The 56,810-nt window shown below is 48.1% G+C and carries 58 protein-coding genes and 3 tRNA genes (2 of these 61 only partly in view); 22 read left to right on the forward strand and 39 right to left on the reverse strand.

Going from position 1 to position 56,810, the window contains the following annotated elements; translation table 11 throughout:
• From IC230_RS19310 to IC230_RS19350, 9 genes are all read right to left on the reverse strand, one after another.
• Positions 1-581: the 5' portion of an MFS transporter gene (locus IC230_RS19310; RefSeq protein ID WP_191040684.1), read on the reverse strand. 601 nt of this gene lie to the left of the window's left edge; 581 of the gene's 1,182 nt are visible here — the first part of the coding sequence; its start codon is at positions 579-581; its stop codon lies off the left edge, out of view.
• Between the two features lie 39 nt (positions 582-620).
• Positions 621-1,031 carry an EVE domain-containing protein gene (locus IC230_RS19315; protein ID WP_191040870.1) on the reverse strand — a complete coding sequence of 137 codons (411 nt, stop codon included), beginning with the start codon at positions 1,029-1,031 and terminating at the stop codon, positions 621-623.
• 117 nt (positions 1,032-1,148) lie between these two features.
• On the reverse strand, positions 1,149-1,727 hold the full coding sequence (locus IC230_RS19320) for a DinB family protein (RefSeq protein ID WP_191040685.1): 579 nt from the start codon (positions 1,725-1,727) through the stop codon (positions 1,149-1,151).
• 394 nt (positions 1,728-2,121) lie between these two features.
• The gene (locus tag IC230_RS19325) at positions 2,122-2,724 is read right to left on the reverse strand and encodes a CAP domain-containing protein (RefSeq protein ID WP_191040686.1); all 603 of its coding nucleotides are present in this window, start codon (positions 2,722-2,724) and stop codon (positions 2,122-2,124) included.
• A 189-nt stretch (positions 2,725-2,913) separates the two neighbouring features.
• A complete protein-coding gene (locus tag IC230_RS19330) occupies positions 2,914-3,618 on the reverse strand; it encodes a SanA/YdcF family protein (RefSeq protein ID WP_191040687.1) in 705 nt (234 codons plus the stop codon).
• Complete coding sequence (locus tag IC230_RS19335) at positions 3,619-3,987, reverse strand: VOC family protein (RefSeq protein WP_191040688.1); 369 nt, start codon at positions 3,985-3,987, stop codon at positions 3,619-3,621.
• Positions 3,988-4,064: 77 nt separating this feature from the next.
• Positions 4,065-6,785: a DNA gyrase/topoisomerase IV subunit A gene (locus tag IC230_RS19340; RefSeq protein WP_191040689.1), complete on the reverse strand. Its 2,721-nt coding sequence runs from the start codon at positions 6,783-6,785 to the stop codon at positions 4,065-4,067.
• Positions 6,786-6,939: 154 nt separating this feature from the next.
• Complete coding sequence (locus IC230_RS19345) at positions 6,940-7,872, reverse strand: D-2-hydroxyacid dehydrogenase (protein ID WP_191040690.1); 933 nt, start codon at positions 7,870-7,872, stop codon at positions 6,940-6,942.
• A 141-nt stretch (positions 7,873-8,013) separates the two neighbouring features.
• The gene (locus tag IC230_RS19350) at positions 8,014-9,306 is read right to left on the reverse strand and encodes an acetylxylan esterase (RefSeq protein WP_191040691.1); all 1,293 of its coding nucleotides are present in this window, start codon (positions 9,304-9,306) and stop codon (positions 8,014-8,016) included.
• A gap of 169 nt (positions 9,307-9,475) precedes the next feature.
• Here IC230_RS19350 and IC230_RS19355 point away from each other — a divergent pair, with 169 nt between their 5' ends.
• Positions 9,476-10,189: a membrane or secreted protein gene (locus IC230_RS19355; protein ID WP_191040692.1), complete on the forward strand. Its 714-nt coding sequence runs from the start codon at positions 9,476-9,478 to the stop codon at positions 10,187-10,189.
• A gap of 107 nt (positions 10,190-10,296) precedes the next feature.
• Here the strand turns inward: IC230_RS19355 and IC230_RS19360 are convergent, their stop codons facing one another.
• The 5 genes from IC230_RS19360 to IC230_RS19380 all read right to left on the reverse strand — a co-directional run bounded on the left by IC230_RS19360 (position 10,297) and on the right by IC230_RS19380 (position 13,924).
• Positions 10,297-11,583, reverse strand: a complete 1,287-nt coding sequence (locus IC230_RS19360) for an Lnb N-terminal periplasmic domain-containing protein (RefSeq protein WP_191040693.1) — start codon at positions 11,581-11,583, stop codon at positions 10,297-10,299.
• Positions 11,576-12,301 carry a 16S rRNA (cytidine(1402)-2'-O)-methyltransferase gene (rsmI, locus tag IC230_RS19365; protein WP_191040694.1) on the reverse strand — a complete coding sequence of 242 codons (726 nt, stop codon included), beginning with the start codon at positions 12,299-12,301 and terminating at the stop codon, positions 11,576-11,578. Before rsmI ends, IC230_RS19360 begins: the two co-directional genes overlap by 8 nt.
• Before the next feature lie 76 nt (positions 12,302-12,377).
• Positions 12,378-12,614, reverse strand: a complete 237-nt coding sequence (locus IC230_RS19370; protein WP_191040695.1) for a 4a-hydroxytetrahydrobiopterin dehydratase — start codon at positions 12,612-12,614, stop codon at positions 12,378-12,380.
• A 200-nt stretch (positions 12,615-12,814) separates the two neighbouring features.
• Positions 12,815-12,901: transfer RNA gene (locus tag IC230_RS19375), tRNA-Ser, on the reverse strand.
• 111 nt (positions 12,902-13,012) lie between these two features.
• Positions 13,013-13,924 carry a pentapeptide repeat-containing protein gene (locus IC230_RS19380; protein ID WP_191040696.1) on the reverse strand — a complete coding sequence of 304 codons (912 nt, stop codon included), beginning with the start codon at positions 13,922-13,924 and terminating at the stop codon, positions 13,013-13,015.
• Positions 13,925-14,072: 148 nt separating this feature from the next.
• Between IC230_RS19380 and IC230_RS19385 the strand changes: the two genes are divergently transcribed.
• Positions 14,073-14,717: a toll/interleukin-1 receptor domain-containing protein gene (locus IC230_RS19385; protein ID WP_191040697.1), complete on the forward strand. Its 645-nt coding sequence runs from the start codon at positions 14,073-14,075 to the stop codon at positions 14,715-14,717.
• An 827-nt stretch (positions 14,718-15,544) separates the two neighbouring features.
• Here IC230_RS19385 and IC230_RS19390 read toward each other — a convergent pair.
• The 7 genes from IC230_RS19390 to IC230_RS19420 all read right to left on the reverse strand — a co-directional run bounded on the left by IC230_RS19390 (position 15,545) and on the right by IC230_RS19420 (position 19,174).
• Entirely contained in the window at positions 15,545-15,757 is a 213-nt protein-coding gene (locus IC230_RS19390) for a hypothetical protein (RefSeq protein WP_191040698.1), read from the reverse strand.
• Positions 15,741-16,331, reverse strand: a complete 591-nt coding sequence (locus tag IC230_RS19395) for a hypothetical protein (protein ID WP_191040699.1) — start codon at positions 16,329-16,331, stop codon at positions 15,741-15,743. The genes IC230_RS19390 and IC230_RS19395 overlap by 17 nt, the downstream gene beginning before the upstream one ends.
• 3 nt (positions 16,332-16,334) lie before the next feature.
• A complete protein-coding gene (locus IC230_RS19400; protein ID WP_191040700.1) occupies positions 16,335-16,508 on the reverse strand; it encodes a hypothetical protein in 174 nt (57 codons plus the stop codon).
• A 35-nt stretch (positions 16,509-16,543) separates the two neighbouring features.
• Positions 16,544-16,708 (reverse strand): hypothetical protein, encoded by a 165-nt coding sequence (locus tag IC230_RS19405; protein ID WP_191040701.1) that lies wholly within the window; start codon positions 16,706-16,708, stop codon positions 16,544-16,546.
• A 592-nt stretch (positions 16,709-17,300) separates the two neighbouring features.
• The gene (locus IC230_RS19410; protein ID WP_191040702.1) at positions 17,301-17,681 is read right to left on the reverse strand and encodes a hypothetical protein; all 381 of its coding nucleotides are present in this window, start codon (positions 17,679-17,681) and stop codon (positions 17,301-17,303) included.
• Between the two features lie 67 nt (positions 17,682-17,748).
• Complete coding sequence (locus IC230_RS34035) at positions 17,749-18,348, reverse strand: SHOCT domain-containing protein (RefSeq protein WP_223860721.1); 600 nt, start codon at positions 18,346-18,348, stop codon at positions 17,749-17,751.
• Positions 18,349-18,760: 412 nt separating this feature from the next.
• Positions 18,761-19,174, reverse strand: coding sequence for a response regulator (locus tag IC230_RS19420; protein ID WP_191040703.1), 414 nt, complete (start codon positions 19,172-19,174; stop codon positions 18,761-18,763).
• Positions 19,175-19,271: 97 nt separating this feature from the next.
• On the opposite strand from IC230_RS19420, the gene IC230_RS19425 reads away from it, so the two are divergent.
• Positions 19,272-19,688, forward strand: a complete 417-nt coding sequence (locus tag IC230_RS19425; RefSeq protein WP_191040704.1) for a hypothetical protein — start codon at positions 19,272-19,274, stop codon at positions 19,686-19,688.
• Positions 19,689-19,748: 60 nt separating this feature from the next.
• Here the strand turns inward: IC230_RS19425 and IC230_RS19430 are convergent, their stop codons facing one another.
• From IC230_RS19430 to IC230_RS19470, 9 genes are all read right to left on the reverse strand, one after another.
• Positions 19,749-20,042, reverse strand: coding sequence for a hypothetical protein (locus tag IC230_RS19430; protein WP_191040705.1), 294 nt, complete (start codon positions 20,040-20,042; stop codon positions 19,749-19,751).
• A gap of 209 nt (positions 20,043-20,251) precedes the next feature.
• Positions 20,252-20,881: a superoxide dismutase family protein gene (locus tag IC230_RS19435; RefSeq protein WP_191040706.1), complete on the reverse strand. Its 630-nt coding sequence runs from the start codon at positions 20,879-20,881 to the stop codon at positions 20,252-20,254.
• Between the two features lie 457 nt (positions 20,882-21,338).
• Positions 21,339-21,425: transfer RNA gene (locus tag IC230_RS19440), tRNA-Ser, on the reverse strand.
• A gap of 86 nt (positions 21,426-21,511) precedes the next feature.
• Complete coding sequence (locus tag IC230_RS19445; RefSeq protein ID WP_191040707.1) at positions 21,512-22,636, reverse strand: asparaginase; 1,125 nt, start codon at positions 22,634-22,636, stop codon at positions 21,512-21,514.
• 62 nt (positions 22,637-22,698) lie between these two features.
• Entirely contained in the window at positions 22,699-23,505 is an 807-nt protein-coding gene (locus IC230_RS19450) for a TatD family hydrolase (RefSeq protein ID WP_191040708.1), read from the reverse strand.
• A gap of 86 nt (positions 23,506-23,591) precedes the next feature.
• A complete protein-coding gene (locus IC230_RS19455) occupies positions 23,592-24,599 on the reverse strand; it encodes a glycosyltransferase family 2 protein (RefSeq protein WP_191040709.1) in 1,008 nt (335 codons plus the stop codon).
• Positions 24,586-25,233: a polysaccharide deacetylase family protein gene (locus tag IC230_RS19460; protein ID WP_191040710.1), complete on the reverse strand. Its 648-nt coding sequence runs from the start codon at positions 25,231-25,233 to the stop codon at positions 24,586-24,588. Before IC230_RS19460 ends, IC230_RS19455 begins: the two co-directional genes overlap by 14 nt.
• A 76-nt stretch (positions 25,234-25,309) precedes the next feature.
• On the reverse strand, positions 25,310-26,431 hold the full coding sequence (locus tag IC230_RS19465; protein ID WP_191040711.1) for a glycosyltransferase: 1,122 nt from the start codon (positions 26,429-26,431) through the stop codon (positions 25,310-25,312).
• A complete protein-coding gene (locus IC230_RS19470) occupies positions 26,428-27,405 on the reverse strand; it encodes a lysylphosphatidylglycerol synthase domain-containing protein (RefSeq protein ID WP_449451371.1) in 978 nt (325 codons plus the stop codon). Before IC230_RS19470 ends, IC230_RS19465 begins: the two co-directional genes overlap by 4 nt.
• Positions 27,406-27,451: 46 nt before the next feature.
• Between IC230_RS19470 and ruvC the strand changes: the two genes are divergently transcribed.
• The 8 genes from ruvC to IC230_RS19510 all read left to right on the forward strand — a co-directional run bounded on the left by ruvC (position 27,452) and on the right by IC230_RS19510 (position 33,227).
• Positions 27,452-28,042 carry a crossover junction endodeoxyribonuclease RuvC gene (gene ruvC, locus IC230_RS19475; protein WP_191040713.1) on the forward strand — a complete coding sequence of 197 codons (591 nt, stop codon included), beginning with the start codon at positions 27,452-27,454 and terminating at the stop codon, positions 28,040-28,042.
• A 10-nt stretch (positions 28,043-28,052) separates the two neighbouring features.
• Positions 28,053-28,748 carry a response regulator transcription factor gene (locus IC230_RS19480; RefSeq protein WP_191040714.1) on the forward strand — a complete coding sequence of 232 codons (696 nt, stop codon included), beginning with the start codon at positions 28,053-28,055 and terminating at the stop codon, positions 28,746-28,748.
• A complete protein-coding gene (locus IC230_RS19485) occupies positions 28,745-30,109 on the forward strand; it encodes a HAMP domain-containing sensor histidine kinase (protein WP_191040715.1) in 1,365 nt (454 codons plus the stop codon). Before IC230_RS19480 ends, IC230_RS19485 begins: the two co-directional genes overlap by 4 nt.
• Before the next feature lie 200 nt (positions 30,110-30,309).
• Positions 30,310-30,696: a hypothetical protein gene (locus tag IC230_RS19490; RefSeq protein WP_191040716.1), complete on the forward strand. Its 387-nt coding sequence runs from the start codon at positions 30,310-30,312 to the stop codon at positions 30,694-30,696.
• 193 nt (positions 30,697-30,889) lie between these two features.
• Positions 30,890-31,057 carry a Sec-independent protein translocase subunit TatA/TatB gene (locus IC230_RS19495; RefSeq protein ID WP_191040717.1) on the forward strand — a complete coding sequence of 56 codons (168 nt, stop codon included), beginning with the start codon at positions 30,890-30,892 and terminating at the stop codon, positions 31,055-31,057.
• Positions 31,058-31,130: 73 nt separating this feature from the next.
• A complete protein-coding gene (locus IC230_RS19500) occupies positions 31,131-31,883 on the forward strand; it encodes a dioxygenase family protein (RefSeq protein WP_191040718.1) in 753 nt (250 codons plus the stop codon).
• A gap of 77 nt (positions 31,884-31,960) precedes the next feature.
• Entirely contained in the window at positions 31,961-32,485 is a 525-nt protein-coding gene (locus IC230_RS19505) for a hypothetical protein (protein WP_191040719.1), read from the forward strand.
• A 10-nt stretch (positions 32,486-32,495) separates the two neighbouring features.
• Complete coding sequence (locus IC230_RS19510) at positions 32,496-33,227, forward strand: pirin family protein (protein WP_191040720.1); 732 nt, start codon at positions 32,496-32,498, stop codon at positions 33,225-33,227.
• Between the two features lie 89 nt (positions 33,228-33,316).
• Here the strand turns inward: IC230_RS19510 and IC230_RS19515 are convergent, their stop codons facing one another.
• Positions 33,317-34,024, reverse strand: a complete 708-nt coding sequence (locus tag IC230_RS19515; RefSeq protein WP_191040721.1) for a YciE/YciF ferroxidase family protein — start codon at positions 34,022-34,024, stop codon at positions 33,317-33,319.
• A 260-nt stretch (positions 34,025-34,284) separates the two neighbouring features.
• Positions 34,285-35,115: a toxin-antitoxin system YwqK family antitoxin gene (locus IC230_RS19520; protein WP_191040722.1), complete on the reverse strand. Its 831-nt coding sequence runs from the start codon at positions 35,113-35,115 to the stop codon at positions 34,285-34,287.
• A 124-nt stretch (positions 35,116-35,239) separates the two neighbouring features.
• Here IC230_RS19520 and IC230_RS19525 point away from each other — a divergent pair, with 124 nt between their 5' ends.
• Positions 35,240-35,680, forward strand: coding sequence for a secondary thiamine-phosphate synthase enzyme YjbQ (locus tag IC230_RS19525; protein ID WP_191040723.1), 441 nt, complete (start codon positions 35,240-35,242; stop codon positions 35,678-35,680).
• Between the two features lie 20 nt (positions 35,681-35,700).
• Here the strand turns inward: IC230_RS19525 and IC230_RS19530 are convergent, their stop codons facing one another.
• Together IC230_RS19530 and IC230_RS19535 are read right to left on the reverse strand one after the other, a co-directional pair.
• The gene (locus IC230_RS19530) at positions 35,701-37,737 is read right to left on the reverse strand and encodes a thioredoxin domain-containing protein (protein WP_191040724.1); all 2,037 of its coding nucleotides are present in this window, start codon (positions 37,735-37,737) and stop codon (positions 35,701-35,703) included.
• Between the two features lie 107 nt (positions 37,738-37,844).
• On the reverse strand, positions 37,845-39,491 hold the full coding sequence (locus IC230_RS19535) for a T9SS type A sorting domain-containing protein (protein WP_191040725.1): 1,647 nt from the start codon (positions 39,489-39,491) through the stop codon (positions 37,845-37,847).
• Between the two features lie 102 nt (positions 39,492-39,593).
• Between IC230_RS19535 and IC230_RS19540 the strand changes: the two genes are divergently transcribed.
• From IC230_RS19540 to IC230_RS19565, 6 genes are all read left to right on the forward strand, one after another.
• Positions 39,594-40,082, forward strand: coding sequence for a hypothetical protein (locus tag IC230_RS19540; protein WP_223860722.1), 489 nt, complete (start codon positions 39,594-39,596; stop codon positions 40,080-40,082).
• A gap of 92 nt (positions 40,083-40,174) precedes the next feature.
• Positions 40,175-41,074, forward strand: a complete 900-nt coding sequence (locus IC230_RS19545) for an alpha/beta fold hydrolase (RefSeq protein ID WP_191040726.1) — start codon at positions 40,175-40,177, stop codon at positions 41,072-41,074.
• 53 nt (positions 41,075-41,127) lie between these two features.
• A complete protein-coding gene (locus IC230_RS19550) occupies positions 41,128-42,456 on the forward strand; it encodes an MFS transporter (protein ID WP_191040727.1) in 1,329 nt (442 codons plus the stop codon).
• A 41-nt stretch (positions 42,457-42,497) separates the two neighbouring features.
• Positions 42,498-42,572 (forward strand) — tRNA-Val (locus IC230_RS19555).
• A gap of 101 nt (positions 42,573-42,673) precedes the next feature.
• Positions 42,674-43,747 (forward strand): cupin domain-containing protein, encoded by a 1,074-nt coding sequence (locus IC230_RS19560; RefSeq protein WP_191040728.1) that lies wholly within the window; start codon positions 42,674-42,676, stop codon positions 43,745-43,747.
• A gap of 103 nt (positions 43,748-43,850) precedes the next feature.
• Entirely contained in the window at positions 43,851-45,197 is a 1,347-nt protein-coding gene (locus tag IC230_RS19565) for a Gfo/Idh/MocA family protein (protein ID WP_191040729.1), read from the forward strand.
• 47 nt (positions 45,198-45,244) lie between these two features.
• On the opposite strand, the gene IC230_RS19570 is transcribed toward IC230_RS19565, so the two are convergent.
• On the reverse strand, positions 45,245-46,177 hold the full coding sequence (locus IC230_RS19570) for a glycoside hydrolase family protein (RefSeq protein ID WP_317171805.1): 933 nt from the start codon (positions 46,175-46,177) through the stop codon (positions 45,245-45,247).
• Between the two features lie 18 nt (positions 46,178-46,195).
• Entirely contained in the window at positions 46,196-46,414 is a 219-nt protein-coding gene (locus IC230_RS19575) for a VF530 family protein (protein WP_191040730.1), read from the reverse strand.
• Between the two features lie 98 nt (positions 46,415-46,512).
• Between IC230_RS19575 and IC230_RS19580 the strand changes: the two genes are divergently transcribed.
• Positions 46,513-47,436 carry an oxygenase MpaB family protein gene (locus IC230_RS19580; RefSeq protein WP_191040731.1) on the forward strand — a complete coding sequence of 308 codons (924 nt, stop codon included), beginning with the start codon at positions 46,513-46,515 and terminating at the stop codon, positions 47,434-47,436.
• A gap of 178 nt (positions 47,437-47,614) precedes the next feature.
• Here the strand turns inward: IC230_RS19580 and IC230_RS19585 are convergent, their stop codons facing one another.
• Complete coding sequence (locus IC230_RS19585; protein WP_191040732.1) at positions 47,615-49,249, reverse strand: SulP family inorganic anion transporter; 1,635 nt, start codon at positions 49,247-49,249, stop codon at positions 47,615-47,617.
• Between the two features lie 182 nt (positions 49,250-49,431).
• On the opposite strand from IC230_RS19585, the gene IC230_RS19590 reads away from it, so the two are divergent.
• Both IC230_RS19590 and IC230_RS19595 read left to right on the forward strand, forming a co-directional pair.
• Positions 49,432-50,655, forward strand: a complete 1,224-nt coding sequence (locus IC230_RS19590) for a THUMP-like domain-containing protein (RefSeq protein ID WP_223860723.1) — start codon at positions 49,432-49,434, stop codon at positions 50,653-50,655.
• 135 nt (positions 50,656-50,790) lie between these two features.
• Positions 50,791-51,474: a hypothetical protein gene (locus IC230_RS19595; RefSeq protein WP_191040733.1), complete on the forward strand. Its 684-nt coding sequence runs from the start codon at positions 50,791-50,793 to the stop codon at positions 51,472-51,474.
• A 107-nt stretch (positions 51,475-51,581) separates the two neighbouring features.
• Here IC230_RS19595 and IC230_RS19600 read toward each other — a convergent pair whose 3' ends face one another.
• Positions 51,582-52,037 (reverse strand): CHRD domain-containing protein, encoded by a 456-nt coding sequence (locus IC230_RS19600; RefSeq protein ID WP_191040734.1) that lies wholly within the window; start codon positions 52,035-52,037, stop codon positions 51,582-51,584.
• Positions 52,038-52,415: 378 nt separating this feature from the next.
• Here IC230_RS19600 and IC230_RS19605 point away from each other — a divergent pair, with 378 nt between their 5' ends.
• Positions 52,416-54,443 carry a PAS domain-containing sensor histidine kinase gene (locus tag IC230_RS19605; RefSeq protein ID WP_191040735.1) on the forward strand — a complete coding sequence of 676 codons (2,028 nt, stop codon included), beginning with the start codon at positions 52,416-52,418 and terminating at the stop codon, positions 54,441-54,443.
• Positions 54,444-54,465: 22 nt separating this feature from the next.
• Here the strand turns inward: IC230_RS19605 and IC230_RS19610 are convergent, their stop codons facing one another.
• A protein-coding gene (locus IC230_RS19610; protein ID WP_191040736.1) for a bifunctional UDP-N-acetylmuramoyl-tripeptide:D-alanyl-D-alanine ligase/alanine racemase crosses the window boundary here: on the reverse strand, positions 54,466-56,810 show its 3' portion. Its footprint extends 214 nt past the window's final position; 2,345 of the gene's 2,559 nt are visible here — the last part of the coding sequence; the start codon falls outside the window, past its right edge; its stop codon occupies positions 54,466-54,468.

Here is a 56,810-nt window from a genome sequence, read left to right on the forward strand (position 1 = left end):
CGGCCACGAGCCTGACCAGACGTAGTGGGTACAACCCACGTCAACAAAATGCCTCCACTCACAGCTAGTAGACTGACGGAAAGCATCAACGTACGATAAGGCAAACTTGCGTCTAGTCCACGTATCAGGTGCGGAAAGGCCGTCCCTAAAACCAGTGCCCCCACCAGAAACCCCATTGCTTTTCCTAAAATAGATTTAAACCGGTCGGCGGCAATCTTCATACCTACAGGATAAACGCCTGCCAGGAAAAAACCCGTCATGAATCGGCTAACTAGAATCGTTTCAGCCTTTATCGGCAGAAACAGCCAGCTCAGATTCACAAAAGCCGCTAACGTAACGGATACCAGAAAGACATAGGTTGACCGAAAACGGTCGGGTATAGCCAGTAACGCGTAGAGCAACGTACCGGTAATGAAGCCAATTTGTACCGCGGAAGTAATCCAACTGGTAAGCCCAGTCATCTTCAGCAGGGGTTGAAGTTCGGGCAGGATGGCATTCCCGGCAAACCAGAGAGACGTACCGGCAAATTGGGCGAATACAACAACCAATAGCTGAACGTTGATTCCCGGGGAAGCACGCATTTCCAAAGATAGGTAGTCAAGTTTTATGCACTCAACGGCTTATTCTCTGCCCATTGCCAAAATCAGTTCAAATTCATTCGGGCGGACAGGCATCACCGATAAGCGGGATTGTCGAATCAGACTGAGGTTGGCCAGGAGGGGTTCGGCTTTAATCTGCGCCAGTGAAACCGGTTTTTCCAGCGCCATAACAGGCTCCAACTCGACGACCACCCAACGCGGATCATCGGGTGCGGTTGGGTCCTGGTAGGCCTCTCGCACTACCTTCGCCAACCCAACGACGCCCGGACTGGTGATGCTATGATAAAACAATACCTGATCGCCCAGTTGCATGGCTTTCAGATTGTTACGCGCCTGGTAATTGCGTACGCCATCCCACACAGCGCGTGCCTGTTCAGTAAAATGATGCCACCCGTACTTATCGGGTTCGGATTTAACGAGCCAGAAATTCAATGATAGTGAAGAATGTAGACCGGGCCGCCGGTGCGGTGAAATGTGAAGAATAATGTAGAGGAGGTATTCTCCAGTTTTCACCGCACCGGCGGCCCGGTCTACATTCTTCACTATATTTCAGTAATAATCGTCGTGTTCTTGACTACTGCCATACGTTGAACCGTAATCGTCGACATCGTCATCGTCGTCATATTTTGAGCCGGTTCCTTTGAAGGATAATGCTTTTCGAAGGATCATGATCTGGCCGGTATGGTACATATCGTGGTTGATGATTCCGTGCAGCATGTCATAATACGTATAATCACGCCCCGGTACGATATCTTCCAGAAACTCATCATCGTCGCGCTTGTCGAGTTCGTTAACGAGTTCCTCCTGGCTTAGACTCAATTCCATTTCGAGAGCTTCCCACTCGAAATCATCAATTTTCTCGGGCAACGCGCCAAAGTTTTTATCGGGTGTTATGATGTCAAATTTTTCGTCGCCCTGCATTTTCTTCACGCAGAAAATCCGCCAGCTGGTCATGTGAAAAACCAGTTCGGCGATGCTGTGCGTGTTGGGGGCAATCCGACGACCAGCCATATCGGGCGTTACGCCACTTAGTACGTCGACCACCGACGGGCCATGCCAGGCTTCTTCCCCCTCGTAGGTGGTATTTAATAAATCGATAATGCGAATTAGTTCGTCGTTAGAGACCATAGTTAATAGCAGTAAAGCTGGCTAATCCGATGGCTGCAACTCGGTTCAGTATACAACATGGATACGTTCCTATAATCGGGAATCAGCGTTTTTTTACTCAATCACCACCGTGCTTGTGATCGGTGTTACGTGCCCACAAAGGTAACCCATTCTTGGCGGGCTTCCGAAAAAACCAGCAAACACTTTAGCGTCGTCTTTCTAATTTCTGTTGTTATATACTCTAAAAGGCAATCGCATGTTTTAGACAGTTATCCGTTAAATCGGGATAAGTGTTTGTGAATCTTTTGCTTCCAGTAGGTCGGATTAAAACAGAGCCGCCTATCCGTTTTCCATTTTACTGGAGTCGGATAGGCGGCTCTGTTTTGATTTAACGGTAATTTAACGGTATTGCCACTTACCGGCGCGTACCAAAGTCGGTCACCCAATAATGTTTATACGTACTGCTGGCACTGTAGGCATAGCCAACCCCTACGTTTTTGAAATTAGCGCTCATTATATTTTTACAGTGTCCTTCTGATTTCAACCAGCCATCGACCACGGCGCGGGTTGTTGAATAACCTGCTGCAATGTTCTCACCGGCCGCACGCCAGACATATCCTTCACGTGTCATCCGATCCCAGGGTTGCGAGCCATCCCGACCGGTATGGCTGAAGTAGTTATACGTAGCCAGATCGAGCGCAAATTTGTCCGATGCCGAGTTAAGCTGACTATCTAAGGTCAAAGCAGGAACTGCCGGGTAGGTAGTAGTGCCACACTTGCAGGGCATTGACCGAGCCTGATTAATATAGCTTAGTACTTCCTGCTGTTGGGTCGTGGTAGCCAGCGCGGCCCGTGCTCCAGCCAGATCTGGCGTAGCAACAGAGCCTGTACTCGTTACGTCTTCGTTATACACGGACGACATAACTGGCGCAGGCGATTGCACTGATTCACGATCTGATTGGCAGGCAGCTGTGGCAAATAGCACGGCAGCTACTCCGAAATAGTACGTAAACTTCATAATGTATCTTTTAGGATTTGTTGATTAAACGGTAGGTTATTCGTAATTATTATAAGCGAAATCAGAATACTTAAATTATAAATAACCTATAGTCATCATAAAGTAACAAATCCAATAAGGACATGCTAAACGCTGCCATCAATAAGCATGACGACCGCTCCTTAACCAGCCAAAATAACTAATGAAGATTTACGGATTCCGCCGATACTGCCAATTACCCTTCTCAGGCTGGGGCCGGAATACGTATACATCGAGCATGGCGTATGGGCGGGCCAGGTACTCGCGGATCAGAGTGCGGAATGAGTATCCGTCTGGTACGTCCTGAGCGGCAAAGGCAATGGCTTCTATCCCTTCGTGATTGCCGATGTAAAGCGCACGGGCGTTGTGGAAATTCTGAGAGATGATCGTAATTTTTTCCTGATTGAAGACGTCCTTACAACGTACTACCGAATCGAACGTTCGATACCCGGCATAATCGAGGGTCATAATCGAAGCTGGGACTCCAAGTTTTACTAAGGCCCGCTGCATATCAACCGGCTCGTTATAGTACTCGGAATCATTGTTGCCGCTCAGGATCAGATATTTTACCTTACCTTCTTTCCATAGCCGGGCCGTAGCCTCCATCCGGTACCGAAAAAACAGGTTTTCTTTGCCCGTTCTGACAAATTTGCTGGTGCCTAGCACTAATCCAATATCGTTTGATGGGAGTTTATTGATATCGAAGTAGGTTTGATTGCGGGTGTTATAAACCACGATCCAGTTACAGATCAGCACAACCATCGACCCAACAAATAGAACAACAATAACGGCTTTAATGATCCGCTTGGCTACACGGACGCCAACCGCTTCGTGCGGAGGTTCATCACTGTAGTTAGTAGCCAAAGTCGTGTTCATTTATGCCAGACTAAAATGTGGGTCCTCAATTAAGCCGAGTACGTTACCAAACGGATCTTTGATCGCTGCCACTTTGATGCCCTCTCCTACTTCCTGAACATCAGTATGAGCGGTAGCGCCCAACTCAAACAAACGCTTTAGATCAGTCTCTATGTCGGCAACGCCCCAATACGTTATCGTACTGCCTTCCACCGTCGGAATGTCTGGATCAAGCCCCAACTCATAGCCGCCGACATTAAAGCCAACGTAATAGGGTTCATCAAAATAAGGCTCGATCCCCAGCGCTTTTGTATACCACTCTTTCGTTTTTATAAGGTTAGTAGCCGAATAAATTACCGTTCGTAACCCTAAAATTTTTGCGTCGGCCATAGGTTAAGCTTTATACATTTACGATAGGCTGGCCGAGCCGTATTTCTGGCATCAGCCCATCATAAACGGTAGACTATCTACGAAAACAATCCTAACTGTATCGACTCTTTTTCGTCAGTATCCGTTGCAACAGCGTTAACAGCAACCGGATCAATCGATACAGCCGGTTTCACATTCTCTTTGGCAATTTTGGGCGGCAAACGTTTAACGTCTTTAATTCTGGCAAACGGAATTGGTTTCCCCAACGCCTTCCAGCCGCGTATGTCAATAAATCCTTCGGTCTCCAGCGTCATCTTCTCAACCGGGCCCCGCTCCTTCTCCTGATAAACAATCTCAAAACGTGGCGATTGATCGGCCGTCACGGCTAATGCCTTAGAACCTTTTACGTCGCCAATGAAACTGAACTTCTTGTCCACTGTCGTCGTCTCAACCTTAAATCGCTTTACGTACCAGGCTTTCTGGTTGGCTTCGTAATAAATGGCCGACAGTACAGTTTCCGGATCGAATTTCTGCAATACGGCAATGGTATTCGGTTCGTACCGATTGGTCAGATCAAACGTCGTCAGTTCATACTGTCCTTCATGATACACGACCAAAATACTATCTTTCGCGTCGAAATTTCCTAATAATCGACCGCGTTCGTCGCGGTTGAGCCGTCCGAGGTGTTCGTCATACCAGATATCTACGCCACCGAGGGTCGAAACGCCACCCGTCTTCTGCGTGATTTTCCGGACCGGATACTTCGTCAGAATATTCCCCTGTGCCGATCGATTTTTGATGGCAATGGACGCAAAATCAAAGTCGAATTGTTTGATTTTGGCTGAGCTCTGTGCCGTCAGATTAACCATTATCACTTCCGCTTCTCCATTGTCGTTCGCGCTGAAGTACGTCATTTTCGACTTCGGATTACCCATCGTTAGGTCGTACTCTCGGTCACGCGTGATGGCCGTAACAGGAAAACGCTTAACCATTGAGATACCCGATTTGCCATCCAGATAAACGACGTTGTAAATCTTACGTTCGTCGTTTTTCTTGAATACGGAAACATACACGATCTCCTTCCCGACAAAGACTTTTTCCGCGACTTTAACAACCATACACTTGCCATCGCGCCGGAACACGATGATCTCGTCAATATCAGAGCAATCGCTTACGTACTCGTCTTTCTTCAGTCCGTAGCCAATAAACCCACCTTCGCGATCGACGTACAGTTTTTGGTTAGCCGCAGCCACTACGCTTGCGGCAATGGTATTGAACGCCCGTATTTCTGTTTTGCGCTCGCGACCTTTGCCGTATTTCTTCTGTAACTCTTTGAAATAATTGATGGCATACCGGGTAATGTTCGCCAGGTTATCCTCCGTTTCGGCCAGTTCCTGTTCTAACCGGCGCATCAACTCTTCCGCCTTGAAACCATCGTATTTAGAAATACGCTTGATCTTGATTTCGGTTAGGCGAATCAGGTCATCCTGCGTAATAGCCCGATAAAATTGCTTTTTAAAGGGTTTGAGTGCTTTATCAATCGTTTCCAGTACAGCCTCGAAGGTTTCACACTCTTCAATTTTGCGATAGATCCGATTCTCAATAAAAATCTTTTCGAGCGAACTATACAGCAACCGCTCCATCAACTCACTACGCCGAATTTCGAGCTCGCGTTGCAACAGCTGCACCGTTTGGTGTGTGTTGACGCGCAAAATATCCGCTACGCTGACAAAGTGCGGTTTATCACCGATGATGACGCAGGCGTTGGGTGAAATCGACACTTCACAATCTGTGAAAGCATAAAGCGCATCGATCGTTACGTCAGGTGAGACGCCCGGCTGTAGGTGTACCAGAATTTCTACGTCTCTGGCTGTATTGTCCACCACAGCCGCGGTAGTCCGGCTCGGTGCTTTAATGCGAATTTTTCCAAGCTCGGCAGCCTTTACAATCGAATCAATCAACTGCGAGGTGGTTACCCCAAACGGTACGTCGCGGATGGCCAGAGTTTTCTTATCGAGTTCTTCAATTCGGGCACGCACCCGGACTTTACCGCCCCGGTGTCCGTCGTTGTAATTACTGACGTCGACCAGACCTCCCGTTTGAAAATCGGGGTAGAGCGTAACGGGCTTATCCTTCAGAATCTGAATCGAAGCATCGATCAGCTCATTGAAGTTATGCGGCAGAATTTTGGTTGACAAACCAACGGCAATCCCTTCTACCCCCTGGGCCAGCAATAAAGGAAACTTAACGGGCAACGTAACGGGCTCGCGCTTACGACCGTCGTAAGACAGTTGCCATTCCGTGGTTTTATCGTTGTAAATGGCATCGAGTGCAAACTTCGAGAGCCGCACTTCAATGTAACGTGGAGCCGCAGCGCCATCACCCGTACGGACATCCCCCCAGCTCCCCTGCGTGTCGAACAGCAGTTCTTTCTGGCCGATATTGACCAGCGCTTCGCCAATCGATGCATCGCCATGCGGGTGATACTGCATGGTCTGCCCAATGACGTTAGCCACTTTGTTAAAGCGGCCATCGTCCATCTCCTTGAGGGCATGCAGAATCCGGCGCTGAACAGGTTTTAGACCATCTTCAACGGCAGGTACGGCCCGTTCGAGAATAACGTAGGAAGCGTAATCGAGAAAGTAATTTTCATATAAGCCTGACACGACGGTCTGATCATGCAGGAGTCCATTGGTCGTATTGGCTGGAAGTTCATCAGGTTCAATGGCGTCTGTCAAGTCTACCCCATCCGCAGAAAATTCCGGGAGAGAGGGCTCGTTTTCGGCATCCATTGGTTGTTCATTTTCTTCGTTTACCATTATTTTCTGTAGCAGCTATTCCGGGTGAATAAGCGGTGGATATAACAAACTTACGTATAGCCTTCGGCTCCTTAAATATACAAATAAATTTTCAAAAAAGGGCAAATCAAGCTCAAAAAGGCCAATCTAGCCCTAAAAATTTCGTCAAGACCTTTTAATACCCCCGTTCCAGTTCAACCGCATTTTCGAGCGGCTCTCCGGCCAGAAAACGAGGCAGATTTCTTAGGAACTGATCGAGCTTTCCAGCGTCTTCGTTTGGTTGCCCGCCCCCGGTATGTTGCGTGAGTAATACGTTGGGTAAACCCCAGAGCGGGCTATCCGTCGGTAGGGGTTCTGTAGCCGTTACGTCAAGAACGGCACCACCAAGCTGCCCTGACTGCAAGGCACTAATCAGAGCGGGTTCGTCAGTGGTGCTGCCGCGTCCAACGTTGGCGTAGATGCTGCTGGCCGTCATCGCTCCGATCAACTCAGCCGAAAAAAAGCCCGCGGCCATACCGGGCAGGCAGTTGACTACAATATCGGTTTGGGGCAGAACTTCTTTCAATTCCTCGGCCGTATGCAAATCTGCTTTCGGATCGGTGCGGGCCAGCATGGTTACAGAGCAGTTAAAACCCGTCAGCATTTGCCGTACGGCCTGACCGATGGTTCCTGTTCCTAAAATAACGACTCGTTTCTGACGTAGCAATCCCGTACGGTCGCGGATTGGGGCACCTACCCATTCCGAGCGGCTTTGCAACAACGCCAGTTCGGGAATCCGGCGATACATGGCCAGAATACCCGCCACCATGGTTTCCGCGCAGGGCCAGGCGAAGTAATCGCCCATGTTGGCGACTGCCGCGTTGATCTGCGCGTTTTTGTAGCCGTCGAACCCGGCAGAATCTAACTGCCAGAATTTCAGGTTCAGTAAAGATTGGTCAAACCAGGCGGCTGGCGGATTTCCCATGACAATGTCTGCCGCCTGAAATCGGGCTTGCTGATCATCTTTAGGTAGCTCGCTACGGAATATAGCCGTTACGTTCGCTGGAAGCTGCTGCCGGAGTTCGGCTTTGAGCGTGTCGTTGAGATTACTGTTTACGAAAAGTTGCATAGACTATTTACGCAAAACCGAGTGGTTTAGTTGCGTCTTTTATGGTAGGGCGGCTGGAACGCCAGCCCGGTGGAACGCCAGCCCGGTGGAACGCCAGCCCGGTGGAACGCCAGCCCGGTGGAACGCCAGCCGTACTACTTATTACTTTACGCCCTTTAAGTGCCCCAACAACCAGTTGGTCATTTTCTCAGTCTGTTCGGGGTATGTCCAGTGTCCAGTATCTTTAAATTCGATATCCAGCATCTTAGACCCTGGAATTACGTTATAAGCTGCGTACATGGAGGTTGGTGGGCAGGTTTCGTCGTTGAATCCCCATGAATAATAACCCGGTACGTTCACCAAACGCGCGAAATTCACTACGTCGTAATAGCCCGTTGTTTTGATCCGGTCGGGTTTGTTGTTAAACGTCAGTTCATTACCGGCAAACAAATGCGGCCAACCGCCCGCGCGACCATTCAGATAACCCGTTACGTCGGACAAGGCCGGATAATACGCCCCCAGCCATTTGATCCGTGAATCTAAACCCGCCGTTACAATGGATAACGCGCCCCCCTGACTACCACCCGTGACAGCCATGTTCTGTCCATCATACTGGGGCATACCTGCCAAAAAATCCACCGCCCGAACGCAGCCCAAATAAACCCGTTTGTAATAATAACGGTCGCGATCATCGAGGTTGGCGGACTGGTATCCGTTGAGTGGTCCCCGAGCCAGATCGACATACACGCTGGGGTCCATAATCACCGGCACGCCGTGAATCCCCACCTCGAGGGTGATAAACCCTTTTTCAGCTTCAGCAATCATGCCATTGTAGGCCCGAACGCCTGCGCCGGGCACTCGTAGAATAGCCGGGTATTTTCCTTCTTTCTTAGGTACACATAAGATCCCGTAGAAACGAGAATTGTTGATGTTTTGCAGATTCAGATGATATACGTTCGTTAGTTCGGTACAACGTTCGGGCAGTAGCGTCATGCGGGCATCCACGGGAATCTTCGCCAGATCGGCTTTTGCCTTATCCCAAAACTCTTTGAAATCAGCCGGGTTTGCCACGGTCGGTTTGATCGTCAGTGGCTCAAAACCGGCCGTTGTCAACCCTTTGTATTCTTTACCATCCAGTTCTACGAACGCCGTGCAACGCAGAAAACCCGCGGCTTTCATCGTACCACCATCCAGCGCGAGGGTTCCGTCACGTAACGTAACCGTTTCTTTTTTGGTAGGCTCCATCTTTTCCGGCCCAATCTCATAGCGGAGTTTCGTCCCACGTAGCAATACATTATTCCGGTAAACCGATATGTTAAATTTGGCGGATTCACCAGGTTTATACAACCAGTCGGCGTGATCGGGCGTAATAATGATTTTAACGACTCGTTCGACGGGTTGGGCCGCGAGATCGACAAAACGGAACAGGCAGAGAATCAGTAGAAGACGTTTCATGAATGGAAAAGAATTTAGGAGCTAAAGAAGAAAATGTTCGATTCTTACCTGCAATAGCTTATTTATGAACGCCCACCCTCAAATTACGTGTCGTAGTCAACACGGTGCGACATGAGTAATATCGTTCTGGTAGGTTGCTTTCATTCACTACATCTAAGTATACAGTACGATGAACTCTCAACGCTTTATTCTTCTGCTTTTCATTGTAGGTAGCTTTGCCATGACTTTGCGTCCCCTGCAAACAAACCTGCTTAACGGGGCATGGCGGTTAACAGGGCCATCGGGCGAAACGATCCTGCTGACCATGGCCGATAATTACCTGATGGAAACGGTGTACGAACCGAACCGCTACGTATCGACAAGGGGCGGTACGTATCAGATGGCTGGCGACAAACTAACTTTACTGGTTGAGTTCGATACAAACGACAGTAGCCGGGTTGGTAAAACGCAAGCATACCAGACTAATTTGCGTAATGATCAGTTAGGTATCAGCAGTCAATCCGTCAAACAAACCTTTACCCGAATCGAGGAAAAGTCAACACCGCTAACCGGACTTTGGCGCATCACAGGTCGGGCGAACGATGCGGGCCAGATAACCACCATGCAACGAGGTCCGCGCAAAACCATCAAATTATTGACCGGGAGCCGCTTTCAATGGGCAGCCATTAATCCACAAACCAAACAGTTCTCAGGCACTGGAGGGGGTACCTACACGCTAAAAGACGGCCAATACACGGAAACGATTGACTTCTTTTCTCGCGACAATAGCCGCGTCGGTCGGTCGCTCACGTTCTCAACAGAAATAAACGGAACCGAGTGGCACCACACCGGCCAGAGCTCAACGGGTGGCACCGTGAACGAAATCTGGAGTCGGGAGAAATGATACGCAGGCATTGGTTGGCACTCAGGGTCATTACCAGGCGTTCGTTATCATTGCTGGTCAACAAGCGAAAGAACGGTCAAATGGCACCGAATGTCTGGCAATAACTTTTATTCCACTAACGCGGGCGTTCGATAGCCCCGCCGGACGGGTTGCAGATTCACAATACAACGAATCAGTAAGGTGATCGGGAATATCACATCAAAACCACCCGGTATGTTCGACAGGAATATTCCCAGCACAATCAGAACAGACGTAGTACCAAAATACAACGTTCGACGGCGGGCGGTGCTGGCTGAGCTGGTTGCCCAATAGATCAGCGGCAAATGTAAGGGCATCAGGTAGAGTAACGTAGGATTCCAGCCCGTAACGCCATCATCCCGAATCATCCACATGATGAACAAAAACCATCCCAGAAAACCACAAATGCCGAACAGAAGTCGGTCAAACCAACGATCGACTTTCCCTCCGACTACGTACCGTCGGATGGTAAACAGCGCTACGACAATACCCAGGATCGTAAAGACTACATCGGGGTTGAAAAGAAAGGGAACCTGTTGACGAAATAGTTTCTGAGCGGCAAAAATTGTTTGTTCACCCTGTACTAACGGTACTGACTGTCCATTCCTCTGACGTAACGTAGCGAGCGCAAACTGATCATGTACCTGATCGGGGAGATACATTGCCAGCCAGCCATCGGTCTGTTCGTCAGCGGGGTGCCCGATAGCGAGGTTCATCCCCAGTTGATACCAGGGTTGCTCGTTTAAATAGTCGTTCATCAAATCCCGGTACGATTTGCCAGTCATGCGCGAGCGCGATGGAATTGTCAGACTATCGCCACAAGCCTCAACAATCATGTCACGCGGGCGGGTGGCACAGTTATCGTAATAAAATTTGTATCGGTATTCCCGGTTTTCGGGTAAGTAATTCTTTTCCAGAGCAGAAAACAGCTGTTGCCGTTGCGCAAGCGAGAGATTTAGTTGTTGCTCCCGAATACTCCGGTTATTCTGCTGGTAATAGTAAATACCCTCGTATAAATTGTGCACAAACAGATAATAGGGCAACGTACCACGCAAAAACTTTAAAATAAAATAGTCAGCGCGGTAGTCGAAGCCTCCGTAACTATAATCCCGGTCAATGCCAAGCACAGGATCAATGATTCGTATTTCCGTATGCCCGAACGCCGACGAAATATCATCATTCCCCGGACCGTACGTAATCAGGCTGATCCGCGACGAAGGGGAAAGAGAAGGGCTCTGAGCCAATGATGGACTTTGGCTGAATGACGAATGATGAATGATGAACGATGAATACAGGAATAGTATCCAGATCGAAAGCCACTTTCTGCCGCACTTGATCCCCCATGCCCTACGCCCCTTACCCAATGCGTTATTCATTGTCTTCATCAACGTCATTATCATAAATACGTTTGGCCTTACCCCGGCTCGGCTCCTTTCCCTGAACGCAGATAACAATCTCACCTTTGATGGTTTTTTGAGAAAAATACGTAATAAGTTCGGACAACGGTCCGCGTTGTGTTTCTTCAAACAGTTTTGTCAGTTCACGCGAAACACTGGCCGGACGGTCAGCACCGAGAATCTCTGCAAATTGCTGAAGCGTTTTCAGCAACCGATGGGGAGATTCGTAAAAAACCATCGTTCGCTCCTCCCCTGCCAGTTCACTGAGCCGGGTTTGACGCCCCTTTTTGTGCGGTAAAAATCCCTCGAACGTAAACCGATCGTTTGGCAAACCCGAGTTGACTAAGGCTGGTACAAAAGCCGTTGGGCCAGGCAGACACTCAACCGGAATCTCATTTTTGATACACTCGCGTACCAGCAGAAAACCAGGGTCCGATATACCCGGCGTACCAGCATCCGATACTAACGCAAGGATTTTGCCTTCTTTCAATTGATTCACCAACCGTTGAACCGTTTGGTGTTCGTTGAAAATATGATAGCTATGCAGCGGCTTGCTAATGTTGAGATGACGTAACAACACACCCGACGTACGGGTATCTTCCGCCAGAATCGCGTCGACACTTTGGAGAGTTTTGACAGCCCTAAGCGTAATATCGTCAAGATTGCCAATAGGCGTCGGCACAAGGTACAATTTCATAGTACAAAAGTAATCGATAGCCGTCAGTCCATAGTCAACTGTAACAGAATGATCGCTACCCGCTACTAACTATAGACTATCGACTGATTAGCTTGTCAATCGCGGCTGCGAGCTTACGATCTTTTTCGGTCACTACGTTGCCTGCATCGTGGGTTGATAGCTTAATGGTAACCTGGTTGTAGACGTTTGACCACCAGGGATGATGGTCCATTTTCTCGGCTATAAGCGCCACGCGGGTCATGAAGGCGAAAGCTTCACTAAAATCGGCGAACTGAAATTCGCGGGTGAGCTGGTTATCCTGTTCCTGCCACATAAGAAAATCGATTGGGGTTGGTCGATAGTCAACAGGGAAATCCCACTTACTGTTTATCAGAACGTAGTGGCTCTCTCAGAAAAGCAGAGAGCGAGAGAATCGTACTCCCGATTCCCTCGTGAGTACGTATGACTTCAAATCAGACCTGTCCAACCACTCTTAAAAAAAGAAGCCAGCAAATTGATTTGCTGGCTTACTTGCAGAGAGGAAGAGATTCGAACTCTCGATACGGTTGCCCGCATACACACTTTCCAGGCGTGCTCCTTCAACCACTCGGACACCTCTCTATAGTTTGTCTCGTTTTCGATACTCACATGCAACGAGAGCGCAAAATAAGTCAAAGAAATCGGGAGATGCAATCAAAGTTGACAAAACGCTAGTCTACTTCATAGTCCTTTTTAGCGATTATTGGCCAGCCAGGTTTCGGCTGGCTGTATAACCTTCTCTTGTAAAGAAGCAATTAGACTATTAACGTCGTTATAATGACAGGTTTTCAGCATCCAGGGATACGGCCTATAATCCTCAAACATGGAGAATTCGGTCTCCGAAGCCAAGCGCAAAGGTTGAATGGGTAATGAAGGCAGGTGCGGTACAATAGCCATTAACTCTTGTGGTATACTTTTGGCATCGGTAATGTCAGCGATGACAAACTTGGCCATGTGCGCCAGCGTGGAAACTGTTTCGGTCAGGTTGCGACTTTGCGGACCTTCGAAGTCAAAGAGGATGGGTAGATAGTTTTTCTGACGAAGAGCTTCCTTAATAGCGTCTAAAACACCTTTACGTTCACCAGTGAATCGTCCCAGGATCAGAACAGCTTTTGACGTGATGGTATCAATAACGTTACGGATCTCTATATTACTCAACATCAGGTAAATAAATTGAGCGACCTGGATGTTATCGACTGTGATCACTGCTTCACGGGAAGGGGTAATAATTAGATTTGACTGTTCTCTTGGCTTTCCTTTCAAGCCCCAGACTGCGAGACCATATATCTTGCAGCCTGTCAGAATAGCCCCCTCTATTCTGGTATTGGCGAAAAGTGTACTTTTTAGATTAGCCCCTGAGAGGTCGGCACCTTCAAAGTTAGTCTCATGAAAATTTGCCTCGTGGAGATTAACCCCACGAAGGTTAGCACCAGAAAAGTTAGTCCTATAGAAGTAACTACCCCGAAGGTTTGCCCCGCTGAGGTCAGCTTCATGAAAGTCTGCTTCTCTTAAGTCAGGTGTAAGAACTTCAGAGTGCTCCTCCCTCCATTTATTCCAAACCTGACTTCCCTGTTTCAGAATATCAACTAGTTTTTGATCGGCCATGATTGTTGAAGTTAAGTGCTGATAATAAGCCAAAAGGTATAGCCAACTTCTATACCTTTGCCATCTATTTTAGCAAACGGCAAGTTCGGCGTACAGAACGATTAACTATCTTGGCATCTGCGCTTTATAGAGAAACACCTTCCCCGCCATGCCATCTAACTTGTTTGTGTCGTATAGTCATCTTGTGGCGCCGATTGTCAAGCTTCTTCGATTAAATAGTGAATTCGTCTTTCATGATGCAGACAGCATTCAACCGGGGGCGAGATGGCGTACTGAGATTCAGGAAGGTATACGAAAGGCGGATTTAGTTATCTTATTCTGGTGTGATCATTCCCGATGGTCTACCGAGGTGGCGGCTGAGTGGATTTTAGCAATCACACTTAATAAAAACATTGTTCCAGTACTACTAGATGATACACATTTGGTATCTGATTTATCTGAATTCCAGTGGCTTGATTTTCGTGGCTTTATCGTACACACATTCAGTATAGCAGCACCACCCAACTATAAAAATGAGAAAAAGACTAATAAGGTTAGTTGGTATTTCTGGTCTTTCTTTTTGCTGATAGTTATTGTGATTAATGGGTTTCTTTTTCACTCTAGCAGATATGGTGACTCTATTAAAGACACCTCTGTTCTTCAGGAACAACCTGCAAAAAATGAACCAAGATACCCCTCCGACTCAGTTACAAGCCTAGACATTTCAATAACAGCCCACAGCCCCATACTTGATTCTGGTTACTATTCTTTTCTTAAGTGTCGTAATATTGATCTTGAGGTTTTTGCTGATTAATAAGAAGTCGAAAAAACCTATGACCCCTACTTCTATGGACTCACCTGAAGTAAAACCACCTAGGTTTCAATTTGGAAAAGCGGCAACAGTCCTCGAAGCCGAAATTCTACAACGTCTATCCTCACAGCAATAGGCGTTACCTATTCTTGTACGCAATCTTACGTACATATTCGCTATACAGATGCGGAATTAATTAAACAGCCCGCAATCATAACGGGCCGTTTGGTTAGTTGGAAGTTATTTCACGCGTAGTCTTGCTGTAACTAGACCACTCCCTGGACTCCAAGTATAGGTGCCAATATTAGATTTAAGGGTTAAGCTTCCCTGGGTATCGCTATCAACTGTAAAGACAAGCGTATCTAGGCCTGTTTCTACAAACACCGTGAGCTCGGTTACTGTAGGGAATTCTCCTGCTTCAAAAAGGATCAATTTAGGACCCACTGCTGTTGTTACAACAGGCTGAGAGACCTGGGTGGTGCTCACTACTACACCCTCACCTATTACAAATTCTGCATCATGAGTGGGGGTAATGCTAAACCATGAGGTAGATTGGCCATAGGCAGCCGTGATAATAATTTTTGTATGTTGCCATTGTAGTCGGGTTTAAGTAAATGAGTTATCAGATTTACTACCTGTAAGTTATCTAACAAACAAATACCCGTCCCAATGGGTATTTTCCCCTATTTATCAAACGGTTTCCCCTGCTAACAAAAAAGGCATTCAGTTGATGGAACCCTTTGCAAGAGTTTACTATACATGGCTATTCTGGCTACCTTAGCATTCAGTGTAAGTGATTGTGCCTTTCGAAGTGGAAAGGGAAATTACCTTTAATATTCAATAACAACCTGTTCAAGTTTTCTCTCAATCTCAGTATTCTCAGAGCTAAGAGAGATTTCTTCGGATTGTATACTAATATGGAATACAACTTGCGATATATCTAAATCAGGATATTTTTCTAAAATAATGTCAGTTAGTTTTTCTTTGATAGCCTCTTCGGCTTTACCGTAAAGAAATCCTTCAAATTCATTTTGGTCTAACATTTGATCTACTATTTTCAGATGGAATGTTTAATCTGGTTTGCGTTATCGGCTTTATTGCTGGGGATGGGGCTAATGAGTTTAATTTATCAATATTTTGTTTTTGATTCTTCAACACCACTACCTCAGCGTTTAAAGACTGAACGCTTGTCTTTAAGTCTTCTATTTCTTTCTGGTCTTTTTGTGCTTCTACAAATTGCCACCCGGCTAATGCAAAACTAGCGATGCCAACAACCGAAGCAATCCAGGTGGCCAGAAGACTCGACCTACTTGACTTAGCTGCTTTGGTTTCGGCAACCTCCGCCCTTTCCTCGGCAATCCTAGCCCGTTCGTTTGCTGCAACCAGTTCAGTCCGAACGCCTGTAAGTTCATTGTGTAACGGCGCTATGGCTTCAAGGATTGACTCGCTTATTGGTTTAATATCACCCAGGGGAGGTATATTGATCTTTGGATCGGACAGGCTACTATAATCAAAAGCCCGACTTAAATCTGGAAAGTTAAATCCAGACAAACCTTCTGGTCCTATCTTCTTTTTTGCCATTTTCCAAATATCGCCCGCCCGCCCTCCAATGGGCATTTTTTATATTCTCAAATCCATCAAATGCACCAGATACTTCTGGTAATGCTCTTCGGCCTGCTTCGTCGCCTGGTTGATTGAATGCCATTCCAGGTCCTGCGAGATGTGCATCAGCCGAAGTTGCACTTGCTCCAGGTCTTCAATCAGGTCCTCGACTAGTCTTATCTCCCTTTCCAACTCCGCTCTACTTGCTTCCGAGACCCAATTGGCTTTTATTTCTCCCTCTTTCTTACCCGCCGAATCACCAGCCAAATCAGCACACTGATCAACGTGATGACCATGGCAAAGGCCAATACGAATCCAATCAAACTACCCTTGTAGATTGTCCCGTAGTAGTCACCGGGCAGGGGTTCTTTCGTTGGTTGCTGTGTGTACATTGACAATAGATTTAGATCCGCCACTTGTACTTTTTCGTTTATTAATCACTTCCCCTCCTTCTCCCGGTTCTGCTTTAAAAACTCCCTGAACCCAGCAGCAAGGTCGTCAACACTTACCTTTTTTTGCCAATATGTTCATCGTCTGGATTAACACCGAACTTCAATTCAAACTTTTCTTCTAGTTCCTTTAGCAATTTCACGATCCCTGCCTTATTCTCCTATATTCGGTTACCCGGTCTATCATGTACTTATTCTCATAGTTTTGATCATGCAGTAGGGACTCATTATGTAATTTATAGCTATTGGCTTTTCGTCCTTTTACGAGTAATACATACATTTCAATTTGAGCATCAGCCAAAGCTTTAATCATTGCTTTACAATGGTAAGAGTATCACATATATAACTCATTTGCTCATGCCGATTATCCACCCTTTCTGCCATGAAAATTTTCCAGCTAACTGTTGAGTTGGCATTTTCATACTATTCTTTTCCGGTGAGTTCGCCACTTTTCTTCAGTTCATATAGTTTCTCTAAGCTCGTTAATGTTACGTCTCGCATGGCATGGTTTAGGGTTAATTAAAGGGAATTTTTGCTAATCGATTGATGAGCGAACAATTACATTCACCGATGTCATGGTTGGGTTGGCATCTTTTAACCGCTTCACAATGGTAACGAGGCCACCGGGCTTGATCGTAGCGTGGATGTCTGCCTGCTCGGTACTAATGGGCTGGCCAGATTGATCAGAACCGACGAAGTCGGCATTGAACTTGCTATAGGTGAATGTTGAGGACGTATTCTTAATGCTAAACGAAACTATGTTAGCTCGATAGTCTCCATACAGCTTATCGGGTTCCGACCGGCTCCATTTGACGTTATTGATAACCAGATCCTGCTTTGGGCTGCTGATGGGACTGGTATCAGAATCGCAACCAGCAAGTAGAAGAGTCAGGGCTATGTATGCATAGGATTTCATAGCTACTTCAAATGGGTTTAGGCTAAATTGACAACTCAGGCTCTGCTGTACATACTTATTGAATAACCTACTGACTCAACAGCTTCTTTTTTTGCTGATTAAATTCATCCTGCGTTAGTGCCCCCGCATCCAGTAGTTGTTTCAACTTAAGAAGCTCATCAGCCACGCTAATCGGTGCAGGATTTGCCTGATTCACGTTTTTACGATACCTAACAGGTAGAATTATTTCGCTGGATTCCAGGGCATTTTCGACTTCAATCAGATAACGAACTAGCCCACCCGTACCCACAATAGCCGCTACGGTAAAACCGGATCGCTTTGTACCAATTGTTCCCATGTTTTTTACGATGACTCGTCGGTCAGCAAACGCGCTGGGCATGTACTTCTTTTTAACCTCGTCATCGTTCGAATACACGCCACCGATGCCACCGGGGCTTTCGTAGATAAAGGCAAATGCTTTATCGGGCATAGTCCCCCGTCCTATCTGCAACGTGTCACCTACTTTGACAACCCAGCCTGAAGTGGTTTCGTAGCCGTACCTTAAATCATTAGCACTAGGTCGGCTGCCGTTCAAATCGACACGAGTGATAGGCGCAGTCCGATCCTGAGCGAACAAGCAGATTGATAAGAGCCAGAAGGATGTGGTTAAGTAAATTAATCGCTTCATGCTAATTGGTTCAATAGCTTTTGGTATTCTAATGCCACTTAGGAGTAAGCAGTTATGATCATGGTAAGCAGAGCGTTACGCTGATTGATACCAGTACTTGTTATATATGGAAACAAGGCCACCAGACTTATACATGTCGGGTTTAATATCAGGACGCTCTTCCCTTCACGCATTTCAAACCTTACCTCCCTGCCGTAAAATATCAACTAGTTTCAAGCCGGCCATCGCTTTTAGAATTTAAGCACTGATGATCAGGCAAAAAGTACAATAAACCGCATGGACTGTATGCAACAATTTTAGGAATCGGTAAGGATTTTCGACAATCATCGACCGATTGATAGCAAGAAATTCTGTTTTTTTTTGTTGTCCTTTCCGGTTTCCGAAACACTTAAAAGTGTTAGTGATCAAGCGTTTATAAACATTGATCCAGTTGCCAGTCTATGCTAAGCTGATGGATAGTTTGGCTCAGAATAGCCAAACTAGTGGGTTTGGAGATAAACCCATTTGCTCCTAAAGACAACGCCTGCTGACGGTCTTCTTCACTACGCGATGTGGTTAGAACCACAATCGGTATCTGCTCATAAGCGGAGTTGGCGCGAAGGGTCTGAAGTACTTCGAAACCATTCATAAACGGCATATTTAGGTCCAGAATAATCAGGCAGGGATACGAGCTGGTTTGCTCAAGCAGGTTCAGCAAGGCTCTACCATTCGAAGCAAACTGAAGATGGCAATTTGGCGCGTTCTCCCGAAACGCTAACTGAATTAAATACAAGTCATCTTCATCGTCGTCAGCGATGAAAACACTTTGGGAAGGTGTATGAAGCATTGATGTAGCGTTACGGTCATATAATAGGCAATATACTCAATTTCGCTAAACATTAATGCTCACTGTGAGTACTTACTTTTTGTACTCTTCAACGTTTATGAATACTTCCGGACAATGGGTAGCGATGCTAACCGAAGATGAAGATGATTATTTATTTTGGCAATATGGGTTTAAAGCCTGGGCAGCCCACTTCCGATTGGAATGGTTTGCCACGGGGAACGCCTTTTTTGAGCGCCAAGCCTTACAACAAAACAGACCCGGCGCGCTGCTGCTGAATGGATTAATACCCTTGAGTGAAGAGCCCAACTGGTTAGCGAAGATTCTAAAGCACGTATGCTGCCAGGGACTGAATGTCATTATTCTGGCAGACCTGTTTCCAGATGATCAGCGCCAAATGTACATGTCGCTAGGCGCGGTCGAATGTATGATACTGCCCACTACTCAACGAGAACTAGAGCAGGCCGTTCGGAAAATAATCGCCTATACAAATTCGAACCTAACAGAGTTGGAATGAGATAATGATTTGCCATTTGCGACCAAACCCGTCAATCATTAGGCGAGCATTGCTCAACCCTTACTCCTGTTTAAGCTGCAATCGGCTGGTAGCCTGAACTTCATCTAAGCCGTTACCTGGCCAGGATGGAGACATGTGTTTACGCTTCTCCCTGCGTCCATGTCGTGCCCAGTAGACGAGTCTTGCTGCCAGTACTGCAATAAGCATAGCCACTCCAAATAGCAAACAGGAAAACGAAAGAAGCAGGAAAGCGCCAGTCAATAAATCGGTTTGCTCGAACAAGCTACGGGGTGCAACGGGCAAAACAGGGTCGCCTATCCCCGGAATCAGGGTAGACTTGATAAAGGCGTTCATAGGGGTTGTATCCGGTTGTAATGCCAAATTACTAACCTAGACGTTAGTTACCTAATTAAAATTAGCTTATTGATTGAAAGCACTATGCACTGGCATTCAGGATACGTAGCTAAGAGCGAAGCTTTATAGGCAAAAAAGCGCCCATTCCTGAGCGCCTGATCGTTAAGCCAACCTGGCACAGATGTCTGTTGATAGGCTCTTTGTAATCTTTACTTACGCACAATGACACCCCCGGCAATTCGACCACCGCTGTTACCCGACGGATCGGTTTTTTGATCATCGACGCTGGCGTGAATAATAAGTGAAGAACCGTTGCCATCAAACAACGTAGTAGGGCCGTCACTTAGCGTTATTCGATTAGTAGTCGTTTCCAGACTACCCGTACCCTGGCTATCGACAATTAGATTGGGCAAATCGCCCGCATGTGTACCATCGGGATTCTCTAAGCCATGTTTCCGACTAGCTGGGTTGTAATGTTCTCCCGACGATGAGAAGGCAGGCGATGACTTAGGATCGGCAACACCCACTTCATGAAAATGAATACCATGGATGCCGGCCGGTAAGCCTTTTACACTTACCTTGAGCGTAACCATACCCTTGCTGTCTTCAGTTAGTTCGGCTGTACCCACACTAGCTCCACTGGTATTAACCAATGCAACTGTAGCCGAAGGCGTAGCCACGTCGTTATGATCGGCGCAACTAATAAGCAGGCTAGCACAGCCAAATGTCAGGCCAAATCCTAAACGAATACATTGCCTACCAAACGAATTTGATTGCTGAATAGTTAGTTGACTTATGTCTGGCTGAGTTTTGCGTGAATTTAGAAGAGTTTTCAACATACAAATGATATAAATTTAGTAGTTCGATAGGAAAAGTAGAAAGTGAAGAAATTTGTTTAGAACAGTTATATAAAATAGCTCCCTCCCAGACCAACTAACTCAGCTTTAATAAAAATGAGAACGACAGTTTCTCGAAGAATCTACCGTTTAGTTAATTTCTGATATTATATAAAATCAATTAGGTGACATAATAAAACCGGTAACGTCTAAAACGATAACTAATCATATTATTCCAGCAGCATATAACCGATAACAGATATAATAATGCATACTATCCAGGATGTAATCGATAAAGCGAAAGAATATTTAATTCAGGGAATAAGTCCGGACGAAGCTATCCGCAGAGCCATTAATACGATACCAAAGCCTGCTAGTAAGCGAAATTGGCTAGGTACACAAAAACCCGCTCATACTAGCGGGCTTCGAGTGGCTAAAATAACCGTAATACATAAATGAGCAGAGAGCGAGGGATTCGAACCCCCGGTACCCTTGCGAGTACTTCTGATTTCGAATCAGACCCGTTCGACCACTCCGGCAGCTCTCTATAGTCGTTATACCCCGATCGAAATCGGAGTGCAAAGATGCACGTTTGTCGGTAAAAACGCAATTACGTCTTTACAAAAGTTTGCCTTATTCACTCATCTCCCCACTAATCGACTGAGCCAGAAGCTTCCTCACGTTTATGGGGTCACGCTCATGCCCTAATACGACCATTAATTTAGTAATGGCGGCTTCGGTTGTGATGTCAGCTCCGCTCACGACACCAATCTGTTTAAGTTCTTTACTGGTCTGGTACTGCCCCTGCGTCACACGGCCGCCCTCACACTGCGATACGTTGAATAAAACGACGCCACGGTCAATAGCCTCTTTTAGGGTATCTAGAAACCAACTGTCGGTAGGCGCATTACCCGCCCCAAAGGTTTCAATCACGACACCACGCAGGTTCGGAATGTTCACAATAGATTCGACCACGGGCTGAGTTATCCCCGGAAAAATCTTTAGAATCGTTACGTTCGGGTCTAGTTCGGTACGGATCGTAAGTTCCTGATTGGGTTGATACGGCTGAATGAACGGGCGGTTGTAGTAGATACTAACCCCAGCATTGGCCAGATTCGGATAATTTTCAGAGGAGAAGGCGTTAAACTGCACGCTCTCCCGCTTGGTAGAACGATTACCACGTAGCAATAACGAATTAAAATACACGCACACTTCCGATACGACGGGTTGCACACTTTTTTGAGCATTGGTGTCAGTCGATTCCACGGCGGCCGATTCCACGGCGGCCGCGATTTCAAGGGCAGTGACGAAATTTTCGCGGGCATCACTACGGGCTACCCCAATTGGTAACTGTGCGCCTGTCAGAATAACGGGTTTGTTCAGGCCCACCAGCATAAAACTCAGCGCCGACGCCGTATACGCCATGGTATCAGTGCCGTGGAGAATGACGAAACTGTCGTACTGATCATAATACTGCTGAATGATTTGCGCCAGTTCGACCCAAACCGATGGCTTCATGTTCGATGAGTCGATAATATCGTCCAGTGTTAGAAGAGTAATCTCGAAATCAAGACGATTGAGTTCAGGCAGGCGATCCAATACGCGCTCAAAATCGAAAGGAACAAGCTGGCCTGTTTTCTGGGGACCAGCAGTACGGTCATAAACCATACCGAACGTACCACCGGTATAAATCACCAGCACCGACGCACGCGGTTGGGCAAAAGAATTCGGGTTAACTCGAACGGTTTTATAGGGCACTATGATGAATGATGAATGATGAATGATGAATGATGAATACTACAAAAACAAGTTATTGCTCATTATTCAGGCAGTAGGTTCGTATACAGCGCTGGCAATAACGATAGGGCATTGGCAGTGGTGTGCCGCGCTACATCGTCGATGCTGATTTGTTTAAGATCGGCGATACGTTGGGCAATAAGTCGTATGTAAGCCGGTTCGTTTCGTTTACCCCGGTGCGGCACGGGAGCCAGATACGGCGCATCGGTTTCAAGAACCAGATGTTCCAGTCCCACATGCGGGATCACTTTATCTAACCCCCCGTTTTTGAACGTACTCACTCCACCAATCCCTACCTTGAAACCCAGGTCAATGGCTCGATTGGCTTCATCAAGCGTTCCGACGAAGCAGTGGAAAATACCGGTCAAGCCCGGAAAGGCGAGTTTTTCGATCAAATCAACGGCTTCTGCGAACGCGTTACGTTCGTGACCTGAGCGTGTGTGCATCGAAACGGGCAGTTTTTGTTCGGCAGCCCAGCGCAACTGCGTCTCGAAAGCCACGAACTGCTGTTCGACATAGGTCATGTCCCAGTAAAAATCCAGGCCGATTTCACCAACAGCCATAACTGCATTACGATTCAAAGCATCTTCAACAGCTAACAGCTCCTCCTCAAATGTCTCGTTAACGTAGCCAGGATGTAATCCCATCATGGGTAGGCAACGATCCGGGTACTGGTCAGCGAGAGCCATCATACCGGCTATTGTTTCGCGAGCACAATTCGGCATCCAGATTTGGCTGATCTGTTGTTTGTCAGCCTGTTCGAGCATCGCGATTCGGTCGTCCTCAAACTGGGGATCGTAAATATGGGCGTGGGTATCGATTAGGGTCATATCCGTATAGGAGTGAAGAATGAAGAGTGAAAAGTGAAGAATAGGCTGACGCAAAATATTCTTCACTTTTCACTCTTCATTCTTCACTAGTTATATTTTCTTCCTTTCCACTCGATCGGTGTTGGCAGGAGGTAAAAAAGCACCGCCAGTGGGCCGATGATAAGCTGGTAAATTTCAAAAGGCAACACATACGGTAACAAGCTGGTTCGGCGCAATCGGCCTAATCCAAAGGAAATTACGGTCGTCTGAACGAATAGTTTCACTACGTATAAGCTTACTGCCAAGACCGGATAAAACCAGCCGAGCAGGATCAGCAGTGGTCCAGCCAGATATTGTCCATAGAGCGAAACAACCATCCAGACAGGCAAATCTGTCGCTCCCCGCATCCATCGTTTTCGCTGATGCAAAAACTGCCGGAACGTATCAACAGGCTTTGTCTGGGCCAGTACCTGTTCATTCAGCAGGTTTCGGAAACCGTATCGTTTTTTTACAACGGCCTGGAACAGGGCATAATCTTCTACCACCGAAAATGGCAATGATTCGTACCCGCCAACGGCATCGTAAGCGGCACGACTCACAGCCATGTTGTTGCCCATAGCTGTAACGGGGATACCCATACTGCTGACTAAATGGGTTAACGTCAGATTATATAGCCAGTCAATCGTCTGGAGTTTGTGGAACAAAGCTGGGCCTTCGGGCAGCGTAACACCTGTTACAACACCAACTTTTTGGGTGAGGTGTCGGCTTATTTCGGTAAGCCAGTTGGGCGAAACCTGCGTGTCGGCATCCGTAAAAAAAAGGGAATGGCCCCGGGCGTGCTTAACTAACTGCGCCAGCACATTGGCCTTTCCGCGTAAACCTGTAATGGCGTCGGAAATATTGATTAATCGATAGTTAGGCTTATCAGCGATAAAGTCAGTAACAACAGCCTGAGTCTGGTCAGACGATTGATCATTACCGATCAGCACTTCTACAGCGTCGAGAGGAACGTAGTGGAGCTGAGAAATAGCCTGTAGGCAAGCCATAATGTTCGTTTCTTCGTTACGAGCCGCAATCAGAATGCTAATACTAGGCGAACGGTCAGTAACCAGCATAAATAGGCTGCGGAACGGCACGGAACGAGTAGCCACGTGCAGCAAAGTGAGCCAACATCCGAGGCAGCACGTAGCGCATCGTTGGCCAGGCTTTCACACTGTCGTGAAAAACAACGATCGAACCCGGTTTGGTATAATGAATCGTTTTGCGAAGACACACGTTGGGTGCTAGACGACGGTCAAAATCACCGGTCAGTACGTCCCACATCACAATCGAATACTCTTCGATCACTTCGGCCACCTGCGATTTTTTTATCCGGCCATAAGGCGGTCGAAACAAAGCCGTTTCAACGCCCAATTGCTCTTGGCATTTTTGGATATTTTCCAGATAGACCTCATCATCGGTTTTCCAGCCGTTGAGGTGATTAAACGTATGATTACCCACCATGTGGCCCGCTTCAAGCACCTGATACAGTACTTCCCGATGTTTGCGAACGTTATCGCCGATGCAGAAGAATGTAGCCTGAGCCGCAAATTTATCCAATTGCTCCAGCACAAATTCCGTTACGTCCGGAATTGGACCATCATCGAAGGTCAGGTAAATCGTTGGCTCGACCTCATCGTCAATCTTCCACCAGAACTCAGGATAGACCGTTCGGAGCAAAAAATTCGATTTATGGAGAAAGAAAGACACTAAAGCCTATGGTTTATAATTTGTAGTTTACAGGGTCATAATTTAAAAAACTATGAAGAGCAAACCACAAACAGGGTTAACGTAACGTTCGTCCTTTCCAGACATACCCTTTTCCCTGAGCCACCAGCCCGAAGAAAAGAACATAGATCGGGTAGATCAACTGTGTCAGCGGAATAATCCCCACCGACGATTTTTTTTGTAAAAAAACAAGAACTTGTCGTAAAAACAAAAACTCAGGAATTGCTTTTAGCCCTATAACGACCAGAGTAACGTTTCCGTTTAAAAAACCGAGCCACCAGCCCCAAACAGCTATCACAGGGGCCGCATTACTCAGAAAAACAAACACCGCCAGCAACGAAGGCAGTATGCTGTTGTAAGCCCGCCACTTACTGGCCCAGCGTTTGCGCTGATTGTAAAACGCACGCCACGAATGATGCGGCTGCGTCCGGACAATCGCGTCTGGGTTTTTCAGAAACTGAACGCCGTAAGGATATCGGTCCGCAATTTTGTGCATCAGGAACTCATCATCGCCCGAGGCTAAGTGATCAACGCCCGCAAAACCGCCCACTTCGGCAAATACTTCGTTTACGTAACAAAGATTGGCACCGTTGCACATGGTCGGAAAACCGAGCGTCATCGTACAGGCTCCCGTACCGATCAGGCTGGAAAACTCCACTATTTGCAACGAGTCAAAAATTGTCTGTTCGGTTGTAAAGGTTACGGGACCCGATATCAATTTTGCCCCAGTTTGTACGTGACACGTAGCAAACGCAGTCAGCCAGCCCGGCCCAACGCGACAATCGCCATCCGTTGTCAGAATAAGATCGCCCGTCGCCAGTGCGATGCTCTGGGTAATCGCCCGCTTTTTTGGGGAAGCGGTATGTTCATTGGATAAGGGCAAAGGGCGGAGGGCATAAGGGGCTCGCGGGACGTATTGCTGAACAATGGACAACGTAGCGTCGGTAGATGAATCGTCGGCAACGATTACCTCGAAATTCGGGTAGGTCTGCTGGCTAAGATCGTCCAGCAATTGACTAATCGTATTAGCTTCGTTCCGCACGGGAATCACTACCGTAATACGTGGACCATTGGGTACCGTTTTGGTTGTTTGCACGGTTGGCAATCGCAGCCAGGTAACCCAGAGCGTCAGGGTAAAAAGTGCGTAGAGCAGGCTAACTACCAGCAGAAAAATCGTCATTCGGTTGTTAGTTTCAGTTTCCAGACCCAAATTAGTCCTACCAGCACCGGCGTCAGAACATTAGCGACCCAGAGGGTCAACGTAGCCGTTAGCAGCACCGACGTTGAAACGGTATCATTGGTTTGCGAAAACGGTTCAAATACCCACAATGAAGCGGCTTCCCGAACGCCGAGATCACTCAGCAGATTGAAGGCGGGGGTAATTGTTTTCACCAAGAACACCAGACCAATGCTGGAGGCAGAGAGCCCCGCCGAAAGGTGTATGCCTACCAACCGCATGACTAAATAAAACTGTACCGAGAAAACGACGTAACGTAACGCAGCCACACCTAAAGCCTGGGCAATTTCACGATCTGAATACAACCCCGCTACGTTCCAGTAGTCAGTGAAACGACGTAGCCCGGGTCGCTTTTCGAGCCAACGAACCAGTCGCTGACGTGTCAGCCCAAACACAATGCCACCCGCGGATAAAGCCACGAGTATAACCAGCAGCCACTGCCCGGCTATGTTGTTACGTATTGGCACAACCGTTATGTGATGTGCCCATGCCACGGCTCCAAACACTAATGCTACGTAGAATTGCATTCCGCCCGACACTAACGAAGCCCCCACGGCCTCGGCTCGATGCGTACGTAACGAAAGTACGCGTCCAGCGGTATCACCCAGCAGGGCGGGTAACGCAAACCCCAACGCAACACCCGCTAAGACGCCTTTGTACGCCTGCCAGTAGGTCGACTTTTCAATTCGTTGCAGTAAGATCTGCCATTTCAGCGCTTCAAAGCCCCAGTTGACGGGTGTGAGTAAAAATAATCCGGCGGCCCATTGTTCGGGATGTTCGACGGCTGTAATCTGTTCGCGCACAAGGGTCCAATCGAACGGTTGTTGTTGCAGCACATACCCGATGTAGATCAGGAGTCCAGCAAAAACAGCGGTTTTTAGCCAAAAAGTGAATTTTTTACCTGGTTTCAGCGACAAAACAGAGGAGAAAACGTTACTTTGCAAAGAGTACAACACCCCAATCATGATTATCACGCCCAAATCCACCGACATTACCAAAGAGAAAATCATTCTCGGCGTAGACCCCGGTACGCAAATTGCCGGTTACGGTATCATCTCGGTGAAAGCAGGCGCCATGACCATGATTCAGTACGGCGTCGTTCAGTTGAGCAAATATACGACCTACCAACTGAAGCTCCAGAAACTCTACGAAACCATCCTGCGGCTGATCGACGAATACCATCCCGATGAGATGGCTATCGAAGATCCGTTTTTTGGAAAGAACGTTCAGGCCATGCTCAAGTTGGGCCGGGCGCAGGGCGTTGTGATGGCAGCTGCATTGTCGCGCAATATTCCGATTGTGGAGTACGCCCCCCGGCGGATCAAGCAATCGGTAACGGGCAACGGAAATGCAACCAAGGATCAGGTGTCGCACATGGTCAGTCATTTGCTGAAAGAAGACTTGGACCCCAAATTTTTCGACGCTACCGATGCGTTGGCCATTGCCGTTTGCCACCACTTTCACGAAAATGCCTTACCGGTTGCTCCCGGTAAAAAGAACAAAAAAGGAGCCTGGGGTGCGTTTGTGAGTGAGAATACCGGCCGGGTGATGTAACCTTCTGTGTATGACTAACAGCTCCAGGCCCCATCTTCTGGTCGTTGAAGACGAAATTAAAGTCGCTACGTTTATTAAAAAGGGCCTGGAAACGCAGGGATATTCGGCTGACGTAGCGCACGATGGCCGCCAGGGGAAACAGATGCTCAATACGAATGAGTATGATCTGGCGATCCTGGACGTTAATCTTCCTTTTGTCAGTGGGTTAGAGCTAGCGCAGTATATCCGTAGCCGCAACAAACCCATCCCGATTCTGATGCTAACGGCATTGGATACGACCATCGATAAGTTGCTGGGATTTGAAGCGGGTGCTGATGATTATTTGGTAAAACCCTTTGAGTTTCTGGAACTGCTGGCTCGGGTGCGGGCCCTGCTACGTCGGATCGCTCCGCCCGAAGAAGTCGACCGGGTATTGCGCGTGGCCGACCTGGAACTGGATCGTGATGAGCGCGTCGCCCGGCGCATGGGCAAAACCATCGATTTAACCGCCCGCGAATTTGCTCTGCTCGAATACCTCATGCGAAACGCCGGACGGGTTGTGTCACGCGTGGATATAGCCGAACAGGTCTGGGACGTTGGCTTCGACACAGGCACGAACGTAATCGACGTGTATATCAGCTATTTACGAACAAAAATAGATAAAGATGCGCCCGTTAAGCTTATTCACACGCTGGTCGGCATGGGTTATGTTTTGAAAGAAAAATGAGCATACGTAACGGCCTGACGCTTCTGTTTACCATCATTGTGTCATCGATGCTGGTCATTTTCTGTCTATTCATCTACGCCATCACGTCTCAGCACCGCAAAAAAGATTTCCAAAACCGGCTAAAAGCTGAAGCCAATACGTCTGCCGAACTTTTGTTTGGCCAGGAAACCATTAGCCCGACGTTGTACAAGCTGCTGGATAAGAACCAGATCACGGTGCTTCCTCACGAAGAACTGATTATTTATAACGATCAGAACAAGATCATTTACGAAAGTGGTAGCGATTACCTGACCATTGCCCCCACGACGTTAGCGCAGGTTCGTCAGCAAAAGGAAATTTACTGGCAGGAAGGCGACCGCGAAATCGTAGGGAGTTTGTTCGTTGACGAATCAAAACGGCTGCTGGTTTTCACATCGGCAGTAGACATTTACGGGCTTGGTAATCAACATAATCTGGCTATTGTTCTGGGAATTGGCTGGGGCTTTATGACAGTGCTAATGCTGGTCGTTGGGCGTTATTTTTCCGGTCGATCGCTGGAACCCATTAGTCGGATTAACCAACGTATAGACGAAGTGAACGCTTCGCAATTGTCATTACGACTGCCCGAAGGACCGCACCCCGACGAATTGACACAGTTGGCCCGCCGATTCAACCGGATGCTCGACCGACTGGAAGAGGCATTCCGGATGCAGCGTGCCTTTGTCAGCCATGCGTCTCATGAGCTCCGAACTCCTTTGACGACTATTACCGGCCAACTGGAAGTCTCATTGTTAGCTGACGAAAACCCCGACGAACTGCGCGCTACGTTACATTCCGTGCTGGAAGACGTCCGGGGACTTAATCGACTGACCAACGGGCTTTTAGGGCTCACAAAAGTCAGCATGGACGAGTCGGCGGTACCGATGAGTATCGTCAATATCGATACGTTGCTGGAGCAGGTACGCACCGAAGTTCAGCGGCTGAATCCTACGTACGCAATTCAGGTAAGCGTCGTCCCTCTCCCCTTTTCTACGCGTGGCTGGCAACTGACGGGAAATGACGCTCTTCTACGTACTGCCTTGTTTAACCTGATGGAAAATGGGGGAAAGTTCTCACCCGACCATACCGTTTTTGTTGAGCTCACGGCCACGGGAAAAGCCACCAGGGTAACGTTTCAGAACCACGGACCCGTTATTTCTGCCGATCAACTGCCCGATATTTTCGTTCCGTTCCGACGAGGTGATAATGCCATTGGAATACCCGGCTCGGGCATAGGTCTTTCGCTTACGGAACGTATTATACGTTTGCACCAGGGCACGATTACCGTCGAATCAACGAATGCCATGGGCACGATCTTTACGCTCACGTTTCCGGTGATCTAGAGGTCATTTTATAGCTTCCTCAGCTGTTTATCGGGCTTTTTTGATTGAGTTGGCCTTGCTTTATCCACGTTTTCTAATCTCATTCTAATGTGCCTCTAACACGAGCCTAACGCTAAGGTCGGACCTTTGTGTTGTCAACGTAGCAGCCGATCATCGGATACGCTTGTGGCATGGATTACACATTAATTCGCTCAATAATCATGAAAACGCTCATATTCACTCTCGGCATCATAGGTTTAACGGTTTTAACGGCAAGTGCGCAGGACGACCGCAAACTACGCAATGACGTTACGTACTCGACGCATAACTATAAACACGCCAACAAAGCGGCTACGGCTAAACGATGGACTACGGATAAGAGTCTGGAGGTTACTCCTCCCTCAACCGCTGTCAATCAACTGGCCAATTACAAGCACCAGATGCCTGGGCTAACACCTGTAGGTGGTGTTGTGCTTCCGCATACGCTCCAAACCGATGTAGCATCACGGAATTACAAAATTCAGCGCGTCAGTGAGCCAGTTCCCGAATCAACACAGGAAATTTCAGCAAAACCACAGTCAAAAGAAACATCAGCCGGTAACGAGTAATCGACCTGCCGATGTTTACAACACCCCGATTCTCTGAGTCGGGGTGTTTTTTTGTGCCCACTCACTCATTCACCGACAGAATTGATGTGTTTACCTACAAGTGAAGATAGCGTGCAACGAAACCACCCCTTTTTGCGCTAATAGATTAAAACGGGATTTACTAACCCGATCTTATCTTACTAACATCAGGCTTATGTTTGGCTTAGGCACCTCTGAAATTGTTCTGATTCTGTGCACCATTCTCTTATTTTTTGGTGCCAAAAAATTACCCGAATTAGCGCGTGGTCTGGGAAAAGGTATCCGGGAATTTAAGGATGCGACTCAGGACGTTAAAGACAGCATCAAGGATGTTTCGGCGTAAGGTCTCCTTAGGCTCTGTCAATGAATCATTCATTTTCTAAAATTGTCATTCTACTACCCTCATTTCCAACCTCATGGAACGTAAAGAATTTTTAAAACGCGGATTCGGTAGTTTATTAGGTATAGCTGCCATTGCTCCTCTCGTAGGCGGATGCAGCAAAACAGAAATTGATCCAACGACAACAACAGGCACTGGAACGAGCACCTCAACGGGGTCAACGAACGGTAGTTCATCCAGCAACTGTACGGTTACCAACAGCGAAACAGAAGGGCCTTTCCCAACCAAAAGCCCAGCCAGCTACGTTCGGAAAGACATCACCGATGGTCAAACCGGAATAGGGTTTACGATGAACATTACCATCAAAAATGCCAACAGCAGCTGTGCTGCATTAGCCGGTGCCCTGGTCGATGTCTGGCATTGCGATAAGGCAGGTAACTATTCCGAATACGGCGGCACCGGGATGCAGAGCACGAATTATACGAGTGTTCACTTCCTGCGTGGTCGTCAGACAACTGATGCGAACGGCCTGGCCGCTTTCACCTCAATTTTTCCAGGCTGGTATTCAGGACGGGCCCCTCACGTTCACGTGCATATTTACAATTCATCCGGTAAATCGTTGCTGGTCACTCAGATCGCTTTCCCGTACGATATTACCAATACGGTCTATACGACGGGGCAGTCGTATGGCTACACCAAAGGTGCTCAGGATACGCTTAATGAAAAGGACAATGTGTTCGGGGATGGCTATACCAATGAGTTAGCGACCGTTTCAGGCAGTCTGTCGGGTGGATACACCCTGACGCACACCATTGTTGTTAGTGCCTGAGTGGGGTACATTATTGAAACATGAACTACAAATTGCCTCTTTTGTGAGGCAATTTCAGTTAATATTCTGGCTGTCGTATGGTAAAAGGCATCATCCGCTTGAGTTATCGAAAAATCATCGATGCAACCTCCCAAAAACTGTGGGATAAATACGTCTTCGATGACACGTACATGGAGTTTTACATGCAGGCCCAATCGTATAACCAGGAAAATAAGTACACTACGTTTCAGGAGTTGCTGGATAACGTACCGAATGCCGATCGACTTCATAATCAAACCAGTGCAGCCGCAATCGGTTATATCCGTCAGCTGAATGGACTCATTCCTGAGGTCGCCAATACGTCCGGAAAACTATGCCTGCCGTTTACGCAATTCAAATTTGAGATTATCCAGTCGCACGTTCAGAACAAAGAAGCGCACCGCATTGCTATTATCTTCTTCAGTGAGCCACTAACCTGGCTCGACACGATCGACAACACGCTGTTGATTACCTATGGCGACCAGCGCGAGGTAATACAGGAAGGCAAAGCGATCGATACCGACATGATCATACTGCAACCGTATTTAAGTATTTCGTCATTCCAGAACGGAGGAGCCGCCTAACGAACAGTGTATGGATACGCAAACCCAGGCCCAGATTTATTTAGCTGATCAGCGCGGCACTTCCCAGATTGATCATTTCCGGAGTTATCACAATTTCAACTTTGGTCAGTACTTCGACGAAAGTCGCCAACCGTTCGGTGCCCTGCAACTCCTGAATGACGATCTGTTAAAGGCGGGGCACAGCGTCCGTATGCAGGTAGAAGGCAATACAGAAGTTGTTCTCATCCCGCTTGTTGGTGGGCTCGAGTACAAAAGCGATGTCGGTGACGGGTTTCTGGAAACGGGACAAGCGCAGATTTTTTCGTTGACCAGTGGTATGGCTTACGAAATCATCAACCCATACGAAACCGAGTGGATCAACTATGTAGTGATTTGGCTTGCGAATACATCTCCGGCTTTCTCAGCAGCCTTTCAGAAGTTTCCGTTCGACCTCCAAACGAAAAATGAGCTGTTGCCCCTTTTTGACGAAAACAACACGAAGCCAGAGCAAGTATTTTGCGGTTTTATTGGTCGGTACGACGGGCGGGAAGAAGGTATTTATAAAGTATCGGAATCACAACCCGATCAACCCGCCAGGGGAGTTTTTGTCTTTGTTTTAAGTGGGGCTTTTGAAGTACAAAACCGACTGCTCCACGAGCGGGATGGACTGGCGTTGCTGGATATACAGAATAACGTAGTGGATTTCGAAGCGCTGTCGAACGACGCCCTTCTTTTGTTGCTGGAGGTTCCCATACATCAATAATCACGTCTCACTTCAGGAATGTATTTCTGCAAAAATGCCAGCACATATGATTGGGCTGGCATTTTTACTCGTTTTCGAAATTGTACTATCTATATAGCGAACGTACCACCTAACGTAGCATCGTTACGAGAGTTATAGCCTGTTGTGGCTGAACCACTTATTGTATCATTGGAGTAGCGGGTTCCGTCGGGATTCACTACGCTTTCCCGGTTGATATCATCATCGTCATTCCGATACGTATCGTTATCCTGCTCTGAAGCCGCACGACTGTTGATAAACGACTCAGCCAGCGATGTCAGTTTTTTATCCGCGTTTTTTTCCTCGTCCAGCGTCTGCTGAAGAAGACGAGCTACTTCGTCGTAGCCCAGTACTTTCGCGAACGTAACGACCGAGCCGTACGAGGCAATTTCATGGTGTTCGATTTTCTGACCAGCGATGATCAGTCCAGCATCCCGTGTTAGCGAACCCGAATCCGTATTCGATACAACACGTTGTGCATCATCGGCGAGTCCGTCAATGGCATCGCACGAGCCTTCTTCGGCCTCAATACCAATGATGCTGAATACTTGTTCCAACCGTGCTACTTGTCCTCGTGTCTCTTCCTGGTGTTGCAGGAAAGCATTCCGCACCTCGTCGGTTGTAGAAGCGTCGGCTTGTTCGCCCAATGCGTCAACAGCCTGCTTTTCGGCGTAATAAATATCTTTTAGTTCGGTAATGAACAGACCTTGCAGTCCTTCCTGCGTGTCGGTATCAGTGCCGCCAAAGAAATTTGCGATGCGTTCTCCAAATGTTGCCATGGTTTCTGTGGTTTTGAAATTAGGTAGTTTGTTTTCCTTCACTCAGGCCAATTTCATGCCAACATCTGATACTCTGTTCTTTGTAGATCCCGCAGAAAACTTTGTGTTTATATTTTTCTACAAGTTATGTAGAGTAGGGGGACAATTCCCCATACCAGCTTTACGAAGCTCAGACTATCATTTAACAATAAGATAATGATGGCCGTCACGCAGAAGGTTCTTCAGCTTAACCAGGCATGGGCAACAGCCGATTTCGGTGTCTACATCCGGTATGATAAGTCGTATTGCAACGAACCATACAGGCGAAAAACCGATAAAACGCAGGTCGACGACGTAGCGACACCGTCGTTGACAGCCGGTTTCCAGTTAAACTTATCGGGCACCCATTCAGGCATGCTTCGGATAATTTGCTGAACGTAGCTGGCCACCGCCGGAACCTGCTGATTGGCCGATGGAACAGCGTTCACCGACGTACTGACATGAATAACCTGACCGATCTCATTGATTGTCAAGGTTGCCGTAATCTTCCGTATTCGATCGCCATCGAGCACGGTTCCTAGCTTTTGTTGTAGATACCCGGCCAGGTCGCTCGATTTACCCATGAACTTCGTTGGCTGGTAAAACGGCTCACAACGGTATGATTCCCCTTCCGGGCTGTAACATTGGCTTTTTGTAATACGACCCGCCTTAAAATACTCCTTGCGTTTGATCGATCCGTCTTCGTAAAAAACCATAAAGGGTCCTTGCAGCAAATCATCTTTGTATTCACAGCTTACGTACACTTTACCGGTCGGGTACATAATTTTCGTTGGTCCATACCGGATAATCCGACTAAGGCTATCCAGTTGAAAACCATTAGGAAGCATTTTCGGGGCTAACATGTAGGAATCGAGTCGAAACAACATCCCGTCTTTCCGAAAAATCCGAACGGTAAAATATTCATTTCGCTTACCGTAATACATAATTTCCTCGTCGTATTCGGCATGGATTCGGCGCGTTACGTTATCGAGCGACCGTTGGGTAGAATCCATTTGCGCCCACACGGATGGACTGACTAGGAGAAATAGCCACAGAAGACGGAAGACTTTCATGACACATATGTGCTTGTCCTAAAACTTACTTACCTAAGTGAAAAGTAAGGGAGAAATACTGCTACGTTGACAACTGATTAGTACCGGAAATGGTTAGTTCTCTACTACGTATTTAACCGTTTTCATGCAAACCATTCAACAAACCCTTCGGTTACCCGCTTACGCACGCGGCTTTCACCTGATTACCCGTACCATTGAGCGTGAGTTTGCAGACCTGCAGCAAATTCGGGTAGGGATTCTGCACGTATTCATTCAGCACACTTCCGCCAGTCTGACCATTAACGAGAACGCTGACCCGACGGTACGTGGTGACTTTGAGCGTTTTTTCAATAAAACAGCTCCTGAAAATGAACCTTATTATCAACACGATTACGAAGGTTCCGACGATATGCCTGCCCACCTAAAAGCGGCTATGCTGGGAAACTCCGTCATGATTCCCATTACGAATGGACGGTTAAATCTGGGAACCTGGCAGGGTATTTATTTAGGTGAACACCGTAACGATGGCGGACGCCGAACGTTGGTGCTAACGGCTTGGGGAGAAATGATGAACGATGAACGATGAACGATTTTATAGCAAATAGTTCATCGCAACAAGCGCCATACTTCGGCAACGCTCGTGACGGGCAACTGACACGCTCGATTGTAACACACGTAAATAGCCGTTTTGCCATCAATTGGTCCTCGCTGTTGTAAGAGTGGCAAATCACTTTTCTCCAAGGTTCCGCAGAGCACTTTGTTTGGGTAAAACTCGGCGTCTAATTCGGCTCGAAATTGTTCCGCTTCGGGGCCGATCACAGCAATTTCGGCGGTAGGTCGGGCACGTAGCGCAAATTGAGTAGCCCAGTTTGTAAGGTAGTCTGCGTTTTGTTGCACCAATGGTTGTATACGTCCCAACATCTGATCGGCGCGGTCGGCATAATCCGGTCGCTCCAATAACAGACTTAGTACGTATAGATTTTCGGCCATCATGGAGTTTGACGATGGGATGACGTTATCGAACAGTTCTTTTCGCCGGGCAATCAGTTCTTCACCGTTCTTATCCGTGAAAAAGAACATAGGGTCTGGTCCCGTTTCAGCTGCACCTGTATCCGAGAAATTAGTTAGTACGTATTGCATCAACTGATCCGCTTCGGTCAGCCAGTTTTCGGTAAATGTAGCCTGGTAGAGCGCTAACAGTCCATCGATCACAGCAGCATAATCCTCTAAAAAACCAGCCTGCCGGGCACGACCATTTTTATAGGTATGCCACAAACGACCGTTGCGACTATCGCGCATTTTTTTCAGCAGGAAGTAAGCCAGTCGAAGGGCCAGGGTTAAAAATTCCGGTTCATTAAAAACGCGATACGCCGTCGCCAGTCCTTTCAGCATCAACCCATTCCAGGAACACAGAATCTTATCGTCCAGCCCCGGCCGGATGCGCGCGTTACGTACCTGCAACAGTTGGATATGCGTAGCGTCCAGTCGTACGTTCAACTCATCCAGCGACCAGCCCATGCGTTCGGCAAAGTCTTCATCCCGTTCCGTGCGGTGAAGAATGTTACGACCATGCTCCCAGTTACCCCCCTCCGTCAGGTTGTATAAGTCGGTAAACCAGTCGTAATCAGCGCCTAACTGCTGACGAAGTTCCTCTGTCGTGAACGTATAAAATTTACCCTCTACGCCTTCGCTATCCGCATCGAGCGCCGAAAAAAAGCCGCCTTCGGGACTAAGCAGTTCGCGTTGCGCAAAGCCAATGGTCTGGTAAACGACGTGCCTGTACAACGGGCTTTTGGTTAAGCTGTATGCGTCTGCATAGAGTGTCAGCAGTTGTCCATTGTCATAGAGCATTTTTTCGAAATGGGGGGCAAACCAGTCAGCGTCTGTCGAATAGCGGGCAAACCCGCCCCCCAACTGATCGTAAATACCGCCCAGCGCCATACGATCGAGCGTAATCCGAACCTGATGTACGGCCGCATCGTTCCCCATCACATCATAGTATCGCAGCAGAAATCGCCAGACGCTCGGCATCGGAAACTTCGGCGCCCGACGCATACCGCCTTTCTCATCGTCAGTCTTCACCGACACTTTTCGGTATAATACGTCGAGTGTTTCAGTAGAGAACAGCGGATCGTTCTGAGTCAGGCCATAGCGTTCGGTATCGCTCAGGTTCAGTTCTGTTGCAAAACCCTCCGCCGATTGCGTCAGATCGTTCCGGTGTTCGTCAAAAGCCGACCGGATACTGCCGAGCAGTTGAATCCAGTTTTTGGTCGGAACGTACGTAACACCATAAAAAGGTTTCGCACCCGGCATCAGAAACACATTAAGCGGCCAGCCGCCCTGTACTCCCATCGCCTGCACGGCATCCATGTAAATCGCATCCACATCCGGCCGTTCTTCACGATCGACTTTTATGCACACGAAATGTTCGTTCATGACCCGCGCTACGTCTTCCTTCTCGAACGATTCGTGTTCCATGACGTGGCACCAGTGGCAGGCCGAGTACCCGATGCTGACCAGAATGGGCTTGTCTTCATCAACCGCTTTCGTCAGCGCTTCGTCGCCCCACGGATACCAATCGACCGGATTATTCGCGTGTTGAAGCAGGTAGGGGCTGGTTTCGTATTGCAGTTGATTCGCCATAGGGCAGAGGGATAAGGGCGGAGGGCATGGGGCGAAAAGCGGAGGGGTTAGATAGAGAATAGATCATAAACTCTTTGTCCCTACCCCTCTGCTTTGTGCCAAAGTGCCTACCTGGTAATAATTATCTTTTTCGTTTGAATCTGGGTTCCGTTCTGAATTCGGAGAACATATAGCCCCGTGGGCAATGACGCTACGTCCATTGTTTCGGCTTTGCTGGTGGCTGCTTTCCTAACGACAGTTTGCCCCAGTGTGTTCAGTAAATCGACGGTAGTGGCTACGGGAGGGAGTTGTTCGAAAGCCACGGTTACATCCGTTTGCGCCGGATTGGGGGAAACCGTTACGTTCGGCAGGGCAGGTTCGGTGGCCGTTACGTTCCCCATGTCAAAACTACATAAGTAAACTTCCCGGCCCGTTAGCTCAATGGTCTGCTGCCAGGACTTGTAGCGCACAGTCAGGCTCGTTTTCTGACCGTCAGTCGCGTAGGAATTATGGGCAGCTACCAAAATTTTATTTCCCTTAACAACGCCCCGCCAAACGGGCAGTTGTTTGTCCAGCAGATCACGGGCCGACGTTTCGATAACCAGCTCGTAACTCCCCTGAAACATATCAGCAAATTTGGATAACCGATAGAGTCCATGCGTAAAGTGTTCGTAGACGGCATAAACCTCGTTACGCTCTGCCCCGAACGTTGGGTTCTCCCAAAGCCACAAGCCAGAAGCGCCCGAGAAAAACGGAAAAATTGCCGTGGCTTCGGCCATGAATGGCTGAATAAACCGAAGGGGGGTGTTCGACGAATCATGATACCGCATCCAGACCCAGGGTACCACGGGCTTGTTGCTCCAGGCTCGATTGACCTCTACGTGAAACAATAGATACGGCAGATAATCTTCGGCCAGAGGACTCGGGTAGTCGTAGAAATAGTAAGCCGAAGGTGACAAAGCATCCAACTGATCGTAGTAGGGACCGCCAACGCCGTTACCATCCTGTTTCTTCACTAAATAATTGACCCGATCAAGATTCGATGTCCAGTCGGCCCAGCTAAACGTTGGAATATTTAAGTACGTATTCAGGATGGGCGTATCCGCGTAACTACTGACGCTAACATTACTAAGATCAGCCCGCTGGCGAACGTAGCGCATGCCTTCCGCGTATAGATTCCGCATATCTCTTTTGTAGGCTGCCACAAAGTCGGCGTCCGACAGCTGCCGATACGTTTCGGGTACACGCGTATCCTGCTTAAGCCTCAGAATGCGCGGGTCGGTTTCCTGAATGCGCTCAATGTCTAAGGCCAGTCGTCCCATTGGTAATACGTACTGCCCGGCCGCATTTTTCTGACCGCTGGAGATATCCGCCAGAAAACTCTCCCACTTGGCATAATAGGCATTCATGTCGTTTGCCCACGGACTTTCGATGGTTTCCCAGGGCTGATTCAGCCCGGTAGCAAAGCCATAATACACAAAAGCGCGCTGCTTCGGCTGGACCAGGGAGCCATACTCATTATCTTTTATAGTCACCAGGTGACTGAACCCGTGACGTAACGGACTGGCCTGCGAATCTGTGAACCGAGGGCCACCATAGATGACTGGAAAAGGAAGCGTAAAGTCAGGAAATTTACTCCATTCAATCTGATTAGGCTGACTAACGGGTGTGAATGTCAGTCGATCAGCACATTGTTGCTGGGCGCTTACGGTTGGAAAACGACCGAAGCCTGTTCCCATTAACCACCAAAAGAAAAGTCGGAAAGAAACGCGCATTGCTTGAAGTTTGATCAAAACTACGGAATTTAGGGGCGCAAAGCGGCCTATTGGTCAAACGAATAACGAACCACTCGTCGTTACTATCCTAAATACGAACGCATGAACCAGTCCTATAGAATCCTGAATTCGTTTCGAATTATGCTCATTACCAGTCTCTTTTTGTGCGTTCTGACGAGCTGTAAGAAAGATGACAATTCCGCTAATCCGACCCCAACGGAGGCTACGCAAACGGATCTTTTGGTTGCGAATAGTTGGCATACGACCAGCATCACAACGACCGATGGGCAGGAAATCAATAAAAGTCGGCTCGATTTGTTTAGCCAAAGTCTTTTCACGCTAAACATGCAGTTTCGGAACAACGGTAGGGTCAACGCACTCGATCCGCTGCAAGCCAATTCAGTGATCAACGGGGGGACCTGGAAACTAGCGGCCGATAACAAGTCAATCGACGTCGACGTAACGGGATTCCAGGGCAACTTTCCGATTGTCCAGCTGACGAAGAGCCGATTGATTTTACGGCAGGACAATAAAGCCTCAGTGGACGGAAAGAAAACGGATATCTATATGGTTTTTGATCCGGTTCTGTAACGTTGTAATAAGTGAATGGTGAAATGGGTGAGTAAAGGTCTGCGCTAGCTATTCACTGACTCACTCATTTCACCATTCATTTTTTAGTTCCTATGACATTTGAAACGGAGCCAGGATTCCACATCAGGGGCGATGCCTGGGGCGATCCGGCAAATCCGCCAGTTTTATTACTACACGGTGGCGGACAAACTCGCCACTCGTGGGGCGATACAGCGCAGGTGCTGGCCGAAGCCGGCTGGTACGCCATCGCGCTGGATGCACGCGGACACGGCGATAGCGACTGGTCAGCAGCCGGGCATTATGGCATCGAGTATTTAGCCCGCGACCTACGGGTTGTAGCAGGCCAGCTTACGCAAAAACCTGCCATTGTTGGGGCCTCGATGGGTGGCATGATGGCGCTAATTGCGGAAGGTGAGCGCCCCGCTAACCGAGATTCGATCTGTTCAGCCATCGTGCTGGTCGATATTGCACCCCGTTCGGAGCAAAAAGGAATCGAACGAATTTTTGCGTTTATGAGCGGCAATCAGCATGGATTCGCTACGCTGGATGAAGCTGCCGAAGCCGTCGCAGCTTATCTCCCCCATCGGTCACGTCCTTCTGACCACAGTCGGTTAGAGAAAAATTTACGACTACGGGAGAGACCAAACGGCGAAGCGCGTTATTACTGGCACTGGGACCCAACCATGCTGACCTTGTGGCGCCAAAACTCAACCCCTGATCAGGCCATACGTAACGAAGAACGACTCTACGCGGCCGCCCGTTCGCTTACCGTCCCAACGCTGATCGTGCGTGGGGGCATGAGCGACGTCGTGAGTGATAAAGTCGTCGCCGAATTTCTGGATGCCGTTCCCCACGTACAGAGCGTAAACGTAGCGGAGGCAGGTCACATGGTCGCAGGCGATTCAAATCATGCCTTTACGAAGGCAGTGATTGAGTTTTTGAGGGAGGAAGGAGAAAAGGGAAGAAGGGGCGGAAAGGATAAAGGTACATAGCCGATTTCCATCTTTCCTCTATTCCCTTTTCTCCCCTTCTTCCCTTTTCTCCTATGAAAAATAACCCCCGTATCCTCACCGCCTGGACGTTTTACGACTGGGCCAATTCCGTCCATGCGCTCGTCATTGTCTCCAGTATTTTTCCGGTTTATTTTTCGGCAACAGCGCTGAACGAAACTGGTGGACCAGTGATCAATTTTCTGGGCATTTCCATTAAAAACTCCGTTCTGTTTTCCTATACCATCTCGGCCGCTTTCTTATTTACGGCAATCCTCTCCCCCATCTGCTCGGCCATCGCCGATTATAGTGGACAGAAAAAGCTGTTTATGAAAGTGTTTTGTTACACCGGCGCTATCAGTTGCAGCTTACTCTATTTTTTCGTTCAGGAAACCACTACGTTTGCCGTTATCTGTTTCTGGCTCAGCCTGATTGGCTGGAGTGGTAGCATCGTCTTCTACAATTCTTACCTCCCCGACATTGCCACCGAAGATCAATATGACCGGGTCAGCGCACGGGGGTTTTCGATGGGCTATATCGGGAGCGTATTGCTCATGGTTTTCAATCTATTGGTCATCCTGAAGCGGGAATGGTTTGGTAACATCTCCGAAGCGATGGCCTCACGCATTGCCTTCCTGACAGTTGGCTTGTGGTGGATTGGGTTCGCCCAGATACCGTTTAGCCGGCTGCCCGACGGCACGAGAAAAGTAACGAACCAGACCGATCCTGACCGGGGCGGCAATTATTTGCTGAACGGATTTAAGGAACTACGCCATGTTTGGGCAGAACTACAGAAACACCTCCTGACCAAACGCTTTCTGATGGCTTTTTTCGTGTACAACATGGCCGCGCAAACCGTGATGTACGTGGCTACGATTTTCGGCAGCGATGAATTAAAACTACCGGGTCAAAGCCTGATTATTACCATTTTGTTAATTCAACTAGTGGCTATTCCAGGTGCTTACGGCTTCTCGCGACTTTCAGAACGATTCGGGAATACGTACTCACTCATGACCGCCGTAGCGATCTGGATTGGTGTTTGCGCTGGCGCCTACTACGTCCAAACCGAAGCGCAGTTTTTCGGGTTGGCAGGTGTTGTGGGTCTGGTAATGGGGGGCATTCAATCTTTGTCACGCTCAACGTATTCCAAACTCATTCCGGCCACGACCGATACAGCTTCCTACTTCAGTTTCTACGATGTCACCGACAAAACGTCGACTGTATTTGGTACGTTGGTTTATGGCCTGATCGAGCAATTAACAGGCAACATGCGTAACAGCGTCCTGGCGCTGCTGGTGTTATTTGTGGTCGGATTTGTGCTTTTACTACGAATTCCCTCGCAAAAAATTTACCGCACTCGTTTAGAAACAGAGGAAGTTTCGTAAGTTTGCACCGGTCCGACGCATCGGCCAATTCAGGAGAACAAAGGAGGTTAGCTCAGTTGGTTCAGAGCGCTGCTTTGACAGAGCAGAGGTCAGCGGTTCGAGCCCGCTACTTCCTACTAAAAGGGATAGATCACCTTCAATTGTGGTCTATTCCTTTTTCTGTTTATGGGTAGTTCTTTACATCTGGTTCGTTTTACGGGTAAGCCTGTCGCTACTTATGGACAAAGCCCTGTATCAGCTGAACCCAATGACACAAACCAATCCACCGGCCTATTTACTACGAGCAGACGAAGGGCCAAAAGTAACATTCAATGGAGCCGAAATTACCCTGATTGCCTCGCGTGATCAATCAGGAGACGTAGTGGAAGTTGTTGATGTAGTAGCGCCGAATGGATTTAGTCTACCTGCTCATAGGCACACGAAAACGCACAAGAGTCTCTATGTAGAATCGGGTGAATTACTCTTGTCTTTTCCGGATAAAACGTATCATCTTAAGGCCGGCGATTTTGGTCATATTCCCAAAGGCGTAGCCCATCAAATCGAGTGTATTACCCCGGCTACCAGAACGCTGTATTTTTCGGGAGTGGGTGGTTTATCGTCGCTATTCAGGGAATTGTCTGAGAACGAAAAAACGGAAAGAGAGTCGGTCTATACCGTTTCCGAAAATGTAGATTTCCAACTCGTTGATGGGTTTGATCGCGTGTTGCCCGCGGAGGAGGTTTCAACTATTAAGCGTCCAGATGGTCCCCTGCCCTACGTCATCCGCAAAGGCGGTGGCGAACATTTAATCGTTGAAGATCAGTTGCAAACCTTTTTAGTCAGACAAAACAACTCCGAAGGGCAGTATCTGGTTGTCCTGACGGAAGGACCGGCTGGCCATGCCATTATCCAGCATTATCACAAACGTCATACGGAATGTTTCTATGCGCTGGAAGGACAAATGACCATGTGGAATGAGGGGCAGATTACTGCCCTGAAACCCGGCGATTTTTTGCATGTTCCGCCCTACATAAAGCATTCGTATCGTCTGGATAGCCCGTATACCAAATTTATTGGACTGCTAAGTCCTGGCTTGTTCGAGCCATTCTTCGATGCTTTGTGTACGCCCTATCCTGAACACACGTTACCCGAAAAACCAGGTCCTGCCCGCATTGATCGGGTTTTGAAAAATTACGGCAAGCTGGATTTGTATTTTGTATCGCCCCCACCCGATACATCCATGAATCCGGTTCAGGCGACTATGGTTCGCTTTTCCTTTTGGCTGGCCGGTAAACTCGCGTCGAAAAACTAGTAAGCTTTTCGGATCACCAGTTGCAACTAACCTGATTAGGTAAACGGTTGCTTGTGCTTTTATAGACAGACCCATCGGTCTATTGCTAAACTCTGACCAACACATGACAACCACGCGCAGAAATTTCATACGCAATTCGGCGATGACCGCCATAGGAGCCGGGCTGATTAGCCTTCCCTCTATTGAAGCAATCGCCAGTCAGCGAAAACGAGTTGCTCCCAGTGATAAGCTCCGACTTGGCATAATTGGCTGCAATGGGATGGGCTGGTCCGACCTACGCTCTCATTTGATGATGAGCGACGTCGAATGCGTTGCTATAGCCGATGTCGATCAGAGTGTGCTGGACAAACGAGCCGCTGACGTTGAGACCATCCAGCACAAACGGCCTCAGCTTTTCAAAGATTATCGGAAGATGCTGGAAAATAAGGACATCGATGCGGTGATTATCGGAACCCCGGATCATTGGCACTGCATGGCGTTGATCGATTCGCTGTCGGCGGGCAAGCACGTCTATTGCGAAAAGCCCCTAGCGAATAGCATCGAAGAATGTAATCTGATGCTCAATGCGGCCCGCAAGCAGACTAAAATGATTCAGATCGGACAATGGCAACGTAGCGGTTCTCACTACGCCAAAGCCATTGAATACGTTCGTTCGGGGAAACTAGGAAACATTCGCATGGTGAAAGTCTGGGCGTATCAGGGCTGGATGAAGCCTGTGCCGGTTAAGCCCGATAGTGCTCCCCCGGCTGGCGTTAACTACGATATGTGGCTGGGCCCAGCGCCGAAACGTCCGTTCAACCCAAACCGGTTTCATTTCAATTTTCGCTGGTTCTGGGACTATGCCGGTGGACTGATGACCGACTGGGGCGTTCATGAAATCGACATTGCGCTCTTTGCCATGAACGCCAAAGCGCCTAAATCAGTGATGGCTTCGGGCGGCAAACTCGCCTACCCAGATGATGCCTCCGAAACACCCGATACGTTGCAGACCGTATATGAATACGAGGGCTTCAACATGCTCTGGGAACACGCTACGGGTATCGACGGGGGCAATTACGGACGTACCGAAGGAATTGCCTTCATCGGCAATAACGCTACGCTGGTGCTCAATCGGGACGGCTGGGAATTACTACCTGAGACCGAAGCCAAAAATGGCATCAAAGTCTATAAAGTGGAGGATATTCCCAAACAGGTACGTAATGGCGACTACTTGGGCGAACACACGAAAAACTTTGTCCAGGCCATCAAAGCCAATGATGCCAGTATGCTTAAATGCGGTATAGAGACAGGAAGCATTGCCGCTATTAACGCCCATATGGGTAATATCGCTTACAAAACCGGCCGGAAGGTGTACTGGGATGCTGCCGCGAAAGGCTTTAAAAATGACCCACAGGCCAACGCCATGATCGCGGCTCATTATCACAACGGCTGGAAGTTACCCGTCGTTTAAACGTACGTAGCGTGGACGGTCACGTCCGCGTGGCCGTCCACGCTACGTTACTGAGCAGGTAAAAACACATTAACTGCCGGATGCATGGTATATAATCGAAACGTTGCTCCGTCATTGACTAGAATTCCGCTCGACTTATTTCCCCCCACAATCGGATTGCCCGCGTATTTTTTCCAGTGAATCAGATCGTTTGATACCGCCACGTTGGTCGACCACTCGTGCCAGTCGGTGAAGGCGGACGCATGATAATACGCATAATATTTTCCTTTGTAGCGAATGACCTGATTCATCGCGATGGCGTGTTTGTCATACGTTTCCGGGCCTTTCGTCAGCACGGGCTCATCCTGTACGTTTGTCCAGACTTTTCGATCTTTGGACGTGGCGAGCCAAACGGCCTGGTCTTTCCGCTCGTAGAATAAATACCAGGTATTCTTTTCTTTCCAGGCTGTCGGCGTTCCATAAGGTCCTTTGCTGATCGGCTGGCCGTTGATGTATCGAACGTCGAGCGGCCCCTGCTCCTTCCAGGTAATGCGATCCGTTGACGTGAGCAGATGCGCTACGTCGTCTTTTCCCTCCGCAAACATGTAATACGTATCGCCGTCTTTAACTACCGTCATGTCTTCAACCCAGCCGGTAGTATAAATAGGATTTTCCTGATACCGTGTCCAGTTAAATCCATCCGTCGACGTAGCGTAACCAAGGACTCTGATCTTGTCTTTGCCATCCTGGTACCCCGTATACCACAGGTGATACGTATCGTTTTCGTGCAAAATATACCCCCGCTCCCGAATCCTCTGGTCCCACGTATCAGCGCCCGTACCCGAAAAAACCGGATTGTTTTTGTAAGGAGTGAACTGAACAAGTTCGGCCGGAAAGTCAGGATCAGGTTTGGTCTGTAAGGCTTTTGTATCCTGTGAAATCTGTGTTTGAGAAAACAACCCTGTCAGCAAAAGAGCAAAGAACGTTGTCGTTATATTCACGGTCGGAAATGGTTCGCGTTAGGCTTTCATTTTTAAGTACAACTCTTCAACTTTCTGTCGGGCCCAGGGTGTTTTTCGTAGAAACGTCAGGCTGGATTTGATACTTGGATTGTCGGTAAAACAGCGAATGTTAACGTCGATGCCCATCTGCTTCCAGCCGTAGGCATCGACCAGTTCATTTAAAATCATTTCGAGGGTTTTACCGTGTAAGGGGTTATTGGGCTGTGCATCGGCCATAATGAATAGACAGGTTGATCATCGCAAGTTATCTTATTTGACGTTAGCTCAGGTAGGACGCAAACAAAATAGAACCAGGTATACCCGTAAGCTTATTTATGCCAACCACGTATCATAAACGATTTGGTTTGTTCCGTAACCCCGCCGTCCGGCGCGAACTGCAATCCCTTGATCCAGTTGTGGACCATCAACGTATTGTGCATTTACTGACCGCCTATGAATTTCCGTTCGATATGACCCGAGCTCTCGAGCTCGCGCTGTTTCATACCTACGCCAGTCCGCGTGTATCGGGTTTGCTGGTACGTACCGGTGAGTTTGAACGGCACGGTCAGAAGCGCTATGACGACACGAGTCGATTGATTGGTGAGTTCATGGAATCGGGGTACGATAGTGAGAAGGGACAACGCGCCATTCTGCACATGAATCACATTCATAGTCATTATCACATCGATAACGCTGATTATCTGTTTGTGCTCGCTACGTTTGTCTTTTACCCCATCGACTGGATCAACCGCTACGGCTGGCGAAAGATGATTCCTTCGGAAGAACTGGCCTTGTTTTACTTTTTTCGGGAAGTTGGCCGGCGTATGCATTTACATAGCCTTCCTGATACGTTGGTGGAGTTACGCGCGTTCACGAATGCCTACGAAGAGCGCTATTTTCGCTATACGGAAAGCAACCAACGTATTGCCGACGCCACGGTGAAGATTGTTCAGGGCTGGTTTCCGCGATTGCTGCATCCGCTGGTACGGCCCACCTTTGCCGCGTTGATCAACGATAAACTACGTCTGGCTTTTGGTTATCAGCGCCCGCCCGGCTGGTTCACCGCGATGACAGAAGGTGCCTTGTGGGTTCGCAAGTGGCCATTACGCTGGATTACCTTCAAGCCTTATCCGACACGAATCGACAACACGTCGTTCCGGTATTATCCCGATGGTCCGCCCGATATTGAAGCTGTGGGGCCAACAAACGTACTAAAGCAACTCGGCAGCCATCCTGAAAAAAAATTGAAAAATTTTTAAACAACGTAGCGTCTTATTCAGGTATGTCATCGTCTTTCGCTCGAATTATTTAGTAGTACCATTACATATCAGAGCGAAACATAAAAGCCAGGTGACCGAGGTCGTCTGGCTTTCTTTTTTATTCGTGCACAGTTCCCAATTTACGATTTGGTCAATCATAAATTTTGTCGCAAAACGGCTAATGCGGATCGGCTAAGGGCGTGACGGCCGAAGCGGTCTTCTGTCCTTTGCGTTTCCATGTCCGGCGGTTCAGGACAATGTTGCGCAGTTCGTAGTGGATTCCCTGCACTTTCGCCGTTTCGCGGTAATCGTGTAACATGTTGTAAATATCGTGGTCAATGAACGGTGCTTTCGTTCCATCGATCACCACTTCATCGCCCGGTTCCAGGCTACCCAGTACTTCTTTCAGTTGCGGTTTGCTCAGAAAATAAAGGTCTTTCTCGAATTCGATAAGTACCTGACGACCGTTACGGGCCACTCGAAACGTCGACTGAAAATTGGTGTAGAGCACGTAAATGATGCCCACGACCGAACCCAGGGCAATTCCGATCAGCAGGTCCGTAAACACAATACCCGCTACGGTCACGATGAAGGGTACAAACTGGCTCCAGCCATCCTGATACGTCTTTTTGAAAATGGCAGGCTTCGCTAATTTGTAGCCAACCATAATCAACACAGCCGCCAGACACGACAGCGGAACCAGGTTAAGCAGTGCCCCGCCCAGGAAAATAGCCAGCAGCAGATAAACGCCATGCACGATGGCTGATATCCGGGTTCTGGCCCCACCATACACATTGGCCGACGTCCGTACCACCACCGACGTAACGGGTAAGCCGCCAATCAAACCCGACAGCATGTTGCCAACGCCCTGCGCAATCAGTTCCTGATTTGTGGATGATACTCGCTTCTGCGAATCGAGCCGGTCTGAAGCTTCAAGATTCAGCAGGGTTTCGAGGCTGGCCACAAGCGCAATGGTAGCCGCAATGCCGTAAACCCGCAGATCTTTCAGAATACTGAAATCCGGGAAATCGAAGATGGAGAATACACCCTTGCCGGGTGCGATGGTCGGGATCTGCACCATATGCTGGTGAGCCGTATCGCCTAAATACCAGTCTGGAACGGCCACTCGGTAGAATTCATTCAGCGCCACACCAATGATCACGACCACTAAGGCCGCCGGAAAGTTTTTAAAGAATTTACTCGTACTACGTCCCGCAACCCGTTCCCAGCTAATTAGAAAGACCATCGAAATTAGACTGATGACGACCGCACCGGGGCTGGCGGTTTCGATCGCGCGGTAGATTTCGGAAATTGTATTTTCCCCATCGGCCAGTTGCTGGAATTCAAACTCCCCTTCATAATCATTATCACGACCTAAGGCGTGCGGAATCTGTTTCAGGATGATAACAATACCGATGGCAACCAGCATGCCTTTAATCACACTATCGGGAAAGAAACTGCTAAATCGTCCGGCTTTGATAAGACCCAGTATGAACTGAATTACCCCAGCTAACACAACGGCCACCAAAAATGCTTCGTAAGACCCTATTTTTGCAATGGAGTCGGCTACGATAACGGCTAAGCCAGCCGCCGGACCGCTTACGCTGACTTCGGAGCCTGACAGCAACCCGACAACTATGCCGCCAATCATACCGGCGACAAGGCCAGAAAATAAAGGCGCACCCGAGGCCAGGGCTATACCCAGGCAAAGTGGTAAAGCCACTAAAAAAACCGATAAGCCAGCCGGTAAATCCTGGCTTAAGTACCGCGTTTTATAGTTGGTAAGGGTTCGGATTGGATTAACACGTTGCATAAAAAGGGTTTATTAATAAAAATGCCTGAATACGTTTCGGTTTTAATTGAGAAACAAATGTTGGTCGTGCCTTAAACAACTGTCGTTTAGCTAGTAATGGATATCCTGGCTCTGCTGTAGCGCAAAGAGATCGCAGTTAGTTTGCTAAATTAAAAAGAGATTAAAACATAATTAATACTGCTTTGTCAACTTTCTTTTCTTCAACCGAGCGCCAGTTTATTCGCACGCATCTGACTGACGATGTTCGCGCGTTATCGCTGCGTAAATCCCCTGACGGAGTAGACCTTAAAAAGATAATTGCTCAGATCGTTGCCCGGCAAAAAGCAAAAGACAAATTGCCAACGTGGTATGCCAACGATGACCTGGTTTTTCCGCCCCCACTGTCTGTAGAACAAGCTTCATCAGAGCAAACAGCTCAGTACAAAGCCTCCCTGGTTCAGGGCGATTTATTACTTGACCTCACCGGCGGGATGGGCGTTGATACGTGGGCGTTTGCGAAGCGTGTCAACCAGGTCGTATACGTAGAGCGGAATCCGGAGTTGGTCGAGTTGGCGGCTCACAATTTACCGTTGCTGGGAGCAGCAAACGTATTGGTTCATGCGGGCGACGGGCTGGAACTTGTTGAAACCAATACTGTCGTTAAACCGGATGTGCCAGCCGACTGGCTTTACCTCGATCCACACCGACGTGATGAACAGGGCGGTAAAGTCGTACGACTGAACGACTGCGAACCCGATTTATCGAGGCCTCAAACGGTTTCGAGTTTATTCGATAAAGCCAACCGAATTTTAATAAAGACGTCTCCGTTACTTGACATCGATGCCACCGTCCGACAGTTGACAGGCGCGGTTGAAGCCGTTCACATTGTGGCTATGCAGGGTGAGGTAAAAGAAATTTTGTTTGTGCTCGGGAAGCAGCCCACTGCCCAGGAAAACGTTCAGATAAACGCGGTCAACTTACTGCCGAATCAACGTATTGAGCTAGGCTTCCGGTGGATTGAAGAACGCACGGCAAGTGTTACGTTTGGCGATCCGTTACGTTACGTCTACGAACCAAACGCAGCGGTTCTGAAAGCAGGAGCCTTTCGTCTAATAGCCGACCGATTTAGTCTAACGAAATTGGCACCAAACAGTCATCTATATACTAGCGATATGTTACGTACTGATTTTCCGGGCCGGATTTTTGCTGTACAGGAAGTCATTAAACCCGACAGTAAACTGCTGAAAAAGGCAGTACCGACCCTGAAAGCGAACCTCACAGTCCGTAATTTCCCGCAATCGGTAGCTGAGTTGCGAAAAAAATTAAACCTGCGCGAAGGCGGTGATGTCTATATTTTCGCAACAACGCTGCTACATGGCGATAAACGTCTGCTGATCACTCAAAAGGTTGCTGTAGCGAAAAGTTGAAAAGGAAAACGTATGCATGTCCAGTCCTTTTTATTCCCTTTCCCTTCACTCGTATGTCGCAAGATTAAATTCTGGCAATTCATTTTAAGAACCAATTATAAATCAGTTATTTACCCGATTAATTCACATACACCCATGAAAACCGTAACACAATTCATTTTTGCTTTTTATCTGTTCGTATTCCCGTGCGCTACGTATGCGCAGACCGTTTATGCGGGCGAAAGCACGATTGACAAAGCTAAAGTATCAGGCCTTTATTTAACGATTCAGGGCGAAGGCAAACAGATTGAAAAAGACTGGGAAAGTCAGTTGCAGAAATACGGGCGCGTTTCGTCTTCGCGTGGTACGTATCGTGTGACCAATGCCAGCATACCCGCCATTTCACCGGAGCCGATCAATTTAGCGAGTACGGTAAAAACCTCAAAAACCTCCGCGACTATTTTCGTGGCTTACGACTTAGGTAGTGGAAACTACGTAACAACGGGCGGTAACGGCTACTCAGCGGCCGAAGGAATGTTAAAAGATTTTGCTGGCAATTCGCTGTACAGCCAGGAGGTGCGTACGGCCGAAAGTAGCTTTGACGACGCCCAGAAGAGTCACCAGAAGATTGTTCGTAAAGGTGAACAGCTTCAGCGGTCCATTGAGCAAAATGCGAAAGAGAAGGAGCGGCTGCTGAAACGCATCGACGATAATGCCAAAGAGTTAGAACAGCTTCAGAAAGACATTGAAACCAACAAAACAGATCAGGAAAACGCGCAAACTGAACTCGATAGCCGCAAAAGCAATGTTGAAGCGGTAAAGGCGAAACGAAATAATTAAGAAGATCAGTCAGTAATCATTGACAAAGTTTTAACGTTTGTCAATGCCTGAAAAAATTACCTGAAAATACCTGTCATCAGCCAGGTATTTTCAGGTAATTTTTTGTGTTAGAACTCAATTTGCCCTCTGATTTCTCCGGCTGGATTGGCAGGTGTGTGCATATTGAAATAATACTGTCCGTTCAGTAAATTATCTTCAGTGAGCGATGTGCCATCAACAACGGTTGAATTAGAGAATGTGCCTGAAGTCGTCTTGGATATCAAACTAAAAAAATCATGTTTGATAGGCGCATTAACGCCCCTTGGAGCTGGCCCATGAATATGTGCACCCGTAGCATTTCCAGTCAGATTACTCCAGGTAAGTGTATAACTCAATACATGCGTACTCTTATCATAAACGACATCGGCAGTACCACTACCCGGAACATTTTTGACGGGAACTTCCTGTTCTCCCGTGAGTGGTATGCCCCTTCTGGAAACTATACTCGGTCCGGAATGGTCCTGGCAGGAAGCAAGAAACATAGAAATGGCAACCGCTGTCAGTAGCTGTTTTGAGATTTGCATGATCGTAGAGTTGTAGGTCAATAGTGAATGTTCTAATAAAATCGTCAAAAAACTCGCCTAATGTACAGATTTTCAGCAACTATTGACGATCATACATGATAGGTAGACGGCATTTTATTTAACGGCAATTTAGGCCTGAGCGAGAAATTGAGGAACCCGCTTCGGTTAATCGTCAAGTGCTTCGTTAACAAACCAGTGGCTTTCTTTGCAAAATCCTGCCTTTGTTTCCCAATTAGTCAGTAGGGATAAAACGCTCAGTAACTCCATTTCCACTTTCGATAACAATAAGCTGAAAATAGCGATCAGAACAGCCAGCTCAGAGTTATTTAGCTATTGACTTCATAATTTTGATTATTTTGCCACATAACAATCCAAACAATGGTGACGTCGGAGGCTCCCTTCTATGACGAGAATGCAACCCTCGTCGAGCGATTAACCTTTACCTTACAGGCGGCTGAGATCGGTACGTGGGATTACAATCTGGAAACAGGGGTTGCGGAATGGTCATCCATCTGTAAAGAATTGTTCGGTCTCTCATCCGACGCCGTTGTAACGCCAGCTATTTTATTGGATCGGGTCCACCCCGAGGACCGGGAAATGGTTAACCGGGCGAACAAAAAAGCGATAAGTCCTGATACGGATGGTAACCATAACATCACCTTTCGAACCCTGGCCAACAACGGAGTATATCGTTGGGTGCAGGCCAAGGGCAGAACGTATAAAAGTGACAGTGGTGCCGTACAACGCTTTGCGGGCATCGTCCAGGACGTTTCTTCCAGTGTTGAGGCCCGTCAGCAGCTCCAGGCCAGTCAGGAACGTTTTCGAACACTTATTGAAGAAGCGCCTGTTGCCACTTGCCTGTTCGTGGGTCGTGATCTGATCATCGACATAGCGAATAACATCATGATCAGCTTCTGGGGAAAAGATCGATCGATATTAGGCAAACCGGTTGCGGAGGCCGTACCCGAACTAATAGGGCAACCATTTCTCCAAATTCTGGATGAGGTTTTCACGAGTGGGCAAACGTATAAATCGCAGAATACACCAGTGCAATTGCCGGTTAACGGCGTACTCAGTACGTATTACGTTGACTTCACGTACAAACCGGTACGGAACGCCCAGGGGGATGTCTATGCGGTGCTGGAAACGGCGATCGACGTAACGGAGCAGGTCATTTCGCGAAAAACTATTGAAGCCAGTGAAACAAAATTACGGTCTGTAATTGCTACTGCACCGGCAGCTATGGGCTTGTTTATTGGTCGGGATCTGATTGTGGAAATGCCAAATCAGGCCTTTATTGATATCGTTGGCAAAGGCCCCAACATTGCCGGTAAATCGCTGCGGGAGGTGATGCCCGAATTGATCACGGAAAATCAACCCTTTCTTCAAATTCTGGACGACGTCTACACCTTAGGAAAAACGTTTCAGACGTTCGGGGCGCAGGTCAAGATTGTCCAGAATGGGGTGATGACCCACAATTATTACAACTTTACTTATTCTCCACTGTTCGATGCGGACGGCCATGTGTACGCCATCCTCGACATTGCCATCGATGTAACCGAAGCCATAAGAGCCCGGCAGGAAACCGAAGAAAGTGAAGCCCGCTATCGGGCGTTGTCAGAAGAACTGGAAAACCGGGTACGGCAGCGAACCCAGGAGGTTCTCCAGATTAATCAGGATCTTAAACGCTCGAATGAAAACCTACAGCAGTTCGCTTATGTTGCCTCGCACGATTTACAGGAGCCACTCCGTAAAATTCAATCGTTCAGTACGTTACTGAATGATCAATTTGGCGATGAACTGGGCGATGCTGGTAAAGATTTGCTTCGCCGAATGTCGGCTGCGGGTGCCCGAATGTCTACGTTAATCAAAGACCTTCTCACATATTCCCGCGTAGCAACCCGTCAGCAAATCTTTGGTCTTGTCTCGCTGGATAAAATTATGGCCAACGTATTGACTACTCTGGAATGGGATATTCAACAGCGCGGGGCACGTATCGACATCAATGAGTTACCCGTTATCAAAGGCGACGAATCGCAGTTGGGTCAGTTATTTCAAAACTTACTCTCCAATGCGTTGAAGTTCACGCCTGGCAGCGAAACCCCGCAGATTCAGATTATGTGTTTCCCTCGGGACATAAGCGAGCTTCCCGCTGAGATACAGCTTTCGAGTCACGCTTCACGTTTCTATCAGATCAGTGTCAGCGACCAGGGAGTGGGTTTTGATGTCAAATATCTCGATCGGATCTTTCAGGTATTTCAACGCCTGCATGCCAGGAACGAATTTCCGGGAACGGGTGTGGGGCTTGCCATTTGCCAGCGCGTGGTCGAAAACCATGGCGGAGGCATTACGGCCAACAGCAAGCCCGGCGAAGGCGCTACGTTTCACGTATTTTTACCCGCCTGATGCTGACACTTCCTTCGCCCTATCAGTTACCCTCTTTGAAAAACACCCGTTTTACGCGTTCGCTAACGCCCGTCAGAATTTCGTAGGGGATCGTACCGATACGTTGAGCCAGTTCGATGATGGGTAACTCTCTGCCAAAAATCACGACTTCGTCACCTTCACTGGCGGATGCCTGCGTTACGTCGATCATGGTCATGTCCATGCACACATTCCCCACCGTTGGGCAGCGTGTACCGTTTACCCAAACCTCCCCAACTCCATTGCCCAGTCGACGGTCATAGCCGTCAGCATAACCAATGGCTAGCGTAGCAATACGGGCGTCGTGGTCGAGCCAGCCCCGTCGGCTATAGCCAACCGATTCACCTGCCTGAACGGTTTTAATCTGGCTGATCACCGTCCGTAACGTACCAACCGTTTGTAGGGAGTTTGGATCAATACCACTCGCTTCAACGCCATACAGACCAATGCCCAAGCGAACCATATCGAGCCTGTAGTCAGTAAATCGCACGATGCCCGCTGAATTGAGCAGATGGCGGGTCGGTCGGTAGCCTAATCCCGTTTCGAGCGTAGCCGTACTGCGAAGAAACGTATCATACTGCTGCTGCGAAAATGAGTTAAACTGTGCTTCATCGGCCCCCACCAGATGACTGAACACGGTCGATACGCGCAACAACGGATGTTGATTCAGATACGCAACAACTTCTGGAATTTCTTCTTCCAGAAACCCCAGTCGATGCATGCCGGTGTCGATTTTTAGATGCAGAGGGTATAGGGCATGGGGCGTAGGGTAAGGAGTTGTTAATGAGGAACTAGCGGGAGTAGACGCTCCTTCGCCCCACGCTCCATGCCCTTTGCCCTCTTCCACAAACCTACCCCACTCCCGTAGTAACCGCATGCTGTAAATCTCTGGTTCGAGCTTGTATTCCAGCAACGTAGCGAAGGTTTCGGGACGGTCCGGCGATCCGGTTGGGTTCATAACCATAATCGGCAGATCAACGCCATGCTGGCGTAGCACTACCCCTTCATCGGCATAGGCAACAGCCAGATAATCGACCCGGTGAAACTGTAGTAGCTGAGCAACTTCGGCGCTGCCACTTCCGTAAGCGAAGGCTTTCACCATCACCATAATTTTCGTATCTGCCCCAACTTTTTCGCGGTAGTAATTCAGGTTATGCGTCAGGGCATCAAGATTAATTTCGAGAACGGTGCCGTGTACTTTTCGTTCCAGTCGATGCACAATTCGTTCGAACGAAAAGGGTCTTGCACCCTTGACCAGCAAGGTGCTATCGCGTAGATCACTAAATGGGAACTGCCCCAAAAACTCCTCCGTGGTGCTGTAGAACAGACTGTTCCCGGCAAACCATTGCGCATTCCGGCTGACGACCGGCCCAATCCCAATAAACTGCTCAACGTGATTACTACGTATCAACTCACCAACCTGTTCATACAAATCAGCTTCGGGCTGGCCCGACTGCAGGACATCGGACAGAATAACCACCCGACGATTTCGGGTATTCTGTTGGTTCAGGAAACGTAACGCGAGCTGCAAGCCAACAACGTCGTTATTATACGAATCATCAATAAGCACACAGTTGTTAATGCCCTCTTTCTGTTCAAGCCGCATTGAAACCGGTCGTAGTCGATTCAGCCGGATTTGTAAGTCTTCGCTACTCCAGGAACGTAACGTCAACATTGTAACTACACAATGCAGCAGATTCTCTATGGATGCTGGATCGGTGAACGGCACTTGCAACCGATACATGCCTGTTGGTCCGCTTATGGTAAGGTGGTTCTGAGCCAGCGTAGCCTGATACGTAGCAGCCTTGCCCGTTAACGACCACGTAATGAACCGCATGTCCGGATTAACCGCTTTCAGCAGCAGATTGACCTCATCATCGACTTCAGCATAATCGGTACAGTAAATCAGCGTTTTAGCGTGAATAAACAGCCGCAACTTTTCGGCTATTTTCTGCTTTCGGGTTCGGAATCCTTCGTCGTGTGCCGTGCCTATGTTGGTAAAAATGCCAAGCGTTGGCCGGATGATGGCTTCAAGTGCCTGCATCTCGTGAGCTTTGGAGATACCGGCCTCGAAAATCCCGAGCGTGTGGTTTTTCGTTAACGTATGCACCGACAGGGGTACGCCCAACTGCGAGTTGTAACTCTTGGGGCTTTTCGCAATCACAAACTCATCGGCCAGCAACTGGACCAGCCATTCTTTTACAATGGTTTTGCCGTTACTGCCCGTAATACCAATGATTGGATTATGAAACTGCCGCCGTTGTTGAGCAGCCAGCGTTTGCAAGGTTTGAAGACTACTATCGACCTCAATAAACTGGGCATCAGCGTAGCGCGCCAACTCCTCCCGGC

Source organism: Spirosoma validum (assembly GCF_014699035.1).
In the GTDB taxonomy this organism is placed as follows: domain Bacteria; phylum Bacteroidota; class Bacteroidia; order Cytophagales; family Spirosomataceae; genus Spirosoma; species Spirosoma validum.

What these genes read in the sequence shown, in the direction of transcription:
- IC230_RS19320 (WP_191040685.1), bottom strand. Translation starts at nt 1,727, where the DNA reads ATGGTCTCTAACGACGAACTAATTCGCATTATCGATTTATTAAATACC.
- IC230_RS19325 (WP_191040686.1), bottom strand. Translation starts at nt 2,724, where the DNA reads ATGAAGTTTACGTACTATTTCGGAGTAGCTGCCGTGCTATTTGCCACA.
- IC230_RS19330 (WP_191040687.1), bottom strand. Translation starts at nt 3,618, where the DNA reads ATGAACACGACTTTGGCTACTAACTACAGTGATGAACCTCCGCACGAA.
- IC230_RS19335 (WP_191040688.1), bottom strand. Translation starts at nt 3,987, where the DNA reads ATGGCCGACGCAAAAATTTTAGGGTTACGAACGGTAATTTATTCGGCT.
- IC230_RS19340 (WP_191040689.1), bottom strand. Translation starts at nt 6,785, where the DNA reads ATGGTAAACGAAGAAAATGAACAACCAATGGATGCCGAAAACGAGCCC.
- IC230_RS19345 (WP_191040690.1), bottom strand. Translation starts at nt 7,872, where the DNA reads ATGCAACTTTTCGTAAACAGTAATCTCAACGACACGCTCAAAGCCGAA.
- IC230_RS19350 (WP_191040691.1), bottom strand. Translation starts at nt 9,306, where the DNA reads ATGAAACGTCTTCTACTGATTCTCTGCCTGTTCCGTTTTGTCGATCTC.
- IC230_RS19355 (WP_191040692.1), top strand. Translation starts at nt 9,476, where the DNA reads ATGAACTCTCAACGCTTTATTCTTCTGCTTTTCATTGTAGGTAGCTTT.
- IC230_RS19360 (WP_191040693.1), bottom strand. Translation starts at nt 11,583, where the DNA reads ATGAATAACGCATTGGGTAAGGGGCGTAGGGCATGGGGGATCAAGTGC.
- rsmI (WP_191040694.1), bottom strand. Translation starts at nt 12,301, where the DNA reads ATGAAATTGTACCTTGTGCCGACGCCTATTGGCAATCTTGACGATATT.
- IC230_RS19370 (WP_191040695.1), bottom strand. Translation starts at nt 12,614, where the DNA reads ATGTGGCAGGAACAGGATAACCAGCTCACCCGCGAATTTCAGTTCGCC.
- IC230_RS19380 (WP_191040696.1), bottom strand. Translation starts at nt 13,924, where the DNA reads ATGGCCGATCAAAAACTAGTTGATATTCTGAAACAGGGAAGTCAGGTT.
- IC230_RS19385 (WP_191040697.1), top strand. Translation starts at nt 14,073, where the DNA reads ATGCCATCTAACTTGTTTGTGTCGTATAGTCATCTTGTGGCGCCGATT.
- IC230_RS19390 (WP_191040698.1), bottom strand. Translation starts at nt 15,757, where the DNA reads ATGTTAGACCAAAATGAATTTGAAGGATTTCTTTACGGTAAAGCCGAA.
- IC230_RS19395 (WP_191040699.1), bottom strand. Translation starts at nt 16,331, where the DNA reads ATGCCCATTGGAGGGCGGGCGGGCGATATTTGGAAAATGGCAAAAAAG.
- IC230_RS19405 (WP_191040701.1), bottom strand. Translation starts at nt 16,708, where the DNA reads ATGTACACACAGCAACCAACGAAAGAACCCCTGCCCGGTGACTACTAC.
- IC230_RS19410 (WP_191040702.1), bottom strand. Translation starts at nt 17,681, where the DNA reads ATGAAATCCTATGCATACATAGCCCTGACTCTTCTACTTGCTGGTTGC.
- IC230_RS34035 (WP_223860721.1), bottom strand. Translation starts at nt 18,348, where the DNA reads ATGAAGCGATTAATTTACTTAACCACATCCTTCTGGCTCTTATCAATC.
- IC230_RS19420 (WP_191040703.1), bottom strand. Translation starts at nt 19,174, where the DNA reads ATGCTTCATACACCTTCCCAAAGTGTTTTCATCGCTGACGACGATGAA.
- IC230_RS19425 (WP_191040704.1), top strand. Translation starts at nt 19,272, where the DNA reads ATGAATACTTCCGGACAATGGGTAGCGATGCTAACCGAAGATGAAGAT.
- IC230_RS19430 (WP_191040705.1), bottom strand. Translation starts at nt 20,042, where the DNA reads ATGAACGCCTTTATCAAGTCTACCCTGATTCCGGGGATAGGCGACCCT.
- IC230_RS19435 (WP_191040706.1), bottom strand. Translation starts at nt 20,881, where the DNA reads ATGTTGAAAACTCTTCTAAATTCACGCAAAACTCAGCCAGACATAAGT.
- IC230_RS19450 (WP_191040708.1), bottom strand. Translation starts at nt 23,505, where the DNA reads ATGACCCTAATCGATACCCACGCCCATATTTACGATCCCCAGTTTGAG.
- IC230_RS19455 (WP_191040709.1), bottom strand. Translation starts at nt 24,599, where the DNA reads ATGCTGGTTACTGACCGTTCGCCTAGTATTAGCATTCTGATTGCGGCT.
- IC230_RS19465 (WP_191040711.1), bottom strand. Translation starts at nt 26,431, where the DNA reads ATGACGATTTTTCTGCTGGTAGTTAGCCTGCTCTACGCACTTTTTACC.
- ruvC (WP_191040713.1), top strand. Translation starts at nt 27,452, where the DNA reads ATGATTATCACGCCCAAATCCACCGACATTACCAAAGAGAAAATCATT.
- IC230_RS19480 (WP_191040714.1), top strand. Translation starts at nt 28,053, where the DNA reads ATGACTAACAGCTCCAGGCCCCATCTTCTGGTCGTTGAAGACGAAATT.
- IC230_RS19485 (WP_191040715.1), top strand. Translation starts at nt 28,745, where the DNA reads ATGAGCATACGTAACGGCCTGACGCTTCTGTTTACCATCATTGTGTCA.
- IC230_RS19490 (WP_191040716.1), top strand. Translation starts at nt 30,310, where the DNA reads ATGAAAACGCTCATATTCACTCTCGGCATCATAGGTTTAACGGTTTTA.
- IC230_RS19495 (WP_191040717.1), top strand. Translation starts at nt 30,890, where the DNA reads ATGTTTGGCTTAGGCACCTCTGAAATTGTTCTGATTCTGTGCACCATT.
- IC230_RS19500 (WP_191040718.1), top strand. Translation starts at nt 31,131, where the DNA reads ATGGAACGTAAAGAATTTTTAAAACGCGGATTCGGTAGTTTATTAGGT.
- IC230_RS19505 (WP_191040719.1), top strand. Translation starts at nt 31,961, where the DNA reads ATGGTAAAAGGCATCATCCGCTTGAGTTATCGAAAAATCATCGATGCA.
- IC230_RS19510 (WP_191040720.1), top strand. Translation starts at nt 32,496, where the DNA reads ATGGATACGCAAACCCAGGCCCAGATTTATTTAGCTGATCAGCGCGGC.
- IC230_RS19515 (WP_191040721.1), bottom strand. Translation starts at nt 34,024, where the DNA reads ATGGCAACATTTGGAGAACGCATCGCAAATTTCTTTGGCGGCACTGAT.
- IC230_RS19520 (WP_191040722.1), bottom strand. Translation starts at nt 35,115, where the DNA reads ATGAAAGTCTTCCGTCTTCTGTGGCTATTTCTCCTAGTCAGTCCATCC.
- IC230_RS19525 (WP_191040723.1), top strand. Translation starts at nt 35,240, where the DNA reads ATGCAAACCATTCAACAAACCCTTCGGTTACCCGCTTACGCACGCGGC.
- IC230_RS19530 (WP_191040724.1), bottom strand. Translation starts at nt 37,737, where the DNA reads ATGGCGAATCAACTGCAATACGAAACCAGCCCCTACCTGCTTCAACAC.
- IC230_RS19535 (WP_191040725.1), bottom strand. Translation starts at nt 39,491, where the DNA reads ATGCGCGTTTCTTTCCGACTTTTCTTTTGGTGGTTAATGGGAACAGGC.
- IC230_RS19540 (WP_223860722.1), top strand. Translation starts at nt 39,594, where the DNA reads ATGAACCAGTCCTATAGAATCCTGAATTCGTTTCGAATTATGCTCATT.
- IC230_RS19545 (WP_191040726.1), top strand. Translation starts at nt 40,175, where the DNA reads ATGACATTTGAAACGGAGCCAGGATTCCACATCAGGGGCGATGCCTGG.
- IC230_RS19550 (WP_191040727.1), top strand. Translation starts at nt 41,128, where the DNA reads ATGAAAAATAACCCCCGTATCCTCACCGCCTGGACGTTTTACGACTGG.
- IC230_RS19560 (WP_191040728.1), top strand. Translation starts at nt 42,674, where the DNA reads ATGGACAAAGCCCTGTATCAGCTGAACCCAATGACACAAACCAATCCA.
- IC230_RS19565 (WP_191040729.1), top strand. Translation starts at nt 43,851, where the DNA reads ATGACAACCACGCGCAGAAATTTCATACGCAATTCGGCGATGACCGCC.
- IC230_RS19575 (WP_191040730.1), bottom strand. Translation starts at nt 46,414, where the DNA reads ATGGCCGATGCACAGCCCAATAACCCCTTACACGGTAAAACCCTCGAA.
- IC230_RS19580 (WP_191040731.1), top strand. Translation starts at nt 46,513, where the DNA reads ATGCCAACCACGTATCATAAACGATTTGGTTTGTTCCGTAACCCCGCC.
- IC230_RS19585 (WP_191040732.1), bottom strand. Translation starts at nt 49,249, where the DNA reads ATGCAACGTGTTAATCCAATCCGAACCCTTACCAACTATAAAACGCGG.
- IC230_RS19595 (WP_191040733.1), top strand. Translation starts at nt 50,791, where the DNA reads ATGAAAACCGTAACACAATTCATTTTTGCTTTTTATCTGTTCGTATTC.
- IC230_RS19600 (WP_191040734.1), bottom strand. Translation starts at nt 52,037, where the DNA reads ATGCAAATCTCAAAACAGCTACTGACAGCGGTTGCCATTTCTATGTTT.
- IC230_RS19605 (WP_191040735.1), top strand. Translation starts at nt 52,416, where the DNA reads ATGGTGACGTCGGAGGCTCCCTTCTATGACGAGAATGCAACCCTCGTC.